Annotated in this window: 56 protein-coding genes, 1 other RNA gene and 1 pseudogene (2 of these 58 cut by a window edge); 24 read left to right on the top strand and 34 right to left on the bottom strand. The window is 63.9% G+C overall.

Annotated elements, in window-relative coordinates:
* A protein-coding gene (gene miaA / locus BLT09_RS14990) for a tRNA (adenosine(37)-N6)-dimethylallyltransferase MiaA (RefSeq protein WP_091594497.1) crosses the window boundary here: on the bottom strand, nt 1-47 show its 5' portion. It extends 946 nt beyond the left edge of the window; the window shows 47 of its 993 coding nt (coding positions 1-47); its start codon is at nt 45-47; the stop codon falls past the left edge of the window.
* On the opposite strand from miaA, the gene serB reads away from it, so the two are divergent.
* Complete coding sequence (serB, locus tag BLT09_RS14985) at nt 37-924, top strand: phosphoserine phosphatase SerB (RefSeq protein ID WP_091594495.1); 888 nt, start codon at nt 37-39, stop codon at nt 922-924. The two genes, miaA and serB, sit on opposite strands and share 11 nt — an antisense overlap.
* Nucleotides 921-1466, top strand: coding sequence for a GNAT family N-acetyltransferase (locus BLT09_RS14980; protein WP_091594236.1), 546 nt, complete (start codon nt 921-923; stop codon nt 1464-1466). Before serB ends, BLT09_RS14980 begins: the two co-directional genes overlap by 4 nt.
* A gap of 222 nt (nt 1467-1688) precedes the next feature.
* Here BLT09_RS14980 and BLT09_RS14970 read toward each other — a convergent pair whose 3' ends face one another.
* The 6 genes from BLT09_RS14970 to BLT09_RS14945 form a co-directional block, all read right to left on the bottom strand.
* On the bottom strand, nt 1689-3203 hold the full coding sequence (locus tag BLT09_RS14970) for a DegQ family serine endoprotease (protein ID WP_091594234.1): 1515 nt from the start codon (nt 3201-3203) through the stop codon (nt 1689-1691).
* A 138-nt stretch (nt 3204-3341) separates the two neighbouring features.
* The gene (locus tag BLT09_RS34905) at nt 3342-3482 is read right to left on the bottom strand and encodes a DUF2065 domain-containing protein (RefSeq protein WP_236473681.1); all 141 of its coding nucleotides are present in this window, start codon (nt 3480-3482) and stop codon (nt 3342-3344) included.
* A gap of 155 nt (nt 3483-3637) precedes the next feature.
* Nucleotides 3638-4615 (bottom strand): protease modulator HflC, encoded by a 978-nt coding sequence (gene hflC / locus BLT09_RS14960; RefSeq protein ID WP_023798793.1) that lies wholly within the window; start codon nt 4613-4615, stop codon nt 3638-3640.
* The gene (gene hflK / locus BLT09_RS14955) at nt 4615-5724 is read right to left on the bottom strand and encodes an FtsH protease activity modulator HflK (RefSeq protein WP_091594230.1); all 1110 of its coding nucleotides are present in this window, start codon (nt 5722-5724) and stop codon (nt 4615-4617) included. Before hflK ends, hflC begins: the two co-directional genes overlap by 1 nt.
* Nucleotides 5725-5866: 142 nt before the next feature.
* Nucleotides 5867-6385, bottom strand: coding sequence for a dihydrofolate reductase (locus BLT09_RS14950; RefSeq protein WP_091594228.1), 519 nt, complete (start codon nt 6383-6385; stop codon nt 5867-5869).
* On the bottom strand, nt 6385-7398 hold the full coding sequence (locus BLT09_RS14945; RefSeq protein ID WP_091594226.1) for a DUF4424 domain-containing protein: 1014 nt from the start codon (nt 7396-7398) through the stop codon (nt 6385-6387). The genes BLT09_RS14950 and BLT09_RS14945 overlap by 1 nt, the downstream gene beginning before the upstream one ends.
* A 245-nt stretch (nt 7399-7643) precedes the next feature.
* On the opposite strand from BLT09_RS14945, the gene cobF reads away from it, so the two are divergent.
* Nucleotides 7644-8417, top strand: coding sequence for a precorrin-6A synthase (deacetylating) (cobF, locus tag BLT09_RS14940; RefSeq protein ID WP_091594224.1), 774 nt, complete (start codon nt 7644-7646; stop codon nt 8415-8417).
* 27 nt (nt 8418-8444) lie between these two features.
* Here cobF and BLT09_RS14935 read toward each other — a convergent pair whose 3' ends face one another.
* The 6 genes from BLT09_RS14935 to BLT09_RS14910 all read right to left on the bottom strand — a co-directional run bounded on the left by BLT09_RS14935 (nt 8445) and on the right by BLT09_RS14910 (nt 12967).
* Nucleotides 8445-8786, bottom strand: coding sequence for a winged helix-turn-helix domain-containing protein (locus BLT09_RS14935; RefSeq protein ID WP_023798788.1), 342 nt, complete (start codon nt 8784-8786; stop codon nt 8445-8447).
* Nucleotides 8787-8873: 87 nt separating this feature from the next.
* Entirely contained in the window at nt 8874-9986 is a 1113-nt protein-coding gene (modC, locus tag BLT09_RS14930; protein ID WP_091594222.1) for a molybdenum ABC transporter ATP-binding protein, read from the bottom strand.
* Complete coding sequence (modB, locus tag BLT09_RS14925; RefSeq protein WP_091594220.1) at nt 9983-10687, bottom strand: molybdate ABC transporter permease subunit; 705 nt, start codon at nt 10685-10687, stop codon at nt 9983-9985. Before modB ends, modC begins: the two co-directional genes overlap by 4 nt.
* A gap of 13 nt (nt 10688-10700) precedes the next feature.
* Nucleotides 10701-11495 (bottom strand): molybdate ABC transporter substrate-binding protein, encoded by a 795-nt coding sequence (modA, locus tag BLT09_RS14920; RefSeq protein WP_208602509.1) that lies wholly within the window; start codon nt 11493-11495, stop codon nt 10701-10703.
* Nucleotides 11496-11697: 202 nt separating this feature from the next.
* The gene (locus BLT09_RS14915) at nt 11698-12492 is read right to left on the bottom strand and encodes a thymidylate synthase (protein WP_091594218.1); all 795 of its coding nucleotides are present in this window, start codon (nt 12490-12492) and stop codon (nt 11698-11700) included.
* A gap of 163 nt (nt 12493-12655) precedes the next feature.
* Nucleotides 12656-12967, bottom strand: a complete 312-nt coding sequence (locus BLT09_RS14910) for a DUF2853 family protein (protein ID WP_023798783.1) — start codon at nt 12965-12967, stop codon at nt 12656-12658.
* 171 nt (nt 12968-13138) lie between these two features.
* Here BLT09_RS14910 and ssrA point away from each other — a divergent pair.
* Nucleotides 13139-13495: a transfer-messenger RNA gene (gene ssrA / locus BLT09_RS14905) on the top strand.
* Nucleotides 13496-13643: 148 nt separating this feature from the next.
* Here ssrA and BLT09_RS14900 read toward each other — a convergent pair.
* Nucleotides 13644-14849, bottom strand: coding sequence for a multidrug effflux MFS transporter (locus tag BLT09_RS14900; RefSeq protein ID WP_091594216.1), 1206 nt, complete (start codon nt 14847-14849; stop codon nt 13644-13646).
* 153 nt (nt 14850-15002) lie between these two features.
* On the opposite strand from BLT09_RS14900, the gene BLT09_RS14895 reads away from it, so the two are divergent.
* The 4 genes from BLT09_RS14895 (at nt 15003) to BLT09_RS14880 (ending at nt 16856) form a co-directional block, all read left to right on the top strand.
* On the top strand, nt 15003-15692 hold the full coding sequence (locus BLT09_RS14895; protein ID WP_091594214.1) for a TetR/AcrR family transcriptional regulator: 690 nt from the start codon (nt 15003-15005) through the stop codon (nt 15690-15692).
* A gap of 118 nt (nt 15693-15810) precedes the next feature.
* The gene (locus BLT09_RS14890; RefSeq protein ID WP_091594491.1) at nt 15811-16344 is read left to right on the top strand and encodes an SspB family protein; all 534 of its coding nucleotides are present in this window, start codon (nt 15811-15813) and stop codon (nt 16342-16344) included.
* An 18-nt stretch (nt 16345-16362) separates the two neighbouring features.
* Nucleotides 16363-16608, top strand: coding sequence for a DUF4169 family protein (locus BLT09_RS14885; RefSeq protein WP_091594212.1), 246 nt, complete (start codon nt 16363-16365; stop codon nt 16606-16608).
* Between the two features lie 20 nt (nt 16609-16628).
* Nucleotides 16629-16856 carry a ribbon-helix-helix domain-containing protein gene (locus BLT09_RS14880; protein ID WP_023798778.1) on the top strand — a complete coding sequence of 76 codons (228 nt, stop codon included), beginning with the start codon at nt 16629-16631 and terminating at the stop codon, nt 16854-16856.
* A gap of 20 nt (nt 16857-16876) precedes the next feature.
* Here BLT09_RS14880 and BLT09_RS14875 read toward each other — a convergent pair whose 3' ends face one another.
* Both BLT09_RS14875 and BLT09_RS14870 read right to left on the bottom strand, forming a co-directional pair.
* Nucleotides 16877-20899: an AsmA family protein gene (locus tag BLT09_RS14875; protein ID WP_091594210.1), complete on the bottom strand. Its 4023-nt coding sequence runs from the start codon at nt 20897-20899 to the stop codon at nt 16877-16879.
* A 94-nt stretch (nt 20900-20993) separates the two neighbouring features.
* Nucleotides 20994-22406: an FAD-binding oxidoreductase gene (locus BLT09_RS14870; RefSeq protein ID WP_091594209.1), complete on the bottom strand. Its 1413-nt coding sequence runs from the start codon at nt 22404-22406 to the stop codon at nt 20994-20996.
* Nucleotides 22407-22607: 201 nt separating this feature from the next.
* Between BLT09_RS14870 and BLT09_RS14865 the strand changes: the two genes are divergently transcribed.
* Nucleotides 22608-23114 (top strand): thioesterase family protein, encoded by a 507-nt coding sequence (locus BLT09_RS14865; RefSeq protein WP_091594207.1) that lies wholly within the window; start codon nt 22608-22610, stop codon nt 23112-23114.
* A gap of 120 nt (nt 23115-23234) precedes the next feature.
* Nucleotides 23235-23432, top strand: coding sequence for a hypothetical protein (locus tag BLT09_RS14860; RefSeq protein ID WP_091594205.1), 198 nt, complete (start codon nt 23235-23237; stop codon nt 23430-23432).
* Between the two features lie 245 nt (nt 23433-23677).
* Here the strand turns inward: BLT09_RS14860 and BLT09_RS14855 are convergent, their stop codons facing one another.
* Nucleotides 23678-24163, bottom strand: a complete 486-nt coding sequence (locus BLT09_RS14855; RefSeq protein WP_091594204.1) for an Lrp/AsnC family transcriptional regulator — start codon at nt 24161-24163, stop codon at nt 23678-23680.
* 89 nt (nt 24164-24252) lie between these two features.
* Between BLT09_RS14855 and BLT09_RS14850 the strand changes: the two genes are divergently transcribed.
* Nucleotides 24253-25158 carry an EamA family transporter gene (locus BLT09_RS14850; RefSeq protein WP_091594202.1) on the top strand — a complete coding sequence of 302 codons (906 nt, stop codon included), beginning with the start codon at nt 24253-24255 and terminating at the stop codon, nt 25156-25158.
* Here BLT09_RS14850 and BLT09_RS14845 read toward each other — a convergent pair whose 3' ends face one another.
* Nucleotides 25159-26064 carry a dienelactone hydrolase family protein gene (locus tag BLT09_RS14845; protein WP_091594489.1) on the bottom strand — a complete coding sequence of 302 codons (906 nt, stop codon included), beginning with the start codon at nt 26062-26064 and terminating at the stop codon, nt 25159-25161.
* A 208-nt stretch (nt 26065-26272) separates the two neighbouring features.
* On the opposite strand from BLT09_RS14845, the gene BLT09_RS14840 reads away from it, so the two are divergent.
* Nucleotides 26273-28963, top strand: coding sequence for an ATP-dependent helicase (locus BLT09_RS14840; protein WP_091594200.1), 2691 nt, complete (start codon nt 26273-26275; stop codon nt 28961-28963).
* 9 nt (nt 28964-28972) lie between these two features.
* Here BLT09_RS14840 and BLT09_RS14835 read toward each other — a convergent pair whose 3' ends face one another.
* The 5 genes from BLT09_RS14835 to BLT09_RS14815 form a co-directional block, all read right to left on the bottom strand.
* Nucleotides 28973-30025, bottom strand: coding sequence for an ABC transporter permease (locus BLT09_RS14835; protein WP_091594198.1), 1053 nt, complete (start codon nt 30023-30025; stop codon nt 28973-28975).
* Entirely contained in the window at nt 30022-30819 is a 798-nt protein-coding gene (locus tag BLT09_RS14830; RefSeq protein ID WP_077383235.1) for an ATP-binding cassette domain-containing protein, read from the bottom strand. The genes BLT09_RS14835 and BLT09_RS14830 overlap by 4 nt, the downstream gene beginning before the upstream one ends.
* Nucleotides 30820-30875: 56 nt before the next feature.
* A complete protein-coding gene (locus tag BLT09_RS14825; RefSeq protein ID WP_091594196.1) occupies nt 30876-31889 on the bottom strand; it encodes a substrate-binding domain-containing protein in 1014 nt (337 codons plus the stop codon).
* A gap of 103 nt (nt 31890-31992) precedes the next feature.
* A complete protein-coding gene (locus tag BLT09_RS14820) occupies nt 31993-32898 on the bottom strand; it encodes a sugar phosphate isomerase/epimerase family protein (protein ID WP_208602508.1) in 906 nt (301 codons plus the stop codon).
* 173 nt (nt 32899-33071) lie between these two features.
* Nucleotides 33072-34091, bottom strand: coding sequence for a Gfo/Idh/MocA family protein (locus BLT09_RS14815; RefSeq protein WP_091594192.1), 1020 nt, complete (start codon nt 34089-34091; stop codon nt 33072-33074).
* 198 nt (nt 34092-34289) lie between these two features.
* Between BLT09_RS14815 and BLT09_RS14810 the strand changes: the two genes are divergently transcribed.
* Nucleotides 34290-35315, top strand: a complete 1026-nt coding sequence (locus tag BLT09_RS14810) for a LacI family DNA-binding transcriptional regulator (protein WP_091594190.1) — start codon at nt 34290-34292, stop codon at nt 35313-35315.
* A gap of 68 nt (nt 35316-35383) precedes the next feature.
* Nucleotides 35384-35959, top strand: coding sequence for a TMEM175 family protein (locus BLT09_RS14805; RefSeq protein ID WP_091594188.1), 576 nt, complete (start codon nt 35384-35386; stop codon nt 35957-35959).
* Between the two features lie 7 nt (nt 35960-35966).
* Here BLT09_RS14805 and BLT09_RS14800 read toward each other — a convergent pair whose 3' ends face one another.
* Nucleotides 35967-36248, bottom strand: coding sequence for a hypothetical protein (locus BLT09_RS14800; RefSeq protein ID WP_023798763.1), 282 nt, complete (start codon nt 36246-36248; stop codon nt 35967-35969).
* Between the two features lie 132 nt (nt 36249-36380).
* Here BLT09_RS14800 and BLT09_RS14795 point away from each other — a divergent pair, with 132 nt between their 5' ends.
* Entirely contained in the window at nt 36381-37247 is an 867-nt protein-coding gene (locus BLT09_RS14795) for an SDR family NAD(P)-dependent oxidoreductase (protein WP_091594186.1), read from the top strand.
* Nucleotides 37248-37250: 3 nt separating this feature from the next.
* Here the strand turns inward: BLT09_RS14795 and BLT09_RS14790 are convergent, their stop codons facing one another.
* The 3 genes from BLT09_RS14790 to BLT09_RS14780 form a co-directional block, all read right to left on the bottom strand.
* On the bottom strand, nt 37251-37661 hold the full coding sequence (locus BLT09_RS14790; RefSeq protein ID WP_167366442.1) for a low affinity iron permease family protein: 411 nt from the start codon (nt 37659-37661) through the stop codon (nt 37251-37253).
* A 73-nt stretch (nt 37662-37734) separates the two neighbouring features.
* The gene (locus BLT09_RS14785; RefSeq protein WP_091594184.1) at nt 37735-38376 is read right to left on the bottom strand and encodes an LbetaH domain-containing protein; all 642 of its coding nucleotides are present in this window, start codon (nt 38374-38376) and stop codon (nt 37735-37737) included.
* 70 nt (nt 38377-38446) lie between these two features.
* Nucleotides 38447-38965 carry a CreA family protein gene (locus tag BLT09_RS14780; protein WP_091594182.1) on the bottom strand — a complete coding sequence of 173 codons (519 nt, stop codon included), beginning with the start codon at nt 38963-38965 and terminating at the stop codon, nt 38447-38449.
* A 205-nt stretch (nt 38966-39170) separates the two neighbouring features.
* Between BLT09_RS14780 and BLT09_RS14775 the strand changes: the two genes are divergently transcribed.
* Both BLT09_RS14775 and BLT09_RS14770 read left to right on the top strand, forming a co-directional pair.
* Nucleotides 39171-39746 carry an SCO family protein gene (locus BLT09_RS14775; protein WP_091594485.1) on the top strand — a complete coding sequence of 192 codons (576 nt, stop codon included), beginning with the start codon at nt 39171-39173 and terminating at the stop codon, nt 39744-39746.
* Between the two features lie 86 nt (nt 39747-39832).
* Nucleotides 39833-40705, top strand: coding sequence for a 50S ribosomal protein L11 methyltransferase (locus tag BLT09_RS14770; RefSeq protein WP_091594483.1), 873 nt, complete (start codon nt 39833-39835; stop codon nt 40703-40705).
* 35 nt (nt 40706-40740) lie between these two features.
* On the opposite strand, the gene BLT09_RS14765 is transcribed toward BLT09_RS14770, so the two are convergent.
* The gene (locus tag BLT09_RS14765; RefSeq protein ID WP_091594180.1) at nt 40741-40926 is read right to left on the bottom strand and encodes a hypothetical protein; all 186 of its coding nucleotides are present in this window, start codon (nt 40924-40926) and stop codon (nt 40741-40743) included.
* Between the two features lie 451 nt (nt 40927-41377).
* On the opposite strand from BLT09_RS14765, the gene BLT09_RS14755 reads away from it, so the two are divergent.
* Complete coding sequence (locus BLT09_RS14755; RefSeq protein ID WP_208602507.1) at nt 41378-43225, top strand: aminopeptidase P family protein; 1848 nt, start codon at nt 41378-41380, stop codon at nt 43223-43225.
* A 149-nt stretch (nt 43226-43374) separates the two neighbouring features.
* Here BLT09_RS14755 and BLT09_RS14750 read toward each other — a convergent pair whose 3' ends face one another.
* Nucleotides 43375-44766, bottom strand: a complete 1392-nt coding sequence (locus tag BLT09_RS14750; protein WP_329608810.1) for a winged helix-turn-helix domain-containing protein — start codon at nt 44764-44766, stop codon at nt 43375-43377.
* Between the two features lie 163 nt (nt 44767-44929).
* Here BLT09_RS14750 and BLT09_RS14745 point away from each other — a divergent pair, with 163 nt between their 5' ends.
* From BLT09_RS14745 to BLT09_RS14720, 6 genes and pseudogenes are all read left to right on the top strand, one after another.
* On the top strand, nt 44930-45376 hold the full coding sequence (locus BLT09_RS14745) for a cupin domain-containing protein (RefSeq protein WP_091594479.1): 447 nt from the start codon (nt 44930-44932) through the stop codon (nt 45374-45376).
* Nucleotides 45377-45562: 186 nt separating this feature from the next.
* Nucleotides 45563-46132: pseudogene (locus BLT09_RS14740) on the top strand (RNA polymerase sigma factor); the annotation flags it as partial.
* On the top strand, nt 46129-46533 hold the full coding sequence (locus BLT09_RS14735) for a hypothetical protein (RefSeq protein WP_091594174.1): 405 nt from the start codon (nt 46129-46131) through the stop codon (nt 46531-46533). The pseudogene BLT09_RS14740 and the gene BLT09_RS14735, both read left to right, overlap by 4 nt.
* A complete protein-coding gene (locus tag BLT09_RS14730; RefSeq protein ID WP_091594172.1) occupies nt 46530-46997 on the top strand; it encodes a periplasmic heavy metal sensor in 468 nt (155 codons plus the stop codon). Before BLT09_RS14735 ends, BLT09_RS14730 begins: the two co-directional genes overlap by 4 nt.
* A gap of 72 nt (nt 46998-47069) precedes the next feature.
* On the top strand, nt 47070-48440 hold the full coding sequence (locus BLT09_RS14725) for a DUF1800 domain-containing protein (protein WP_236473675.1): 1371 nt from the start codon (nt 47070-47072) through the stop codon (nt 48438-48440).
* A 38-nt stretch (nt 48441-48478) separates the two neighbouring features.
* Nucleotides 48479-49618 carry a DUF1501 domain-containing protein gene (locus BLT09_RS14720; protein WP_208602506.1) on the top strand — a complete coding sequence of 380 codons (1140 nt, stop codon included), beginning with the start codon at nt 48479-48481 and terminating at the stop codon, nt 49616-49618.
* Nucleotides 49619-49642: 24 nt separating this feature from the next.
* Here the strand turns inward: BLT09_RS14720 and BLT09_RS14715 are convergent, their stop codons facing one another.
* The 5 genes from BLT09_RS14715 to recN all read right to left on the bottom strand — a co-directional run.
* Nucleotides 49643-49939: an AzlD family protein gene (locus BLT09_RS14715; protein WP_091594168.1), complete on the bottom strand. Its 297-nt coding sequence runs from the start codon at nt 49937-49939 to the stop codon at nt 49643-49645.
* A complete protein-coding gene (locus BLT09_RS14710; protein ID WP_091594166.1) occupies nt 49936-50664 on the bottom strand; it encodes an AzlC family ABC transporter permease in 729 nt (242 codons plus the stop codon). The genes BLT09_RS14715 and BLT09_RS14710 overlap by 4 nt, the downstream gene beginning before the upstream one ends.
* 225 nt (nt 50665-50889) lie before the next feature.
* On the bottom strand, nt 50890-51582 hold the full coding sequence (locus tag BLT09_RS14705) for a DUF2461 domain-containing protein (protein ID WP_091594475.1): 693 nt from the start codon (nt 51580-51582) through the stop codon (nt 50890-50892).
* Nucleotides 51579-53729, bottom strand: a complete 2151-nt coding sequence (ligA, locus tag BLT09_RS14700; protein WP_091594164.1) for an NAD-dependent DNA ligase LigA — start codon at nt 53727-53729, stop codon at nt 51579-51581. The genes BLT09_RS14705 and ligA overlap by 4 nt, the downstream gene beginning before the upstream one ends.
* Before the next feature lie 318 nt (nt 53730-54047).
* Nucleotides 54048-55577, bottom strand: the 3' portion of a protein-coding gene (recN, locus tag BLT09_RS14695) for a DNA repair protein RecN (protein WP_091594162.1). Its footprint extends 141 nt past the window's final position; 1530 of the gene's 1671 nt are visible here — the last part of the coding sequence; its start codon lies beyond the right edge, outside the window; the stop codon is at nt 54048-54050.

Genomic DNA, 55577 nt, shown 5'->3' with positions numbered 1-55577 from the left:
ACGCGGCCCTCGCCCGCCTGCCCGCCGGAATTTTTTATGCCGCTGATCGCCACGCTTGTATCCCATCCCGCCGGTCGCGCATTGTCGCCGGCGCTTGCGAATATGGCGTCGCGGTCGGTCGGCGCAAGCACTGTTCGCTGGCTGGCCGAAGGCATCGCCTGTGAATTCGCCCTGCCCGAGACGGCCGAAGCCGCTGAAACGACCGCCAGCCTGCGCGCCGTGCTTGCACCCGAACCGGTTGACGTGATCGTTCAGCGGCCCGAGGGCAGGCGAAAGAAAATCCTTATCGCCGATATGGATTCGACTGTTATCGACCAGGAGTGCATCGACGAACTCGCCGACGAGATCGGCGTCAAGGATTACGTCGCCGCCATCACGGCGCGATCGATGAATGGCGAGATCGCTTTCGAGCCGGCCTTGCGCGAGCGGGTGGCGCTGCTGAAAGGCCTCGACACTGCCGTGGTCGACCGCATCATCGCCAATCGCCTGTCGCTGGCTTCCGGTGGCCGCGCGCTTGTCCAGACCATGCGGGCCAACGGCGCTTGGACTGCACTCGTGTCGGGTGGCTTCAACGTCTTCACCTCACGCATCGGCGCCATGCTCGGCTTTCAGGAGAATCGCGCCAACCGCCTGATCGAGCAGGATGGCCGCTTCACCGGGCTGGTCGCCGAGCCGATCCTGGGGCGCGCCGCCAAGGCCGATGCGCTGCTCGAGATTTCGGCGCGCCTCGGGCTGACGACCGCCGACGCCATTGCTGTCGGCGATGGCGCCAACGACCTCGACATGATCCGCCTTGCCGGCACCGGTGTGGCGCTTCATGCCAAGCATGTCGTGGCGGCGGAGGCAAAATTCCGCATCGACCATGGCGACCTGACCGCGCTTCTCTATCTGCAGGGCTACCGGCGGGAGGAGTTTGTGGAGTGACGCCAATCCGCACCGAGCGCCTCATCCTGCGCAACTGGGAGGTTCGCGACCGCGACCTCTTCTACCGCATCAACTCCGACGAGCGCGTCATGGAGTTCTTTCCGTTTCGCCGCGACCGCGCGCAGGCCGACGCCAAGATGGACGAGTTCCGCGCCTGGATTGCCGAGGATGGCTACGGTTTCGCTGCCGCCGAGATAATTGAAACGCGCCAATGCATCGGCTTCGTCGGCCTCCTCGACACCGGTCATTTGCCGTTCCTGCCGGCCGGCACCGTCGAGATCGGCTGGCGGCTGGCGCCCGAATTCTGGGGCCATGGCTATGTCACCGAGGCAGCCGAAGCCTGGCTCGCCTATGGCTTCGAAAGGCTTGGCCTCGAGGAAATCGTTTCTTTCGCCGTCAGGGATAACAGCCGGTCCACTGCCGTCATGGAACGCCTGGGCATGACCGCCGACCACCCCGGCATTCCGGACAGCCACGCCAGGCTCAAGCGGCATGTGTTCTACAGGCTGACAGCCAAGGATTGGCAGAAAAACCGGCGCTGATCAGTGCCGACCCTGATCAGCGCTTGTCAAACGGAAGCTCGTCGCCGGGCTGCGGCGGTTTGCGCCGACCCGATCGAGCACTTTCGCGAAATCATCGCCCGATGCATCACCAGCCCGTCGGCGCAGGAAATCGGCCGCTGTCTCCATGGCTCCAACCTTTTGCGACACGGCCGACGCGATCCACTGGTTCAGCGACACACCATCAGCACGCGCCTCCGGGACTCAGTCCATCCGGATCGTCACAAACCGCAATTCGCCGCTCTTCGACGCCAGCATCAGCAGCGCATTCTTGCGTCCCTGGTCCTTCAGCGCAGCAATCCGGTCCATGACATCCTTGGGCGTGGCGACCGATTCCTGCGCGATCTCGGTGATCACCTCGCCGGCCTGGATGCCGCGTTCGGCAGCGGCCGAATCCTTGGCGACGTCGGTGATGACGACGCCGGAGACTTCGGCAGCAATGCCGAATTTCGTCCGCGTCTCGTCGTTGAGGTCGCCAACGGTCATGCCGAGCACGGACGCCGTCGGGACGGCAGGCGGCTCGTCGCCGGTGTCCTTGTCGGTATTGCCGTTCTCGCCGCTGGCAAGCTTTTCGCCATCTTCGAGCCGGCCAAGCGTCACCTTCACGGTCTGCTCGACGCCCTTGCGCACGATGACCACGTCGACAGCCTTGCCGACCGTGCTCTCGGCGACGACGCGCGGCAGGTCGCGCATTTCATTGACGTCCCTGCCGTCGAACTTGATGATGACGTCGCCCGCCAGGATGGTGCCGTTGTCGACAGGCCCGCCCTTGATGACGCCGGCGACCAGCGCGCCCTTGGCGGTCGCCATGCCGAGGCTCTCGGCAATGTCGTCCGTCACCGGCTGGATGCGCACACCGAGCCAGCCGCGCCGCGTCTCGCCGAACTGGCGGAGCTGGTCGACCACGCCCAACGCCAGCTGCGAGGGAATGGAAAAGCCGATGCCGATCGAGCCGCCGGACGGTGAAATGATCGCCGTGTTGATGCCGATCACCTCGCCGGCGCTGTTGAACAGCGGCCCGCCGGAATTGCCGCGGTTGATCGCGGCATCGGTCTGGATGAAATCGTCATAGGGGCCGGAATTGATGTCGCGGTTGCGGGCCGAGACGATGCCGACCGTCACGGTGCCGCCGAGGCCGAACGGATTGCCGATCGCCATCACCCAGTCACCGACGCGCATCTTGCTGGAATCGCCGAATTTCACCGCCGTCAGCTTGTGCCCTTTCGGATCGACCTTCAGCACCGCCACGTCGGTCTTGGTGTCGGTGCCGACCAGCGTCGCCTTCAGCGTCACGCCGTCGGAGAAATTCACCTCGATGTCGTCGGCATCGGCGATCACGTGGTTATTCGTCACCACGATGCCTTGCTCGGCGTCGACCACGAAGCCTGAGCCCAGCGACTGCACCTTTTGCGAGGGGTTGCCCTGTTCGCCGGGACGGTTCTTGAAGAAATCGTCGAAGAAGTCCTGGAAGGGCGAGCCCTCTGGAAGCTGCGGCATCGGCACCGCGCCCGGGCCTTCCGTGCCCTTCACCCTCTGCGAGGTCGATATATTGACCACGGCGCCGAGCAGGCCCTGCGCGAGATCGGCGACCGAAGCCGGGCCGTCGTCGGCGGCCGCGGGCGTCACCAGCGACGGGACGGTAGCGACGCCGATAAGAAGTGCTGCAGCACCCGCGGTCAACGTCCGCCTCGCCGCGCGCAAAAAGCTGTTGGATGTCATCGAGAAGTCTCCCGGTGTCTCTGAGAAGAAAAGCGCTCGCCGAAAACGCTGCGTCGAGCCATGTTGGCAAGAAATACGGCACGTTTGCGGCTATGGCTATCGGCGGAGGATAAATCCTCCGTTATCCCGAAATCATCGTCATCCACCCCGCACCAGCCAGACCAGGCCGACACCAACGGCGATTGCAATCAGCCCGGCGACCCGCAGCGTATTTTCCGGCATCGACAGAACTTCGCCGGCAAGTTTCTTGGCGAGGCCGGGAAAGCCGCCATAGACCAGGCCCTCGACACTACAGCGCCGCGCGTCCTTTGGACGCGCAAAGGACGCTGTAGCACTTTGATTTGGCGCATGATCCTTTCCGAAAATCGATTCCGATTTTCGGGGTCATGCGCGAGAACCAGGCCTATTGCCGCCAGAAAGTCCTGCACCGGCCGTTACTGACCGGTGCCTGGCTGGGCTGTCGGTGCAGCGGGTGCACGGGGCACAGCTGCTGGCCCAGGCGCTGCCGGTGCAGCCGGCGCTGCCGGCGTGTCCGCGCCGGCGGGATTGCGGAAGAAACGGAAGAAGTCCGAATTCGGCGACAGCACCATCGTCGTCCCGGTACTGTTCAGCGCCGTGCCGTAGGCATTCATCGACCGGTAAAAGTCGAAGAAGGCTGGATCGCGCTGGTAGGCGTTCGCGAAGGTGGCGCTGCGTTGAGCTTCACCTTCACCGCGCAGGATTTCAGACTCTCTCCGTGCCTCGGCGACGATCTCCACCACTTCGCGGTCGGCGCGCGCCCTGATGCGCTGCGCCGCCTCGTTGCCGCGCGCCCGCAGCCGCTCGGCTTCGGCCAGACGCTCAGCCTTCATGCGGTCATATGTCTGTTGCGAGACTTCCGCCGTCAAATCGGTCCGGCGAATGCGGACATCCTCGATCTGCAGGCCGAGCGACGTGGCGTCGGGCCTCAGCTGATCGCGCACTTCGCGCATCATCACGGCTCGCTCTTCCGAGAGCGCCGCCTCGAAGTCGCGCAGACCGTAGACACGGCGCAAGGCGGCGTCGAGACGCGTCCTCAAGCGTGCCTCGGCCAGCTCGATCTGGCCGGACACCGCGGAGCGAAACACGCGCGGATCCGAGATCCGATAGGCGATGAAGGCGTCGACCTCATAAAACTTGCCGCCCGAAACCTGGACGCGGATGTTGTCGAGGTCGAAGCGCAGCACCCTGTTTTCGATCAACTGCACGCTGTCGGCATCGAAGAAGGCGAACGGCGCCTTGAAATAGATGCCCGGCTGGCTCTTGACGTCGACGATCTCGCCGAACCTGAGCACCAGTGCCTGCTGGCGCGCATTGACAACGAAGACCGACGAATAGAGCAGGAACAGGACGACCGCGGCGATGACGGCGATGATGGGAAGACGGTTGGCCATCACTGGTTTCCTCCCAGCACCGGCGCCGGCGCCGGCGCCTTCTGCTGCAATGCCGGCAGCGGCAGATAGGGAACGACCCCTGGTCCGCTGCCTTGCTCGATAATGACCTTGCTGGAATCCTTCAGAACCCTCTCCATCGTTTCCAGATAAAGCCGCTGGCGCGTCACATCCGGCGCCTTGGCGTATTCGTCATAGACCGAGATGAAGCGCTGCGCCTCGCCTTCGGCCTCCTGCACGACCCGGTTCTTGTAGCCGGCCGCCTCCTCGCGGATCTGTGCGGCCTCGCCGCGCGCCTGGCCGAGCTTCTGGTTGGAGTACTGGTTGGCCTGCTCGACGAACTTGTCCTCGTCCTGTTCGGCGCGCTGCACCTCGTCAAAGGCGTCGGCCACTTCGCGCGGCGGTGCGGCATCCTCGATCGAAATCGCGTTGACGTTCAGGCCGGCCTTGTAGCCGTCCAGCGTCGTCTGGATGATTTCGCGCACGGACGCTGCAATGCCCTCGCGATCGTCACGGAAGATGTCCTGCGCCGGCCGCCGGCCGACCGCTTCGCGCATGGCGCTTTCGGCGACCTGGCGCAGCATGCCGTCGGGATCGGACACGTCGAACAGATAGGCCCTCGGATCGGAGACCTGATAGGCCACCGAGAACTGGACGTTGACGATGTTCTGGTCGCCCGAAAGCATCAGCCCTGAACCGTTGCCGGAGGCCGTGCCGCCGCCGATGTTGACGAGTTGTTCGGCAATGACGGCCGTCTCGACCGTCTCGATGGGCCACCAATGGAAATGCAGGCCAGGCTGGGAGAACTCTGCCTTTGGCACGCCGAATCTGAGTTCGACCGCAACCTCGTCGGGCTGCACGGTATAGACCGCCTTGAACGCCCACAGCGCTAAAAGCGCCGCTGCGATCAATCCGAACACGGCTGGGCTGGCGCCAGCGCCACCCGGCAAAGCACGCCGCAACCTGTCCTGGCCGCGCCGGATGATGTCTTCGAGATCGGGAGGCGAGCCCTGCGGACCGCTAGGCCCCTTTGGTCCCTGCCCCCAGGGTCCTGGATTGTTGCCGCCGCCCCATGGGCCGCCGCCTCCGCCGCTTTTGTCATTCCAGGGCATAAATGTCCTTTCGCTCCCTCATGCGCCGGCCTGACGACGCAAAATCCGGTGTTGTTCTTCTATAGGGATGCGACGGCGCGCTTTCAACGCGATCGGTCGTCGTCACCGCCCGTTTTGGACCGTCGCGACCCTTTACCGTCTCTCAATGCACGTCGCGGCGTCGCTCGTAAACCGAATAGCGTGTCGCATGACTATCCTTTTCACCGGCCGGAACGTCCTGCGACGGGCCGATGCGCCACAAATCCGGGTCGATCGGCGGGAAATGCGCGTCGCCGTCGACCGCGGCAAGGACATGGGTGACATGCAGGCGGTCGGCCAGCGGCAGCGCCTGGGCATAGATCTCGCCGCCGCCGATGATGCAGATTTCGTCGGCGCCGGCCATGCAGCGCCCGCGCACCTTGGCCAGGCGGATCGCCTCGTCGAGCGAATGCGCGGTTTCGACGCCCTCGGCGCGCCAGGCCGTGTCGCGGGTCACCACGATATTGAGCCTGCCAGGCAGAGCCCTGCCGATGCCTTCATAGGTCTTGCGACCCATGATGACAGGTTTGCCCATCGTGTCGGCCTTGAACCGCTTGAGATCGCTGGAAAGCCGCCACGGCAAACCGCCATCGCGCCCGATCACACCGTTTTCGGCGATGGCGACATAGATCGCGACGTCCATCAGCCGCCGCTCCCGCCATCGCCCGAAGGTGCCAGCAGCAATATGTCGATGTCGTGCTCAGGGTAGAAATTCTCTGCCGTCATCTCGAAACGCGTCGGCCCGACTTTCCTGACGTTTTCGCCACAGAACGAGACCAGGTTCTTCGGATCGCCCTTGTCGACGGTCAGCTTGAACTTGCCGATCGAGCCAGTCGCCCAGTTGCCGCCAGTGGTCAGGACATAGGCGATGCGGTTTTCGAAATATCTCGGGGTTCCGTCGGGATTGCCCTTCGCCGCCTTGCGAATCGCATTCTCGAACGTGCCGTCCATGCAGTAACGGGTCTTGTAGGCGGCGTATTGGCCCTGGAACTGGCCGTCATAGAAGAAGCTGACCGAAGAGGTGCCGCCGACGCTGGGCTTGTAGCGATGGGCGACGCGGACTGCCTTGTTGGCTGGAAAGGTCGAGCGCCACCAATAGGTCGAGCGCAATTGCCAGAACGGCACATGGACGGTTCTCATGCCCGACCCGTCGTCGGCGGTGTCCTCGATGATGAGGCCGCGGTCGACCCAGTCGTCGGCAACCGCTTGCGGCAGCTTCGCCAATGCCGCCCTGGCCGCATCGCCGAACGGGTAGAACGGCACGTTCTGCGACTCGAGATCGGCACTGATGTCGATGCCGAGCGCAAATGCCTTCTGCTCGAGCTGCGGCTTTGCCGCCGCGCCGTCTATGGTCACCTCGAAGCCGAGGAAATTATCGCTCTGGCCGTCGGGAATTGCCGGCATCTCGTTCGGATCGCCTTCGATGTCAGGCATCGGAAAGGCGACGATCGCATCGACATCCTTGTCGGTGTTGTTGCGGAAGACATAGTCGACCGTCACCTTTTCCGGCGAGATGTAGAGGTCCTCGCTTTCCATGGCGACCGCGTCGCTGCGCGACAGGATCAGGCCGCCCGTCCCCAATTCGGCGATCGAATCATTGGCGCACACGGGCGTGGCCGAAAGCGCCAGCGCGGCAGTCAGGACATAACGGAACATGGAAGCTCCCTGGGCGAGATGCCGCTATGACTCTATCGCATCGGCCCGAAAATCGGAATCGATTTTCGGAAAGCACGATGCGACGATTCAAGGTGCTAGAGCGTACTTTGTGCGTCCAAGTGGACGCATGTCGCTCTAGCCGTTTCAATGCGGAGTTTCAAAGCCCTTCAGCGCTTGCCCACATGCCATACCGACCTGCCGGGCCAGTCTGGACAGCGACGTTCCGATCGGGCAGGAGTTCGCCCATGCGCAAGCTTCTCGTCATCGGCATCGGCGCCGGCAATCCCGACCACATGACCGTGCAGGCGGTCGACGGCTTGAACCGCGCCGACGTGCTGTTCATTCCCGACAAGGGCGCCAGGAAGAGCGATCTTGCAGAACTGCGCCGCCATATCTGCGACCGGTTCGTCACCAATCCAAACTCGCGCCGCGTCGAATTCGACGTGCCGGTGCGGGCCGAGCCGGCGCCCTCCTATCGCTCGACCGTCGATGACTGGCACGAGGCGATCGCCGCGATCTATGAAAGCCTGATCTGCGACGAGCTTTCGCAAGATGGCTGCGGCGCGTTCCTGATCTGGGGCGATCCCTCGCTCTACGACAGCGCGCTACGCATCCTGGAGCGGGTGCGCATGAGAGGCAATGTCGCGTTCGAGCTCGAGGTGATCCCCGGCATCACTGCCGTCCAGGCGCTCGCCGCCAGCCACAAGATGGCGCTGAACCGCATCGGCGATGCGGTTCAGATCACCACCGGCCGCCGGCTCACCGAGGAAGGCTTGCCCGACAATGCCGGCAGCACCGTCGTCATGCTGGACGGCAAATGCGCCTTCAGCACGCTGGACGACAACGACCTCCTCATCCACTGGGGCGCTTACCTCGGCACGCCCGACGAGATCCTCATTTCCGGCCGCCTTGGCGACGTCGGCGACGAGATCGTCAGGACCCGCGACGAGGCGCGTCGGAAAAAAGGCTGGATCATGGACACTTATCTGCTGCGCAAGCCCGGCGAGCCTGAGGAGTAGGCTCGGCCGATACAGGTTCCACCGACTTCACCCGGCATCGATCTCCGCCTGTAATGCTTCCAGATGCGCCGCCGCCGCGGAAGCCGCTGCCCGTTCGATGGCGCGAAAGCGGCTGACCACCGCAAGCCCCGCCGGAGTCAACTGCGCGCCGCCGCCCTTTTTGCCACCGGTCTGCGCCGCGACCAGCGGCTTGCCGAACACCCGGTTCATGTCTTCGACCAGATCCCAGGCGTGTTTGTAGGACATTTCCATGCCGCGCGCCGCCGCCGAGATCGAGCCGAAGGCGGCGATCTGCTCCAGAAGCTCGATCTTGCCCGGCCCAATGCGCCCTTCTGGATCGAGGTTTATCCGCAAGCTCAGCGACGGCATACGCTCCTCCGCAGTCCCGCCATCCATCCTAGAAGCTCTCCGGCGCTACCGCTATTCCAAAATGATATAGCGACGATCATCCGCGGGTCATCCATCCGCCTCGACTGGCAGGCCGGCGCTCATGTTCGCCGGGTCGAAGCTCACCGTCTTGACCACCGCGTAGACCTCTCGACCAAGCCGGAGTTTCAGCGTCTGTCGCGATTGCTCGGTGATCCGGGCAAGCACGGTTGCGCCATGGCAGTCGATGCCGATCTCGACCGCGGGGCCCTCGCCCGGCGCCATCGTCACGATCGTGCCCTGCAAGATGTTGAGCGCGCTGAGACCCGTCGGCTGTTCGGTGGCGATCATCACATCGCGGGCACGGATGCGAACGCGCATCGGCGCACCGACCGGCACCGCCAGAAGCGGCACGCGGATCTCGCCCGCCACCGAGCCGAGCACGGTCATGCCAAAGACATTGTCGTGGCGCAGCACCGCGGTATCCAGCACCGCGCCGCCCTCGCCGCGCTCCTCCGCCGGCAACAGGTCGAGCCGCTGCATGATCGCCCCGGTTGGGCCGCAAGCAGCGACTTTGCCTTGCGCCAGCACAACGACGTCGCTTGCCAGCCGCGCGACCTCTGAGACCGAATGGCTGACATAGACGATCGGGATTTTCGTCTCGTCGCGCAGCCGCTCGATGTAAGGCAGGATTTCTGCCTTGCGGGCCTCGTCAAGCGAAGCCAGCGGCTCGTCCATCAGCAACAGTTTCGGGCTGGCGAGCAGCGCCCGGCCGATCGCCACGCGCTGTTTCTCGCCGCCGGAAAGCTTTGCCGGCCGCCGGTCCAGCAAAGCACCGATGCCGAGAAGGTCGATCACCGCATTGATGTCCGCATAGCGTTCGGCCGTCGGCGTGAACCAGCGGCCGTAGCGCAGATTGCTGGCCACGCTCATATGCGGAAACAGCCGCGCGTCCTGGAACACCATGCCGATGCGGCGCTTGTGCTTCGGCACGAACCGACCCGCATCCGTATCGACCAGCACGCGGCCGTCGGCCTCGATCCGCCCCTTGTCCGGCCGGATCAGGCCCGCAATCATGTTGATCAGCGTCGTCTTGCCGGAGCCCGAGGGCCCGAACAGCGCGGTCAGCCGCCCGGCGCTCTCGAAGCGGGCGTCGACCTCGAAGTCGCCAAGCCGATGGCTGATGTCGACCACAACCGTCATTCGATATCCATCCGCCTGCCGACGCGCCGCGCCAGCACCTCCGATGCGACAAGTGCTGCCATCGAGATGACGATCGAGATCAGCGTCAGCCTGAGCGCGCCGGCATCGCCGCCCGGCACTTGCGTGAAGGTGTAGATCGCCGACGGCAACGTCTGCGTCTGGTTGGGGATGTTGGAAACGAAAGTGATCGTTGCGCCGAATTCGCCCATCGCCTTGGCGAAAGACAGGATCGCGCCGGTAATCAGGCCGGGCAGGATCAGCGGCAGCGTGATCGTCGCGAACACCCACAACGGATTGGCGCCAAGCGTCCCGGCCGCCGCCTCGATTCTGCGGTCGACCGCCTCGATCGACAGCCGGATCGCCCGCACCATCAGGGGAAAGCCCATGACAGCGCAGGCCAGTGCGGCACCTGTCCAGCGAAAGGAGAAGACAATGCCGAAATGCTCGGCCAGAAACGCCCCGACCGGGCCGCGCCTGCCGAAGGAAAGCAGCAGCAGATAGCCGATAACCACCGGCGGCAGGATCAACGGCAGATGCACCAGCCCGTTGAGCAGCGTCTTGCCCCAGAATTGGCCACGAGCAAGCACAAGCGCGATCAATATGCCGGGCGGCAGGCTGGCGACCATCGCCACTGTCGCCACCTTGATCGACAGCCGGACCGCGTTCCATTCGTCGGGAGTGAGGTCCAGCAACCAATCCATCTTTTGGCGTGCCTCAGTTGCTCGGCATAAGGACCGTAAAACCTTGCGCCTTGAAGAGGTCGCCTGCCTTGGCGGATTGCAGGCACTTTAGGAATGCCGACGCATGCTTGTCCTTCGAATCCGCGATCTGGGCAACCGGGTAGACGATCGGCGGGTGCGAATCCTGCGGGAAGGTGCCGATCACCTTGATGCCGGGCTCGGCATGCGCGTCGGTGGCGTAGACGATGCCGAGTGCTGCTTCGCCTAATGAGACCAGCTTGAGCGCTGCGCGCACATTCTCGGCCTGTGCCAACTTGTCTTCGACCGAGGACCAGACGCCGAGCGATTCAAGCGCCGCCTTGCCATATTTGCCGGCCGGCACAGCCTTGAAATCGCCCATCGCAAGCCTGCCGTCACCGATCAGCCCGGCAAGATCAAAACCCTTTTCGATCCTGGTTTCGACCGTCGAATTCATCGGCGCCACCAGCACGATCTGGTTGCCGAGCAACTTCACTTCGGTATCAGGCTTGGTCAGCTTCTTGTCGGACAGATAGTTCATCCAGTCGCGGTCGGCCGAGATGAAGACATCGGCCGGCGCGCCGCCCTCGATCTGTTTGGCCAATGCGGAGCTTGCCGCATAGGAAATTGTCGCCGCCTCGCCGACATCGGCGGCGCAGGCGGTGTTCACTGCATCCAGTGCGTTCTTCATGCTTGCGGCGGCAAAGACGATCAGCCTGTCATCGGCATGGGCAACCGGCATGGCGGCGATCAATATCGCAAGACCGCCAATGGCGGCCGCCTTCAATCCAAAACCCTTGCGCACCAGCATGAAACTCTCCCGGGGCTTGAAATCCGATCGGCGCGACCCTGCCAGTCGATATATCCGCCTGAATATAACAAGGGAAGGTTTTTTGCCAGACTTTGGCCCAATGGCCCGCCGACGGCATTGCATGGCACCGCCACCGCTCGCGGGCGGACGACACAGCACCGGCGAGCAATTTGAGACAAAGCAAAAAGCCCGATGTTGCGGCTCACACCGCGATGGGCGCCTTGATCGTCGCATCGGCGAGGTAGTTTTCCAGCCGGAAATCTTCGAAGCGGAAGGCAAAAAGGTCCTTCACCTCCAGATTGATCCATAGCGTCGGCAGCGCCTTGGGCGTGCGCTGCAACTGTTCGCGCGCCTGCTCGAAATGGTTTGCATAAAGATGCGCGTCACCCAGCGTATGGACGAAATCGCCGGGCTTCAGCCCTGTCACCTGCGCCACCATCAACGTGAGCAGCGCATAGGAAGCGATGTTGAACGGCACGCCGAGGAAGATATCGGCGGAACGCTGGTAGAGCTGGCAGGAGAGCCTGCCTTCCGAGACATAGAACTGGAACAGGCAATGACAGGGTGGCAGCGCCATGGCTTCCACTTCGGCCGGGTTCCACGCCGAAACGATCAGCCGTCGGGAATTAGGATTCTTGCGTATCTCCTTCAAGAGATTGGCAATTTGGTCGATGGCGCCGCCATGGCCGTCCGGCCAGGAGCGCCATTGCTTGCCATAGACCGGGCCGAGGTCGCCATTCTCGTCGGCCCATTCGTCCCAGATCGAGACGCCGTGGTCGTTGAGATATTTGGTATTGGTGTCGCCGGCCAGGAACCACAGAAGTTCATGCACGATCGACTTCAGGTGAAGCTTCTTGGTGGTGGTGACCGGAAAGCCGCGCGCGAGGTCGAAGCGCATCTGGTAGCCGAACACCGAGCGCGTTCCGGTGCCGGTGCGGTCACCACGATCGGCGCCGTTTTCCAGAACGTGCTTCAGGAGGTCGAGATATTGGCGCATCGGCGATTCGGGGGCTCGATTCGGGTTAGGCAATCATAACCGACTGGCTGCCGGCCGAATATGTCAAAGTGCAGAATGTCCGAGCAGGCAACTGCATAATAGCCGGCGCGGAAATCGCGCCAGCATTCCGCCTGATGCAGGATTGCCTGATGCAGGATGATCCTCAGAGGCTAGCGAGCTTGCCCAGCTCCTTGGCGACCAGGTAATAAAAGGTCACCCGGCTCTTGGTGTTGTCGGCCTCCATCGCCTTGCAGGTCTTTTCGATGGCGGCGTCTGCCTTGCTGCCGTCGTCGACGCCGAGCTTTTTGGCAACCCAGCTGGCCTTGACGCGACCGAGTTCGTCGGGGTCCGTGCAGGAGACCAGCGAGGAATCACGATTCCTGAGCGCAATGCCCAAATGCTTCACGATCTTGGCGACCGCGTCGGCATCCGCCGCGGCGTCATACTTCTTCACGTCTGCGAGATAATCGGCCATCAAATTTTCCCCTCGTCGGCGCCACGAGATCCAGTCGATGAGGGTTGTGGCGCGCTGCCGCAAAATGTGCGCTAGTCGGTAACTCCTCACCGCCGCAAAGCTTCGGTTGAGAGCGTTGACAAGTCAAGCCTTTGGCGATGCTGTTTGAGACAGCGGACAAAGCATCATTGAGGCCTTTCATTTTTCACGATCGGTCCCTATATCTGTTTCGTCGGCTCGACCGACTATGGCGATAAACAGGCGATGAAATAAGCCGTTCGGACCCGGGGGCGGTACCCGGCGCCTCCACCAAAAACCGCTCTGCGAAGAGCGGCTTTTGCTGGGGGCGAAATAGGATCGACGAAGGTGTAAAGATCGTACTTTTGCCCGGCATTGTACCACCGTTATCGGGCTGAACTTATAGTTGCCAACGACAACTATGCGGAAGCACGTCTCGCCGCGTAAGCGGTGCGATAGCTTCAAATCAAGCCCTAGTGGTTCGCACTTCTAGGCGGGGTTCGGAGGTACCTGGCAACAGAAACCTCCACTTCTCCTGCTTCGATTCCAACTTTCCCTCCGATCCCCATCTCACCTCGATACTGTGACGGCAGCAGGCTTGCTGGCCGCGCGGCCGCGCCCAGACGCGAAAAAGGCCGGGACTGACCCGGCCTTTTTCATTGCTCTCACTGGAAAGCATCTATTCTGCCGGCGCTTCGACAACCTGCCGTCCGCGGCCGAGCGTCACCTTGGCCAGCGTGAACGAGATCACCGCGCAAAGCATGATGCCGGCCACCATAGGCAGCGGCGTGCCGTCGAAGAACACCCCGGCGATGCCCATGGCGACCGCGCCGATGGCGAAGTGCAGGGTGCCCATCAGTGCCGAGGCCGTGCCGGCGATCGCGCCATGCTCCTCCATGGCCAGCACCGAAGTCGCAGGGATCACCAGGCCGAGGAACCCGTAGCCGACGAACAGCAGCGCCGCCATGACGTCGAGCCGATCGACGCCGGACGCCATCACCGCGAACAGCACCACCATCGTCGTCGCATAGCCGACCACCGCGACCCGCACCACCGGCCTCAGCCCGAACCTTTCGGACAGCGTTCCCGTCAATTGCGACGTGCCGATGAAGGCGACCGCGTTGATCGAGAAGAACACGCTGTAGACCGACGGCGACAGCCCGTAGTGTTCTATCAGGATGAAGGAGGAGCTCGACAGATAGACGAAGAAGCTCGCCAGCCCGAAGCCGCCGATGGCCGCCAGGCCAAGGAAGTTGCGGTCGCCGATCAGGAAGCGATAGGCCGACAGCGCGGTGCCGAACGAACTGCCTGCACGCGCCTCGACCGGCCGCGTCTCCTTCAGCGAGGTCGCCAGCAGGATGGTGGCGAGCACCGCCCCACCGGTCACCGTCCAGAACACGGCACGCCAGCCGAAATTCTCGATAATGACGCTGCCGGTCAGCGGCGCCAGGATCGGCGACACCGAAAACACCAGCATCAGGAGCGACATCAGCTTGGCAGCTTCGGTGCCGGTGTGCAGGTCACGCACGATGGCGCGCGGCACCGCCATGCCTGCACTGGCGCCGAGCCCTTGCAGGAAACGGAAGGCGATCAGCCATTCGACCGAGGGCGCCAGCGCCGAGCCGATGCCGCCGACCATGAACAGGGCGAGGCCGCCATAGAGCGGCAGCTTGCGCCCGACCATGTCGGAGATCGGTCCGACGACGATCTGGCCAAAACCCATGGACAGAAAGAAGATCAGCAAGCTCATCTGCACGGCTGCGGTGCTGGCCTGCAGATCTGCGCCGATCGAAGGCAGCGCCGGAAGATACATGTCGATGGCGAACGGACCGATGGCCGACAACAGGCCGAGCACAACCGCGATGCGGAGGAATTGGGGATTCATGATAGCGGGCTTCTTTCAATCTGGTTTGCCGACCGGCGTGTAATCCTGGGACGTCCCATCCCGTGGAATTCCTGCAGGGGGAATTCCTCTAAATCTAAGTCCATAAATTTAGACACTCTTGTCTAATTCGTCAATCACCACTATATAGTTTTCATGAAGCACGACGTTTCTCCTGACAGCATCCCGCCACGCGGCCATGAGGCAAAGCGCGCCTCGATCATGGACGCTGCCGGCGCGGTGTTCTGCCGCGAAAGCTTCGCCGGCGCCAATATCGACATGATTGCCGCCGAGGCCGGCGTGTCGCGCCAGACGATCTACAATCACCATGGCGACAAGGAGAAACTCTTCGTCGCCATCGTCCGCGACCTCACCGAGCGCTGCAATGCCGGCATCTTCGCCACCATTTCAACCTTTCCCGACCAGCCGAAGGATCTCGAGGCCGATCTGATCGCCTTCGCCGTGCGCATGACCCGCAACTGTATCTGCAGCCGCGACGGAAAGTTCCTGCGCAAGCTGATCCAGACCGAGGGCGAGCGCTATCCCGAGCTGTTTGCCGAATGGCGCGAACTGGGACCGGGCAGGACATGGCCGGCGATCGCCGCCCGTTTCGCCCGCCTCGCCCATGCCGGTTTCCTCGACATCGAGGACCCCGATGTCGCGGCGCGCCAGTTCCAGGCCCTCGCCAATGCCGAATTGCAGACGACCTTCATGCTCGGCGGCACGCCGACCGATGATGAAGTGCTGCAATCCGCGACACATGGCGTACGCACCTTCCTGCGCGCCTTCGCCAAGCGGCAGCCGGCGGCCGATGCGCAAAAGCACAGCGCGCTCGCTGGCGCCTGAGCGATCAAATCTGAGGCATGTCCTCTCGCATCTGTGCTGCCGGCATCTATATCCGGTTTACGCCGCGCTCAAGCTTGATTACAGCTATGCGGACGATTCAACGGAACCCGACAGCGACATGGCCGACGACCACATTCGCTACGACATTCTGGCCCAGGAGGCACTGCGCGGCGTCATGCGCAAGGTCCTGGCCGAAGTCGCGCGCACCGGCCTCCCCGGCAACCATCATTTCTTCATCACTTTCCTGACCGGCGCCCCCGGCGTGCGCGTGTCTTCCCGCTTGCGGGAGCGCTATCCCGAACAGATGACCATCGTCATCCAGTTCCAGTATTGGGACCTGAAGGTGACCGACACCGGCTTCGAGGTCGGGCTGTCGTTCTCCGACGTGCCGGAAAAGCTGGAAATCCCGTTCTCGGCCGTGCGCGGCTTTTACGACCCGTCCGTCAATTTCGAGCTCGAATTCGACGTGAAGACGGAAACCTCGGCAGACGGGGAATTGACCGGCAAGCCCGCTTCCGAACCGCTGGCCGTCGTCGCCGAGAAAAAGCCCGAGAAGAAGAAGGCCGCTGAGGCCGAAAAGAAGCCGGCCGCAGCCGACGCCGCCGCCAAGGGCGCCGAAGTGGTATCGCTCGACGCCTTCCGCAAGAAGTGATCCGACGGGCCGCGCGACATGGCCGACATCGTCAACCTCCGCCAGGCCCGCAAGCAGAAGGCACGAGCCGAGCAGGAGCGCCTGGCCGTACTGAACCGGGCGCTGCACGGCCGCTCCAAGGCCGACCGGGAGCGTGACCGTTCGATCGCCGACAAGGCAGAAAGATTTGTCGCCGGCCATCGCCGCGAAACCTCGGGCGATGCGGATTGCCCTGAAGTCAGACCGAAAAATGCGGCGGGGTTTTCGGATAAGTCCGATGCTTGAAGTGAAATGAGTCAGGTCCGGTGAGCCCGGTCGAGAAACGCTCGGTGACCATTCGCGGCCATCGCACCAGCTATTCGCTCGAAAAGCCGTTTTTCGACGATCTCGTCGCCATCGCCGCCGCGCGCAAACTGACTCTCGCCGCCCTCGTCGCCGAAATCGACGAGGCCCGGCCGCGCGATGCCAACCTGTCCTCGGCGCTCAGGCTCTACGTCCTGGATTGGGCGAAGCGAGGGATGAAACCGGTCTAGCCCGGATGGTTAGCTAGAGGCTATCCGCCGCCCAGCGACTTCAGCAGATTGTCGATCGACGAGGGTTCAAGCGTGGGTTTTGGCGCGGGTCCTGAAGGCGGCGGGTTGTCATTGGCCGGCGGCTGACGCGCCCGCTCGATTTTCTGCGCCTGCTCGGCGGCGGCCCTGCGCTCGGCGTCGAGCCTTGCCTTTTGTTCCGCAGCGATCCGCCTCGCCTCTTCCGCTTTCCGACGTCGCTGTTCCTCGGCCTTCGCCGCCTCGTCCGCCGCTTTTTGCGCCGCCTTGGCTCTCGCTTCGGCATCCGCCTTAGCCTTGGCCTCGGCTTCAGCCTTGGCCTCGGCTTCAGCCTTGGCTTTAACCTCCTCTTCAGCCTTCGCCTGCGTCTCGGCTTTGGCTTTAGCCTCGGCTTCAGCCCTCGCCTGCGCATCAGCCTTGGCCTTCGCCTCCGCTTCGGCTTTAGCCTTTGCCTCGGCTTCGGCTTTCGCCCTGGCATCTGCCTCGGCTTTCAGCCGCGCCGCCTCCTGCTGCTTGCGCAATTCTTCGGCTGCCCTGTCGCGCTCGGCTTGCAAGGCCGCGTAGTAACGCACCTCGCGCCGCAACCGCTGCTTTTCAAGCAGCGCTGCCTGCATCGCCTCGACCCGCTGCTGCTCCTTTTCCAGCGCGCGCTGGGTCAGGAACTGCGCCAGCGGCTCACTGTCGAACCGCCGCTTCGCGGCGCCGAACGGCCCGTCAACGCTGAAATTCACGGTCGGATCGGAGCCAACCAGCGCTTCATCGCCCGGCCGATAAGTGATCGAACCAATGGCAGCGACCATGCTGGCCTTCAGGTCCGCCGTGATGTCGGCCGACAGCGTCGCCGCCGGATTTTCAAGATTGACCGGCGGCGCCCTCAGCGTGCCACCGGCGATTGTGAAGGCAATGTCGGCATCCCCAGCCGGAAAACTGCCGTCCGCGGCGATCTGCGGCGCGAAGCCGGCGGTCTTGGCCGCATCGATATCGCGCCCAATGGCGTCGGCCTTGGCGATGAAGGTGCCAAAGGCGGCGGGATTGACGCCGGCAATGGTCAAGCCTTTCAGCGCCGCCGTGCCGGAACCGGACAACGCCGCAACCATCGCATCGACCGATTTGCCACTGGTCGAGAGCGCCGCCGAGAAATCGCCGGTTCCGCTGATGCCGGTCTCTGGCAGCACGGTGGCCAGATCGGCGCCGGCAAGTTTCAGCTGGCCGGAGAAAAACCCGGTGCCGTCATTGTTCTTCAGCTCGAACAGTCCGGAAAGCGCGCCGCCGGCGAACTTTGCCTTGAGGTCCGAAACGCGGATGCCTTCGTGGTCGAGCTTCAGCGAAAGCGCCGCGTCATAGGCCGTGGCCGACGGGCCGGCGACCAGCGACGCCGTGGTCAACTCGAGTTCGGCGGTGAACGGCAGGATGGGTTTCTGGCTGAATGGGGCGGCCGGCCAAGCCTTGCCAGAGCCCAGAAAGGCCTGGTCGCCAAACACTGCCACCGCCATCGGGTCGAGATCCAGATCATCGAGCGCCAGCGCGCCGGCAAGATGCGGCAGCCCGTCGGCGACGCCGACATTGAGGTCGCCGGAAACCGCAGCCTCGTTGATGGCACCGCTGAGGCTGGACAGCACCAGACGGCCGTTGCCGAAGTCGGCGTCGGCCGCGAGCCAAGTCGACATGCCTGTCCCCAGGCCCGGCAGTCCGACGCCTGTCGTCATCAGCCACGGCTCGATATCGGCGGCTTCCAGGCTGATCTTGCCCTCGGCGGTGGCGCCTTGCGGCGCGCTGGCGATCGTCCCGTCGAAACCGGCTTTGAAATCGTCGCCGGTCAGGTTGAAGCTCGTCGCCATGCCGCCGCCAAGCGTGCCTTTCGCCGAAACATCAGTGGTCGCCTCGCCAAGCATGCCGAGCGGCAGCGCCGGCAGGCCGTAAAGCGCCAGAAGCGCGGTGGCGTCGGTATTCCTGGCGTTGAAGGTCAACGACACCGGCGCCTCGAGAAGCCGATCGGCCAGTCCTTTGCCGGACAGCGATGCTGAAAACGCCGAGCCGCCTGCCCTGCCTTGCGCGCTGACCGCCAGTCCCGTCGTGCCGTCGCCATTGGCGGCGGCACTTGTCACCAGATCGATGCGCGCATTCTGCAACAGCTCGGGATAGGCGGCGACACGCCTCGCCAGCCCTTTCAGCACGGCATTGTCGGGATAGTGCTTCGCCGCGACATCGACCAACGGCTTGAGATCGACGGCGACCACCGAGGCATCGAGCTTGCCGGTCGGGCTCGCTGGGAAATCCTTGATCCGGCCGGTGGCGCTGATCGAGGCGCCGGCAAGTCCGCCGACCGAGAGCCGGTCGATTTCAAGCAGCCCGTCGCGCAGCCTGAGCGCCGTATCGACCGTATCGGCGGTCAGTCCGCCGGCGCTGACCGGCCCGGCCTTGATCTGGAAATCGAGGTCGCGGTCGGAAAATCGGTTGGCGCCCTTGTCGCTGATGAAGATCGAGGCGAAGGCGGCGAGCCCGTCGACGTCGAGCTCGCCGCCGTCGAGCCGCATCAGCACCGACGGCCTGGCGTCTTCGCCCTGGCTGGAATCGATGCGGCCGGAAAATTTCGCCTTGCCGAGAACGAGTTCGAGGTCGCTGAAGGCCTGGCGGTTCCCGGACAGGTCGACCTTGGCCTTGAAGCCGGCGGCCGGAAGCCGGCGGATCGCCTCGTCGACATCCTTCGACAGCCAGGCGGCGAAGCCGGAAGGCTGCCCCACGGCCAGAAGCAGCGAACCGCTGAAGCCGAACTGATCCTCGAGACTGAGCATGCCGTTTGCTTCCAGCCTGGCACGGCCCGGGAGCGTCGCGCCCAGCGACTTCACCGACCAGCCGGCATCGGCCGGCTCGGCGGAAAGGCGCACGTCACGAACCGTCGTGTCGCCGGCCACCACCGCCGGCAGCTTCACCTCGACGGTGCCCGGTATGGTCGGCTTGGGCAGGGCGAGCAGCGCCTGCTCCAACGCAGCGACGCGCTCGGATAGCGTCAGTCCGGTCGCGGCGCCGACGGCTTCATCGAACTGCACCTGAGCGCCATCGGCCTCGATTGAAAAGCGAGGGTTCGGCCCAAGGTCGACGGCAGCCTTGCCGTCGGCAGTGTAGGGATTGTCGAGTGGCCCGGTCTCGAAGCGGAATTCGTCGACGCCAAGCTTCCGGTGGTCTAGCGAGAACTTGCCGTTCAGTCTGAACCCCGGTTCCGGCTTGCCGGCGCTGGCCTTCTCACCGTCGGTGCCGTCAAGCTGCGCCAAACGCTTGTCGGCGCCATTCCTGTCAGAACTTGTGACCTTGAACTGGCCCGAATAGATCGCGGCCCCGTCGACAATGCCGGCATTGCCATCCGCTTCGATGACCAGCGGATAGGCGTCTGGGTCGGCCTTGAGCCTGAGCCGCAATTGTCCGTCGCCACTGGCCTTGCCGGTGGAGACGACGACCGTGCTGCGCAGGCCGTCGAGCCGCAGCGAACCATCCATCCGCCAGGGTCCAGCCAGCGATCTGGCAGAGATTGTCGAATTGATCTCGGAAAGACGATGGCTGCGGCCGCCGGCGGCATGGCGCAGCGCGATCTCTCCGTCGGTCACCGTCAGCTTCTCGATCGAGATCTGGCTGGGATCGTAGGGCGAGGACGGGCGTATCGCCCAGTCGACCGTGCCGTCGGCGGCAATGTCGATCGTCGCCTTCGGCCGCACCAGCCGCATGTCGAAGATCAGCACCTCGCCGCTCAGGAAGGGCGCCAGTTCGGCATCCATCGAAAAGGTCTCGACGGTCATTGCCGGCCGGCCGCCGGGGCCGCCGGCGACAGTGACATTCGAGAAGGTCACCGAGGGAAACGGCAGCAATTTCGCCGTTGCATCGCCCTGAACGGTGACCTTGCGGCCCAGAATGGCGCTCGCCTCGCGCTCGAAATCGGCCCGGTAGCCCGTCCAGTCGATAAAATACGGCACCACCAGCGCCGCACACAGCACCAGCACGAAAAAGCCACCGAAGATCACGAACAAACGTGCGAGCATCAACCCCCAAGCAGTCGATTGAAAATCAGCCGCACTCTACCCGCATCAGCGTGTCGATAAAGAGGCAAATCGATCGCCCCAAAAGCAAAAGACTTTAGTCGGCCGGCAGTATCTTCCCAGGGTTCATAATGTTCTGCGGATCGAGCGCCTGCTTGATCGTGCGCATGATGTCGACGCTGTGGCCGAGTTCATGGCGCAGGAAGCCGATCTTGCCTTGTCCGATGCCGTGCTCGCCGGTGCAGGTTCCATCCATGCCGATCGCCCGCATGTTCAGCCGCGCGACAAACTCTTCCGTCTGCTTGATTTCCTTCGGATCGTCGGCGTCCATCAGCACCAGCACATGGAAATTGCCATCACCGGCATGGCCGACAATCGGCGCGATCAGCCCCATCTCGGCGATGTCGGCCTCGGTTTGCGTGACGCATTCGGCAAAGCGCGAGATCGGCACGCAAACGTCGGTCGACAGCCCCTTGGCGCCCGGCCGCAGCGTCAGCGACGACCAATAGGCGTCGTGCCTTGCCTTCCACAGCTTCGTCCGTTCCTCGGCGACGCTGGTCCACAGGAATGGTCCGCCGCCATAGTCTTCGGCGATCGTGCCGAAGGTTTCGGCCTGCTCGTCAACGCCGGCGTCGCTGCCATGGAATTCGACGAACAGGCACGGGCTTTCGGGATAGTCGAGTTTCGAATAGCTCTTCATCGCCCGCATCTGCAGCGCATTGACCAGTTCGATGCGCGCCACCGGAATGCCCATCTGGATTGTCGCGATCACCGCATTGCAGGCCGCCTCGACGCTGGGAAACGGACAGACGCCGCCGGAAATCGCCTGCGGAATGCCCTGCAGCTTAAGCGTCAGCTGGGTGATGATGCCGAGCGTGCCTTCGGAGCCGATCAGGAGCCGCGTCAGATCGTAGCCGGCCGAGCTCTTTTTTGCGCGCTTGCCGGTCGTCACCGTCTCGCCGTCGGCCATCACCGCCGTCAGCGACAATACATTCTCGCGCATCGTGCCGTAGCGCACGGCATTGGTGCCCGACGCCCGCGTCGCCGCCATGCCGCCGAGCGATGCATTGGCGCCCGGATCGATCGGAAAGAACAGGCCGGTGTCGCGCAGGTGCCGGTTGAGATCCTCGCGCGTCACACCGGGCTCAACCGTGCAATCGAGATCCTGCGGGTTGACCGCGAGGATGCGGTTCATCCGCGACGTATCGACAGAGATGCCGCCGCCCGGCGCGTTGGTATGGCCCTCCAGCGAGGAGCCGACGCCGAAGGCGATCACCGGCACGCGGTGCACGGCGCAGGCCGACACGATCTCCTGCACCTCCGGTGTCGTCTCCGGAAACGCCACGCCATCCGGCGCCTGGGTTGGAATGTAGGTGGTGGTATGCGCGTGCTGGGTGCGGATCGCCTGGCCGGTCTGGAACCGTTCGCCGAGCCGCTGCTTGAGGATGCCGAGCACCGCGGCGATGCCTTCTTCGTTGCGCTCGACCGGATTGAGGTCGCTCAGAGCCATCTATTCCTCCGCGAATGGACCAGCGTCCACCCTTGTTATGGACTTATGGATGCCTATCGCATCGGCCCGAAAATCGAAATCGATTTTCGGAAAGCACGATGCGAAGATTCAATGTGCTAGAGCGTACTTTGTGCGTCCAATTGGACGCACGTCGCTCTAGTCTCCCCGACCACGTCCTGTCCAGCCAGAAGGAAGTTTTCGATGTCCACCGCCGCCCCCTTCGCCTCTGCTCCCATGGCCATCGAAAAAGACTGGATCGACTATAACGGCCATCTCAACATGGCCTATTACAACGTGCTGTTCGACCGCTGTTCCGACGAAGCGTTCGAAATGATGGGGATGGGGCCGGACTATGCAAAGCAGCGCCGGCTGACCATCTACACGGCGGAAGTCCATGTCTGCTATATCAGGGAACTGCATCTCGACCACAAGGTCGATGTCTCGTTCCAGCTGCTCGACCATGACGACAAGCGGCTGAGAGCCTACCAGGAAATCCGCCATGTCGGCGGCTGGCTCGCTGCCACGTCCGAATCATTGTCGCTGCATGTCGACATGTCCGGACCGAAGGTGGCGCCCTTCCCGGCCGATGTCCTGGCCAAGGTCGAAGTCATGCGCGCCGCCCATGCGGCGCTGCCGATGCCTGAGCGCGCCGGCCGCTCGATCGGTATTCGTCGCAGGACGCTTGAACCGCAGTCAGACCGCCGTTAACCTTACCAGGGTTTTACCGTGAACAAGCCGAATTGAGGCGTTGAACGACTCAGCGCGGCGTTCGAGAACCGTCCGCATTGCGATACGGGCGGCGGGGCTGAAGCGGTTCGGGGAACGTGCATGAAAACCGATATCAAGGTCGAGGCGGACAGGCTGGCGGCCGACCCACGCATCAGCGACTACGATTTCTGGCGATCGCTGAAGAACCTCAACTACGAAATTTTTACCATCGCCAACAACAACGAGCCGATCCCTTTCGCCATGATCCGCTGGCGCGCCATCCTGAAGCAAGCACGGATGAAGCGCGGCCACGCCTGATCGGTGCGGGAAGAAGTAGGTTCGTTGTTCGATTGCTTTTCTGGGGCGTTTGCGCCGCCCCTCATCCGGCTGCCGCCACCTTCTCCCCGTATGGTGACGGGGAGAAGGGAGCTTGCCGCAGCCTCGGCGCTCTTCCAGCAACGCCCGCAAATTGGCGAAACCATTGATGACAGCGTCCTTCTCCCCGTCACTATACGGGGAGAAGTGCCCGGCAGGGCGATGAGGGGCGGCGCGACTTTTTCCAGTTAAGCTGATGTATTGACGAACACTGCCGCCAGCGGTGAACGCGCCACCACCGGCGACGACTGGATGATTGCGGTGTTGGTCATCGCAAACGGAATGATGCGGTCGATCACCCGTTCGAGTTCGGCCACCGAGCCGACATGCGCCAGCGCGATGAAACAGTCCTCGCCGGTCACCCGATCGCACTGGGCGATTTCCGGCAAGTCGCGGATGATCTCGGCGACCGCAGCCAACTGCCCGGGCACCGGCCTGATCCGCAGCCATGCCGACAGCTTCATGCCGAGCGCGGCCGGGTTGATCCGCACAGTATAGGCCTCGATCACGCCGCTCTCCTGCAGCCGCTTGATGCGCTCGGACACGCTCGGCGCCGACAGGCCGACCGAGCGCGCCAGTTCGGCGGTGCTGGTGCGCGCATCCTTTTCCAGCAGGCGCAGGATTTTCAGATCCGCCGCATCCAGATCAGCATTTTCGTTTCGAATGTGTTTCAGGAAAAACTCCTTTGTTCAGGAGAATAAACGATCTCTTTGATTGGCCATTGCCCATATAAACAGGTAAATCTGCCTGCGATAATGATCCTATGGATGATCAAGCGCAAGCCCCAACTGCTATCCCTGCCCTCGCCGGCCCTGTCTTTGGCAGGCTGGCGACATCGCTGCCGCCGCATGTCTGGTTCGGTGTCAGCGCTGTGTTTCATTATCTCGGGCCGGCTTTCGCCGTGCTGCTTTTCCCGCATGTCGGCGTGCTCGGCATGGCCTGGCTGCGCATCGTTACGGCCGCCCTTGTCTTCGCGCCGCTGACCCGGCCGTGGACGGCCTTCGCCCGCGCCGACCGGCAGACACGGCTGCTGCTTCTCGGTTTTGGCGCTTGCCTCGGCGTGATGAATTGCGCCTTTTACCTGGCACTCTACCGCTTGCCGATCTCGCTGGTCGCGGCGATCGAATTCGTCGGCACCATCGGCGTTGCGCTGGTCGGCGTCAGAAGCCCGCGCAATTTCGCAGCGCTTGCCGTTGCCGTTATCGGCACCTTGCTGCTGATCGACGTCAAATGGTCAAGCGACCCGATTGGCCTGTTCTGGGCCTTCCTCAACGGCGCGCTGTTCGTCGGCTACATCGTGCTTGGCCATCGCGTTTCCCGCGCCGGCGCTGGCGACGGCATCGCCGGCCTGGGCGCTGCCATGGCGGTCGCCTTCCTCATCGTACTGCCGATCGGCTTCACCGATGCGCTGCCGGCTTTCTCGGCGCCGCCACTGCTCATCGCCGCCATCGGCGTCGGCATCTGCTCCTCGGTCATCCCCTATATCTGCGACCAGCTTGCCATGTCGCGGCTGCCGCGATCGAGCTTCGCGCTGATGCTGTCGTTGCTGCCGGTCACCGCCACGCTGATCGGCGTCATTGTGCTCCGCCAGATACCCAGCCTTACCGATTGCATCGGCATCGCGCTGGTGGTGGCCGGCGTCGCTTTTCACAAACCGGCAAATGCCTGATCAGGCAAGCTTCTCCTTGAGAAAGGCGATCGTCCGGCCCCAGGCGAGGTCCGCCGCGTTCTTGTCGTAGCGAGCCGCCGACGTGTCATTGTTGAAGGCATGATTGGCGCCTTCATAGACATGGATCGTGTACTCGACTTCGGCTGCATCGAGTTCCTTCTTGAAGGCGTCGATGCCGGCATTGATGCGGGTGTCGAGCCCGGCATAATGCAGCAGCAGCGCCGCCTTGATCTTCGGCACATCCTCGGCCTTCGGCTGCATGCCGTAATAGGCGACAGCGGCGGCCAGATCCGGCGCGTTGGCAGCCAGCGTGTTCACCGTGCCGCCGCCCCAGCAGAAGCCGACCGCGCCGACCTTGCCGTTGCCATCCTCGCGGCCCCTGAGGAAAGCGACCGTTGCGACCGCATTGGCAGTGGTTTGCGCCGGATCGAGCTTGGAAAACTGCTCACGCGCCTTGTCTTCGTCGTCCGGCGTGCCGCCGAGCGGCGACAGGAAATCCGGGGCCAGCGCAACGAAGCCTTCCAGCGCCACGCGCCGCGTCACATCGCGTATATGCGGGTTGAGCCCCCTGTTCTCATGCACGACGATGACGGTGCCGAGCTTGCCGGACTGGCCGGCCGGCTTGACCAGATAACCCTTCATCTCGCCACCGCTGCCGGGATAGCTGATGTCCTCGCCCGTCACGCGTGAATCGTCCTCGGCAACAATCGCCGCCCGGGCTGAATTCGCCGCCAGCAGCGGCGCGATTGCGGCGGCCGCCGCACCTGATCCGGCAAGCCTGGTCAATTGTTCCATGAAGCGCCGCCGGTCGAGCGTCAGATGCGTGTATTCGTCATAGGCGTCGATCATAGCCTGGGTAATGACGGGTGTGTTGACGGCGGGGTTGGCAGGGCTCGGTTTTGTCATGGCGCTCTCCTCGGCTTCGGGAACATGTCCGCCGCGCAAGATAGGGTCGAGGGCTGCATGGTCCAATCACGGATCAGTGAGGCCCAGCATGCAGTGCTCCACGACGTCGGTGGGTTAAATATACCCATTTGTAGGTTCCGGCGCTGGACAGAGAACAAAACGGAGACGCTTCTGGCCTTTCGCTGCCGAATCACTACATTCGGGGGAGATGTCCGGCTTTTCGGAAGATATGCCTTTTTTTGATGAACCGAACGCGCGGCCCGTGGCCCCGTCGGGCATTGCTGCGCGCGCCATGGCTGCCCGCAGCGGCCATGCCAATGCGCCCGATTATCTGAATGGGCTCAACCCCGAGCAGCGGCTGGCGGTGGAAACCACCGAGGGTCCGGTGCTGGTGCTGGCCGGCGCCGGCACAGGCAAGACGCGCGTGCTGACCACCCGCATCGCTCACATCCTCGCCACCGGCAAGGCCTTCCCGTCGCAGATCCTCGCCGTCACCTTCACCAACAAGGCGGCGCGCGAGATGAAGCAGCGCATCGGCCTGCTGATCGGCGAAGGCAATGTCGAAGGCATGCCGTGGCTCGGCACCTTCCACTCGATTGGAGTGAAGCTGCTGCGCCGCCACGCCGAGCTTGCCGGGCTCAGATCCGACTTCACCATTCTCGACACCGACGACGTTGTGCGCCTGATCAAGCAGCTCATCCAGGCCGAAGGACTGGACGACAAACGCTGGCCGGCCAAGCAGTTCGCCCAGATGATCGACGGCTGGAAGAACAAGGGGCTTGGCCCCGCCGAGATTGCCGAGGGCGACGCCCGCGCCTTCGCCAACGGCAAGGGGCGTGAACTCTACAAGGCTTACCAGGAGCGGCTGAAGACGCTGAACGCCTGCGACTTCGGCGATCTCCTGTGCCACCCGATCCGCATTTTTCGCGCCAATCCGGACGTGCTGAAGGAATACCACAAGCGCTTCCGCTACGTCCTTGTCGACGAGTACCAGGACACCAACACCGCCCAATACATGTGGCTGCGGCTGCTGGCGCAGCGGCCGCAATCCTCCCCCCTTGAGGGGGAGGTGCCCGCGAAGCGGGCGGAGGGGGTAGCCGCAGAAGGCACCGCCAGAGCGTCGAGCACGGCCGTCCGGACCCCACCCGGCCGGGCTTTGCCCGGCCACCCTCCCCTCAAGGGGGAGGGAAACCCGCGCGCGGCCACCATAAACATCTGCTGCGTCGGCGACGACGACCAGTCGATCTATGGCTGGCGCGGGGCCGAAGTCGACAACATCCTGCGCTTCGACAAGGATTTCCCCGGCGCCACCATCATCCGGCTGGAACGCAACTACCGCTCCACCGCGCACATCCTCGGCACCGCCTCCCACCTCATCGCCCACAATGAAAGCCGCTTCGGCAAGACGCTGTTCACCGAAAAGATCGCCGAGGACGATGAGAAGGTGCATGTCCATGCCGCCTGGGATTCCGAGGAGGAGGCCCGCGCCGTCGGCGAAACCATCGAAGCCTACCAGCGGCAAAAGCACAATCTCAACGACATGGCCATTCTTGTCCGCGCGTCCTTCCAGATGCGCGAGTTCGAGGACCGCTTCGTCACCCTTGGCCTCAACTACCGCGTCATCGGCGGCCCGCGCTTTTACGAGCGCCTCGAAATCCGCGACGCCCTCGCCTTCTTCCGCGTCGTCGCGCAAGGCGCAGACGACCTCGCCTTCGAGCGCATCGTCAACGTGCCGAAGCGCGGGCTGGGCGAAGCCACCATCCGCCAGATTCACGACACCGCCAGGGCGCTGCGCATCCCGATGCTGGAGGCTGCGGAAAAACTCGCCGAGAGCGACGAGCTGAAGCCGAAGCCGCGCGCGGCGCTGCGCGAAGTCGCCGCCAATTTCGAGCGCTGGCAGAAGGCGCTGGAGACCACGCCGCACACCGAGCTGGCCGAGACCATCCTGGAGGAGAGCGGCTACACCGACATGTGGAAGAACGACCGCTCGGTAGAAGCGCCCGGCCGGCTGGAAAACCTCAAGGAACTGATCCGCTCCATGGAGGAGTACGAATCGCTGCGCTCCTTCCTCGAACATGTAGCGCTGGTGATGGACGCCGAGCAGAACGCCGAGCTCGACGCCGTCAACATCATGACGCTGCATTCGGCCAAGGGCCTCGAATTCGAGACGGTTTTTCTGCCCGGCTGGGAGGAAGGACTGTTCCCGCATCAGCGCGCTCTCGACGAGGGCGGCCGCTCCGGGCTGGAGGAAGAGCGGCGGCTGGCCTATGTCGGGCTGACCCGCGCCAAGAAGAACCTGCATTTGTGGTTCGTCTCCAACCGCCGCATCCACGGCCTGTGGCAATCGACGATCCCGTCACGCTTCCTCGACGAATTGCCGGAAGCCCATGTCGAGGTCGCCGAGAGCGGCAGCTCCTATGGCGGCTACGGCAATGCCTATGGCGGCGGCTCTTTCGCCTCCGGGCGGGGCGGCCAGGCGGCAGGACGGCAGAATCCTTACGGCGCGTCGCGCTTCGACAATGTCGGCGCAGAAAAATCCGGCGCCTTCTCCAGCACCTATGCAACGCCGGGCTGGCAGCGCGCGCAGCAGAACCGCACCGAGGCGACCGACCGCAACTGGGGCTCGCGCTCCGGCCACCAGGTCGAGCGCATCGGCTATGGCGAGACCGACAGTGGCTATGGTGCCGGCCGCACCTCGATCAAGGGCCGCACCATCGACGGCGAGCTGGTCGCCAAATCCGTTGCCGACAAGCCGTCGGCCTTCAGCGTCGGCGACCGCGTCTTCCACCAGAAATTCGGCAACGGCAACATTGCCGCCATCGACGGCAACAAGCTGACCATCGACTTCGACAAGGCCGGCCAGAAACGCGTGCTGGACGGGTTTGTCACCGGGGTATGAGTCTCCCCCTCACCGATACCGCGCCTGGTTCCATTTGTGGCCGAGCAGCGACAGGATGATGATCAGCCCGTTGAAGAACTGGACATAGAAGCCGCTCAGGCCTGCCGCGACGACGCCGGTCTGGATGAACGACACGGTGACGGCGCCGATGGCGCCGCCGACGACGGTACCGATGCCGCCCCAGGTCGGCGTGCCGCCAACGAACACCGATGCCAGCACCGGCAGCAGATAGCCGTCGCCGGCCGTCGGCCACCAGGTGAAGTTGATCATCACCGAAAAGGTGCCGGCGATCGCCGCCCCGATGCCGACGAAGACGAATACTTTCACCCGCACGCGCTTGACGTCGATGCCCATCTGCTGGGCGCTGTCGGGATTGTCGCCGACCACCTTCACCTGCGCGCCGAAGCGATGCCTGTTGTAGAGCAGCGCCGACAGCACGACGAAGCCGATGGCCCAGAAGATCTGCACCGGGATGCCGTAGAGCTGGCTGGAGAAGATCTTGTAGGCCCAGCTGTCGGCAAGGCTGGTCAGCGCCGTCGACCTGCCTTCGTTGATGATCTGGATCAGGCCGCGCAGCAGGAAGTTCATGCCGAGCGTGGCGATCAGCGACGACAGCCCGCCATAGACGACCAGCGACCCGACAAGGAAGCCGAGCAACGTGCCCGTTGCAATGGCGGCGGCAATACCGAGAAACGGGTCGTAGCCGGCCTGCACGACCAGCGCGAACACCCATGAGGCAAAACCCATCGTCGCCGGAAACGACAGGTCGATCTCGCCGCAGGTGACGACGAAGACCAGCGGCACCACCACGAACAGCGCTACCGGCAGCGTGGTGAGCACGGAACTGTAGAGATACCAGGTGGTGAAGACGGTCGGGTTGGCGATCATGAACACCGTCATCATCACCACGAACACGGCAAGCGTGCCGAGTGCGGCGCGGTTGTCGAGGATGAAGCCGCGCATCCAGTGATCGGATGGGTGTTTCCACTCTTTCCGGGGATTGCCGGGACGGGAGATGCCTGCGGACGGCTCTTGCAGATCGGGCTCCATCGTCTTGCTCATCGTGCTCTCTGCTCCGGGTCGCCGGCGTCGTGCAGTCCCGGCAATCCACCCGGATGCGCGACGTCTTCCATGAAGTTGATGAGGTCTTCGGCCGACTTGACCTGGCTGCGGTCGGCGGTGAGCGCGACCTTGCCGCGGTCCAGCACGACGAAACGATCGGCGATGTCGAAGACGTGGTGGATGTTGTGGCCGATGAACAGGATCGAGCGCCCGCTTGCCCGCACCTGGCGCACGAAATGGAAGACTTTGGCGGTCTCGGTCAGCGACAGCGCCGTCGTCGGCTCGTCGAGGATGATCAGGTCGGCCTGCTTGTAGATTGCCCGCGCGATCGCCACGCCCTGGCGTTCGCCGCCGGAGAGCTGGCCGACGATAGACTGCGGCGTGAACACTTTCGAGGTGAAGCCGATCTCGCGCATCAGCCGGCTCGCCTCCTCGATTTCCTTGTTGACCTTCAGCCAGCCGAGAAAGCCGGTGAGTTCGCGGCCCATGAAGATGTTGCGCACGATCGTCTGCTGCACGGCCAGCGCCCGGTCCTGGAATACCGTCTCGATGCCGGCGTCGCGCGAGCGCGCGGCGCTCCAGCCGGTCACCGGCTGGCCGCGGATGAGGATCTCGCCGCTGGTCGGCTTGACCACGCCGGAGAGGATCTTGATCAGCGTCGACTTGCCGGCGCCGTTGTCGCCGATCAGGCCGACCACCTCGCCGCGGTCGACGCTGAGATTGACCCCGCCCAGCGCATAGACCTGGCCATAGGACTTGCTGATGTCGCGCAGCTCTATAAGGCGTTCTGCCATGGCGATCCTCACTTGGTTCCGGCTGCGGTCGCAAGACCGGCAGCCGTGTCAAAAGGTCAGCGCAGCGCCTGCTTGGCGAGTTCGGCGACGATCTCGTAATTGTCAGGCGTGACGAAGCCGGCGCCGGTGTCGACATTCATTGGCGCCAGGCCCAACACCACCTGCTGGCAGAGGCTGAGGATCGGCAGATAACCCTGCAGGAACGGCTGCTGGTCGGCCGTCAGCTGGACCCAGCCGCCCTTGAAACCCTCGACGATCTGCGGGCTGGTGTCGAAGCCGAAATTGAAGATATCGCCAGCCTTCCTGCCTGCCGCCTGCATGTAGGTCGGGACGTTGCCCAGCATCTGTCCGCCGGGATAGCCAACCGCCTTGACGTCGGGATTGTTGAGGAGTGCTGCGGTAATCACCGGAATGGCCAGATTGGGATCGGAAGCCCATTCGCCGCTCGGCGGCGAGGAGAGCTGGATGACCTCGACGCCCGCCTCTTTCAGGGCGGCGACCGTGCCGCGCTCGCGCGCGCCGCGGCTCTCGTTCTCGAACGGGCCGATCATGATCGCCTTGTCGCCGGCCTTGAGGCCGGCCAGCTTGAACGCCTCGGCGCCGAGCGCGCGGCCCTGCTCTTCCTGCTGGGCGCCGACATAGCCGCCGCCGAACGCTGCCGTGACCTTCGGCACCGGCACGTTCTGGTACATCATCCTGATGCCGTCCTTGTGCGCCTGTTCGGCCAGCGGCATGATCGAAGCATCGCCCGGGTGGCCCATCATGGCGATGCCGCCGGGCTTGACCGCGACGGCCTCGCGCAATTGCTGCACCATCTTCTCGACATCCCACTGGGAGAAGATGTAGTCGACCTTCGGCCCAAGATCGGCCTCGGCCTGCTTGGCGCCATTGTAGACGATGGTGCCGAAGGCGTCGCCCTCGGCGCCGCCGACGAAAAAGCGGATGTGGACGTCCTTGCACCACTGGGCATCGAGCGCCTGGGCAGGCAAGGTGGAGATTGCGGCGACGAGCGCCGTGGCGGCCGCCACGACGGTCGAGCGCAGAACTGTCCTTCTCATCGTGATGCTCATGCACTTATCCTCCCTTTGTTCCCTCGCAGCCGAGGGGTTCTCGACGAATGCTTCGGCTTCTCGCCGCAATGCTTCGCTGGCCGGCTCCTCGCCAGCCGGATCTTCAAGCCGGGTTCGGCAGATACGTCGCACCTCCCCGGCATTGCTTGAGGTAGTCCAGCGCCCGCACTTGCCCGGTAATCTCAAGGTCGCCGCGATAGACCGGGTCGTGCCAGCCTTCGATGTCGATGGCGCCCCTGTATCCGGCCAGCCGCAATTCGCTGATCACCCGCGTCCAGTCGCTGTCGCCGAAGCCAGGCGTGCGCATTTGCACGAACGGCAGCCGGCCGAACACGCCATGCTCGCGGATCACGTCCCAGCGCACCGTCGCGTCCTTGCCGTGGACATGAAAAATGCGCGGCGCCCATTTGCGGATCTGCGGGATCGGATCGATCAGGTAGACGAGCTGGTGGCAGGGCTCCCATTCCAGGCCGAGATTGTCATCCGGCAATTCGTTGAACATCAGCTCCCAGGCGTCCGGATTGTGGGCGATGTTCCAGTCTCCATCAGCCCAGTTGCCGTCCATCGCGCAATTCTCGAAGGCGATGCGCACGCCCTTGTCGGCGGCGCGCCGCGCCAGTGGTCCCCAGACCTCGCGGAAGCGCGGCAGGCTGTCGGGCAGCGGCTTGCCGCGGAGGCGGCCGGTGAAGCCGCTGACCATCGCGGTGCCGAACAGATGCGCATGGTCGATGGCCGTTTCCCAGGCATCAAGCACGCCGCGATCGACATCGCCGCTCTCCAGCGGATTGCCGAAGACGCCGAGCGAGGAGACGACGACGTCGGCGTCGCCGATCGCCTCGCGGATCTGGCCGGCCAGCCGCGGAAGATCCTTGCCGCCCAGCGTCTGCCAGAAGAAGGGCTGGATGCTTTCGAAGCCGAGCGGCAGGATGGCCTTGATATAGGCGGCCGGGTCATCGAGATTGGCCCGCACCATGGTGCCGATCCTGATGTCGAGAAGCGGGTTTGGCATCGTCATCCTTCCCAGAGCAAGATGAGGTTAGTTTTGGTCATTCTGCCGGGCTGGTTTGGGCCAAATCCTTCGGGCTCTGGCTCGGGTGTAGCACCACTACGCCCTTCGCAAGACCCCTCGACCTTGTCCCAAACCATCACCGGCAGAATGACCAAAACTAACCTCATCTTGCTCTATGTGATCGCGACCCGGCGCCCGGTTTCGGCGCTTTCGATCGCGGCAAAGACCATGGCCAGGCTCTTGATGTTGTCGGCGCCGCGCGTCTCCGGCTCGCTGCCGGTTTCGACGGCGCGCACAAAATCCTGGATGATGCCGAGATGGCCGCCGATGCGGTCTCTCGAATCGAGCGGCGGGACAGTGAGCGGCTCTGTGCGATCGAACAGCCCTTCACGGATAGGCCGCGCGACTTCCGCCCTCAGCCCATCCTCGCCGTCCCAGACCAAGCTGCCGTGCTCGGCGACGATGCGCCATGTGCTCTCCCAACTGGTGCGGAAGCCGTCGGCGCACCAGGAGCCGGCATAGGTGAACAGCTTGCCGCCGCCGAGCTCGAAGATTGCGGTGGCCGACGATCCCTGCCGGTACCAGGAATTGACCGGCTCCCATTCCTGGCAGTAGACGCAGGCCGGCGCGCCGCCGACCATGTAGCGGGCGGCGTCGAAAGTATGGATCGCCATGTCGAGCAGCAGGACATGGCGCATCTCCTCGCGAAACCCGCCGAAATGCGGCGCGACGAAGAATTCGGCGTGGATGCTGGTTGGCGCGCCGATGGCGCCGGAATCGAGAAAACGCCTGATGCGCCTGACGTTGGCGACATAGCGGCGGTTCTGGACGACGGCGTGCACGCGCCTGGCGCGTCGGGCAGCCTCGACGATGGCGCGCGCGTTCTCCGGGCTGTCAGCCAGCGGCTTCTCCGTCAGGAGGTGACAGTGATGCGCAAAGGCCGAAAGCGCGACATCGCGCCGAGCCGCCGGAACCACGACGTCGAACACAGCGTCGGGCTTGGTCTGGTCGAGCACGGCGTCAAGATTGGTCCCGACAATGGCGCCGGCAAGCTCGTATTCGCGCGCCCTTGCCTTCGCCCTGTCGGCGTCGAGGTCGACAAGGCCGACAATAGCCAACCCGTCGATCTGCCTCGCCGCATCGAGCCAGTGCTTGCTCATCGCTCCGCAGCCGACCAGGACGACATTCATCATCCAGCGCTCCTCCTCCGCTCGGCCCCTCCAGACCGATCGTCACGGCATTCACGGCATGACCGTAAACGTTTTTCCGTAAACGTTTACGAGAACACACCGGAAGGCATAGAATGTCAATTGGCCGCTCGCGAAAATCACCTAGATCACCTTGGCCTGAAGAGCGGCCGATGATAGCCAGGCAAGGGGGAGAACTGTCCTTTGGCGTCCAGCATCCACGACCTTGCGCGTCACCTGAACATTTCGATCGGCACCGTGTCGCGCGCGCTCAACGGCCGTGCCGACGTCAATGCCGACACCCGCCAGCGCGTGCTCGATGCGGCGGCAAAGCTGAACTATTCGCCGAACCAGTCCGGCCGCAGCCTGCGCCGCGGCACCACCCACTCGATCGCCTTCATGCTGCAGCCGCACCCGGGCGACCAGCAATATGGCGAACCGTTCTTCATTCCGTTCCTGACCGGGCTGCAGGCGAAACTCGCCGAAAGCGGGCTCGATCTGATCGTGGTGATGGGCGCGCCGGGCGACTACCAGCAGGAGCGCCTGCGCCGGGTGGTCGAGACGCGCCGGGCCGACGCCGTGGTGCTGGCCTATACGCGTCGCGAGGACGAGCGCATCGATTACCTGACCAGGGTCGGATTCCCGTTCGCGACGCTCGGCCGCAGCCGCTCCGGCGGCAAGACCTATCCGTCGCTCGACCTCGATTTCGAAAAAGCCGGGGCCGACGCGGTCGACCGCCTGGTGGCGCGCGGCCATCGCCGCATCGCCGCCATCCGCCCGTCACTCAACCTCAATTTCGGCTACCTGTTCCTGGCCGGCTATCGCAAGGCCCTGCGGCGGCACGGCATCGAGGTCGACCCCGAGCTGATCGCGAAAGGCTTCATCAATGAAGCCGGCGGCGACGCGGTGACGCCGCAGGTCATGCGCTCCAAGGACCCGCCGACCGCTATCATCTTCAACAATGACGCGATGGCACTCGGCGGCTGCAAGGCGCTGGCCGAGATGGGCATCAAGCCGGGCCACGACATTGCGGTGATCGTCATCGTCGACACGCCGCTCTGCCGCTATTTTTCACCGGCACTGACCGGCTTCCGCCCTCGCCTGGAGCCGATGGGACGGCGGCTTGCCGAAATGTTGCTGGCGTCGATCCCGGCCTTCGCCGGCCCCGAAGGCGCGCGGATCATCCGTGAGGTCTGGCCGCTGGAACTGATCGCGCGCGACAGCGATTGATGATGGCCGGCCTTCCCTCCAGCCACGTCGATCGCCTAGGATGAGTCAGGCGCAGCTGGGGAGAATCCATGGGCAAGGGACGGGTCGAGGCATTTTCCGATGGCGTCATGGCCATCATCATCACCATCATGGTGCTGGAATTGAAGGTGCCGCATAGCGCGGATTTTTCCGCGCTGGCACCGCTATGGCCCACCTTTCTCAGCTACGTGCTGTCCTTCATCTATGTCGGCATCTACTGGAACAATCTGCACAACATGTTCCACACCGTGCAGCGGGTCGATGGCCGCGTGCTGTGGGCGAATTTGCATCTGCTGTTCTGGCTGTCGCTGATGCCCGTGACCACCGCCTTCATGGGCGAAAACCATTTCGCGCCGGTGCCTGTCGCCGTTTACGGTGTTGTCCTGGCGCTTTGCGCGGCTGCCTACTTCATTCTGGTCGTCCTCCTGCACCGGCTGCATGGCAACGACACTGCCTTCGCCAGAGCGGCAGGCACCGATCGCAAGGAAAAGATCTCGGTGGTCCTCTACATCGCCGCCATTCCGCTGACCTTCGTCAATCAATGGATCAGCGTCGCGCTCTATGTGCTGGTTGCCATGATCTGGTTCGTGCCGGACAAGCGTTTCGAAAGGCAGATCGAAAAATAGGTCCACCCTATTCCCGCATCGCCTTCAGCTTTTCCGCCACCGAGGCCGCAAGGTCGGCATAGCGCTCCTCCAGCCGCTCGGCCGCCTTGATCACCGAAAAATCATGGCCGAATTTTTCCAGCGCCATGCGCAGCTTCTCGACGAACTCCGCCTGCTTTTCGAGCGCCGAAAACAGCGTTCTCACTTGCGCTTCGCTGATGTCGGGATTGGCAAGCATTTGCGGCACCTCACGGCTCATCTGGTCGCCGGTGGCGGTCTGTTCTTTCAGGATCTCGATCCAGTCGGTCAATCGGTAAACTCCTTCTTACGCGGACAGCATGCGCAGCGCCTGCCGATGTGGTCAACCCAAGGACGCCCAAACGGGCTTGCGCGAGGCTGTCGCCGCGTTAAGTTCGGCGCAACCTGAACGAGGACACGATCGATGACCACCGACGCCGAAATCCAGAGCGCTTTGCCTGCCCTTGGCTCCGGCAACGTTGCCGTCATCACCGGCGGCGCCAGCGGCATCGGCCTTGCCGCGGCCAGGCGGCTGGCGGCAGTGGGCCTGAAAATCGTGCTGGCCGACATCGGCGGCGCGCGGCTCGATGAGGCTGCCGGCGCCGTTGCCACGATTGCCGGCGACAGTGGCGTGCTCGCTGTCGCGACCGACGTCTCGAAAGCCGACGAAGTCGACCGGCTGGCCGAAAAGGCATTCGATGCCTTCGGCGGCGTGTCGCTGTTGATGAACAATGCCGGCGTCGGCAACAATCCCGGCAAGCCCTGGGAGAACCGCGACGCCTGGAAGCGGCTACTGGACATCAATTTTTGGGGCGTCGTCCATGGCGTCGAGGCCTTCGTGCCGCGCATGCTGGCTGCAGGAAAACCGGGCCTGATCGTCAACACCGGCTCCAAGCAAGGCATCACGACGCCGCCCGGCAACCTTGCCTACAACGTCTCCAAATCCGGCGTGAAGAGCTTTACCGAAGGCTTGGCGCATGCGCTGCGCAACGAGCCCGGCGCCAACATCGCCGCGCATCTGCTCATTCCGGGGTTCACTTTTACCGGCCTGACCGAGGGTGCAACCGAAAAGCCCGCCGGCGCCTGGACCGGCGAGCAGGTGATCGACTTCATGCTGGCCGCGCTGGTGCGTGGCGACTTCTACATCCTGTGCCCCGACAACGAGGCGACACGGACCATGGACGAAAAGCGCATGGCCTGGGCGATCGGCGACATCATCGAAAATCGCCCTGCTTTGTCGCGCTGGCACCCGGACCACAAGGAGGCTTTCGCGGCGTTCATGGAAAGCTGACGCTCACGCATGTGTCTTTGAGCCGCGCTTTTGTGCAGTGGCTTTCTTGACCGCCGTATCATGCCGTTTCGCCGCCTGTTCACATTTTCTACGGATCTCCTCGACCTCGGATTCGGTCAGGTGCTCGATGCCGATAAAGGTATTGTGAGCTTTGCCGACCCGGATCAACTCGTCGAGTTTCGTCTGAATCGCCGTGCCATCGCGGTTCTGGGTGTTCTGGATGAGGAACACCATCAGGAAGGTGACGATCGTCGTGCCGGTGTTGATGATGAGCTGCCACGTATCGGAAAACCCGAACATCGGTCCGCTTGCCCCCCACGCAACAATGATCAGGAAACAGACCGCGAATGTCGACGGCAGACCGGCTAGATGCGCAACATAGTTGGCGATCCTGGTGAAAAGCTTCTCTATCATGGCAGGAGAAACAATCAGCATCCGCTGAGGTTCCCTCCTTTCACGGACGTAGCCGTTCAGAGAGCCCCAAGGATCAGGGGATTTCGTGCTCCCAGCGGTCGAGGAAGGCCTCGATGGAAAGCGCCTGCATGTCAGGAATGGCCTTGGCGAGTTTTTCGACCGACCAGTCCCACCAGCCGAGGCTTTCAATCCGCGCAGCGGTTTTCTCGGCAAAACGCTGGCGCAGCGGCTTGGCCGGAACCCCGGCGACGATCGCATAGGCAGGTACATCGCGCGTTACCACCGCATTGGCGCCGACGATCGCGCCATTGCCGATGCTCACATCAGGCATGATCACCGCACCATGGCCGATCCAGACGTCGTGGCCGATGGTGACGGACGTCGCCCGCCGTCGCTCCCGAAATCCGGCGTCGACGCCGAGCCAGCGGAAATACTCGTTTGGCCGGTAGCTGATCTTGTGCTGGGTCAACCGTTCGATCGGATGCTCGAGCGCGTTGATACGGCTGTTGGCGGCGATCGAACAGAACTTGCCTGTTGTCGTGTAGATCGCCTCGGCGTGGCGCTCGAAATAGGAGAAGTCACCGACTATGACTTCGCGCAAGATGACCCGCTCGCCGATCGAGGCGTAGCGCCCAAGCTTGCATGCCTTCAACTCCGCGGTCGGGTGGATTCGCGGCTCGGGGTCTTTCAGGACGAGGTTTTCGGGACGGTCCATCCCGGCGGCTTTACGCCCGAGCGGTTAGTCCCGCAAGCGGGAGCAATCGTCCGTCACCTGTTTCCAGAGCCTATTTCGGCTTGCCGTTGGTCCACATCACGTTCTGGCCATAGAGCGGTACCGTGGTGACCGACATTTTCGCTGAACCGTCCTGCACCTGGCGCGAATGCGACAGATAGATCAGGGTCTCGTTGGCTTTATCGTAGATGCGGTTCACCACCTGTTTCTTCCAGATCAGGCTGATGCCTTGCTTGAACACCTCCTCGCCGGCCTCGCTCATGTCGATGTCGCCGATGGTGATCGGCCCGGTTTGGCGGCAGGCGATCGAGGAATCGGATGGGTCCTCGAACCAGTTGCCCTTTTGCAGGCGATCGATCACGCCACGGTCGAAATAGGAGACATGGCAGGTCACGCCTTCGACCTTCGGGTCCTTGATCGCCTCGACGATGATGTCGTTGCCGAGCCAGTCGACGCCGACCTTGCCGACCTCCTGGGCGACAGCCGCACCAGCACCGACGACAAGGCACGCGGCCAAAGCGCCGCCGATCAGTTTTCGCCCAATCAGTCCTTGCCCAATCAACCTTTGCAAACGAAGCCTCCTGCCGTTCGAGTTTTGCCGACCTCAGGTGGGACGGGCGGCAGCACTTTGCAAGCGGATCAGTTTTTAAGAGAAAGCCGGTTGCGGCAACGCGACATCTTTGCGCGAGCGAGATCAAACCGTTAAGAGTGTTCGCCCAACAAGCTCCAAAGGCGCCGACACGGCGCCGATGAAAATAGCGACGGACAGCCAATTGATGATGCGTTCAATACTGGTCGGCATTCTCGTCCTGATGGCGGCGGGCATCGGCTGGCTCACCTTTGAATGGTACCGCGGGCATTATGGCGGCGAGCCGTTCGGCGCGCCGTTCACGCTGGTCGACCAGAAGGGCGCTCCGATCAGCGAGGCTGCCTTTCGCGGCCAGCCCAGCGTCGTCTTCTTCGGCTTCACCCACTGCCCGGAAGTCTGCCCGACCACGCTGTTCGAACTGGCCGGCTGGCTGAAAACGATGGGCGACGATGGCAAGAACCTGCGCGCCTATTTCGTGACGGTCGACCCGGAGCGCGACACGCCCGAAATCATGAACGCCTATATCAGCAACTTCTCCGATCGCATCCTCGGCATCACCGGCGACCCGGACAAGGTCCGCGCCATGGCCAAATCCTTCGGCATCTATTCGAAAAAGGTCGATACCGGCAACGGCGACTACACGATGGACCACACTGCTTCGGTGCTGCTGCTCAACGCCAGGGGCGATTTCGCCGGCACCATCGCCTATGGCGAAAGCCCGGACGCCGCCATCGCCAAGCTCAAGCGGCTGGCGGCAGGTTAGTGCATGGTCCCGAACCGACGGTCCGCGCCAGCGAAAAGTGGGAACCGGTTTTCGGACAAGATCATGCTCACGAAGAAAATCGTTTGATGACCCAAACGCGGCTTTATTTCAGCACTGGAAAGATCGAGGCCGACCGTATCTTCGCGGCGTTCGAAGCGGCATTCGAAGATGAGGGCCTGCCGATTGGCTTGGTCGAAGTCGACGAGGACCGCGACATCCACGAAGTGTCACTCTATGCCGACGGCGATGTCGATGCCGTCGAGGCGCGCTTGAAGGAGATCCTTGCCGGGCTGGCCCTGTCGAGGCCGATTGCGCGCGAGCCCGTGCCTGATATCGACTGGGTGACGCGTTCATTGGAGGGACTGAAGCCGGTACGCGCCGGCCGTTTCTTCGTCCACGGCGCGCATGACCGCAGGAAGCGCCACAGCGGCGAACTCGCCATCGAGATCGAAGCGGGCCTGGCTTTCGGCACCGGCCATCACGGCACCACCGCCGGATGCCTCGAAATGTTGGAACAGGTCGTGCGGCGCGAGCGCCCGCGCAACGCGCTCGACCTCGGCACCGGCAGCGCGGTGCTGGCCATCGCGCTGGCCAAGCTCGCCCATATCCCGGTGCTGGCGACCGACATCGATCCGGTCGCCACAAAAGTCGCCGCCGCCAACGCGCGGCTCAACCACGTCAAGGCGCTCGTCGAAACGGTGACGGCGCCGGGCTTCCACCATCCGATTTTTGCCGCGCGCGGGCCTTTTGGCCTCATCGTCGCCAATATACTGGCGCGGCCGCTGATGCGGCTGGCGCCCGAAATGGCCGGGCATATCGGTTTGGGCGGCTCGATCGTGCTGTCAGGCATCCTCGACCGGCAGCGCGACGCGGTGATCTCCGCCTATGTCGGCCAGCGGTTCCGCCATGTCAGGACGTTGCATCGCGAAGGCTGGGTGACAATCCACCTCAAGCGGTGACGCGCAGCGCCTTCAACCGCACGCCGCAAATTCGCTCAGACATAGCGCGACCTTGCCGCCTTCTTCAGTTCTTCGCGATCGTAGCCGTTGGCTTTCAGCGTTTCGTCGTCAAAGCCAAGCAGAACCCTGCTCACATAGCGGCTCGCTTCGCGCTGGCGCGCTTCGATGAGAGCGTTCACGGCGCTTCTGAAAAATCCGCGTCTCGCTGAACTCGTGGACATGATGGTCTCCTTTGCAGGGCAGTAAGACTCGTTCCTCCACGCCAAAAAGGTAAGCTCTGCTGACCTTTCTTTAAATCGCTGATTCTGCATGGCGTCCATGCGCAAAAGCGATGCCGAACAGGGCAATCACTGCAGGCAAAAGAGGGCCTCCCAGCTCACGTAGAATGACCACCGTCGATGTCGGCGCTGCCCCTCATTGCCCTGCCGGGCAATGAGGGGCAGCGCAGACCTGAAGCGATTGCCCTGCTGGACCGAATTCGGCCGGCGCCTGGCGTAGCAAAAGTCGATTCCGATTTTCGGGGTCATGCGCTACGGTCGCGCCAAAGCATCGGGCCCAAAAGTGGAAACCGGTTTTGGGAAAACCCGATGCTCAAACAAAAGGCTGGATGTCAACGGCGGCACGGTTCGACTTGAAAGTCCGCCGCTCACATCGAGCATCCGAGGAGAGGCCATGATGTTCCAGACCTTTGATTCCGCAGGCGACCCCGCCGTCGGCAAGCCGCGTGTGGCGTTGCTGCGTCAATGGCTGGCGGCCAGCGGGCTGGACGGCTTCATCGTGCCTCGTGCCGACGAGCATCAGGGCGAATATGTCGCCGACCGCTCGGCGCGGCTGAAATGGCTGACCGGCTTCAGCGGCTCGGCCGGCGTCGCCATCGTGCTCGGCGACCGTGCCATCATGTTCGTCGACGGCCGCTACACGCTGCAGGTGCGCCACGAGGTCGATCTCGACATCTTTTCGATCGAAAGCCTAGTCGACAATCCGCCCGCCACGTGGATCAAGGACAATCTCGGCAAGGGCGTGCGGCTTGGCTTCGACCCGTGGCTGCAGACGATCGGCGACGTGAAAGCGCTGAAAGCGTCGGCCGAAAAATCGGGAGCGACATTGGTGCCGCTCGAGAGGAATCCGATCGACGCCATTTGGGAGAACCAGCCCGAACCGCCGCTGGCGCCGGTCGAGCTTCATCCTATCGGCTTTGCCGGCGAATTGGCCAAGGACAAGCTGGCGCGGCTGGCCGAGTCGATCGGCAAGGATGGCGCCACCCATGCCGTGCTGACCGACCCGTCCTCCATCGCCTGGGCCTTCGACATCCGCGGCGGCGATGTGCCGCACACGCCGCTGGCGCTCGGCTTCGCCGTGCTCGCCGCCGATCGATCGCACCTGCTTTTCATGGACCAGCGTAAGTTTTCACGCACCGTCGCGGCCTATCTGACGCAGCTCGCCGAATTGCACGAACCCGGTGAATTCGAAGCTGCTATCGCAGCCCTGGCCAAGGGCGGCGCGAAGATCGGGCTGGATCCGGTGCTGGCGGCGGAGAGACTGAGAATGCTGGTCGAGGACAATGGCGGCACCGTCATCACCGAACCCGACCCTGCCCGCATTCCGCGCGCGACGAAAAACCAGGCCGAAATCAACGGCGCCCGCGCCGCGCACCGCCGCGATGGCGCCGCGGTCGCCAAGCTGCTTTGCTGGCTCGACCGCCAGGAACCGGGCAAGCTCGACGAGATCGCGGTCGTCACCAAGCTTGAGGAGTGCCGCCGCAGCACCGGCGAGGAAACGCAAATGCCGCTGCGCGACGTGTCCTTCGACACCATCGCCGGCGCCGGCCCGAACGGCGCCATCATGCACTACCGCGTTTCCCGCGCCACCAGCCGAAAGCTTCAGTCTGGCGAACTGTTCCTGCTCGATTCGGGCGGGCAGTATCAGGACGGCACCACCGACATCACCCGCACGGTGCCGATCGGCACGCCGACCGAGGAAATGCGCGAACGCTTCACGCTGGTGCTGAAGGGCATGATCGGCATTTCCATGCTGCGCTTTCCCCCGGGCACGCGCGGCTCCGAGATCGATGCCGTGGCGCGTCTGGCTCTATGGAAACATGGCTGCGATTTCGCCCATGGCACCGGCCACGGCGTCGGCTCCTATCTGGCCGTGCACGAGGGCCCGCAACGCATCGCCAGGACCGGCACCGAAAAGCTGCTGGCGGGCATGATCGTCTCCAACGAACCGGGCTACTACAAGGAGGGTTCTTACGGCATCCGCATCGAGAATCTCATCCTGGTGACGCCGGCCGAGCCGATAGAGGGCGGCGACATCGCCATGCACGGCTTCGAGACGCTGACGCTGGCGCCGATCGACACCAGGCTGGTGCGGTCGGACCTTTTGACGCGCGACGAGTTGCATTGGCTCGACACATACCACGCCCGCGTGCTGGCCGAGATCGGGCCGATACTCGACGGCGAGGCGCTGGCCTGGCTGGAAAAGGCGACCGCACCACTGCCGCACGATGCAAAGATCTGATTTTCGGCAAGGCCGGGAACGGCCTGTGGCTTTATCGCTGCCAACCGGCTTTCTTCAACAGATGCGCCATCTCGTCTGCCCAATGTGGATTGCGCAGCCTGAACGGCGCCAAGGCATCGCCTGAAGGGTTTTCCATTTCCCGCATCAGCTCAACGCAAGATCCAGCCTCCGGCGAGCGGCCGAGCGAAACGTAGCAGCAGGCTAGTGTTTCGTGGGTGGGCCGCCATGCCGGAGCGATCTTGCGCGCCTTGATGGCCGCGGTAAGCGCCTCGCTTGCCTGTCCTCCAAACAGGTAGGCGAGCGCCAGGATATTGAACCAGACGAAGTTCTGCGGATCGTAAGGGTTCAACATAAGGCCGTGTTCGAGCGGCGCTATTGCCTCGGATGCGCTGCCGCGGAAAAGCTGCCCCATTCCCATCACCAGATGACCAAGGGCGAAGCTTGGGCTGATCTCGATCGCCTTTTCCGCGGCAAGAATAGCCTGTTCCGTTGGCGTAGATGCTGCAGATGGCCAGCGCGTAATGCGAATAGGGATTCTTCTCGTCGAGCCGAACCGCCTTCAAGGCTGCATCGAGGCCTTCCCGGATGTCCCGTTGCGGTTCGTCACTCCAGCCGTAAGCGACGATGCCGGCGCTGACGCGACCGAGCCAAAGGTGGGCCTCTGCGAGTTCAGGATCGAGCCTGCATGCCTCCCGGAACAGCCTGCGGGCACTCAAGTGAGTCTGACGGCCGACGTGGTGGAAATGCCAGGTACCTTGCCGCACCAGGTCCCAGGCCGTCGCGTTTCCGCTGCTGCGTGCGGCGGCTGGTAGCGACTCCGTCTTGAGAAGTTCGGGCTCGATCGCCCCAGCCACCCGCTCGGCTATGGCATCCTGGACGGCGAATGCCTCCGTCAGTTCCATCTCGTATCGTTCGGCCCAGATCTGATTGGCCGAGGCCGCATCGACCAATTGCGTCGAGACCCGGATGTGCTGGCCGGACCGGCGCGCGCTGCCTTCCAGCACATAACGGACGCCAAGCTCGCGGGCCACCTGTTTGGAGTCGACGGGCTTGTCCTTGTAGACGAAGCTGGAATTGCGGCCGATCACCCGGAACCAGCGGAACTTCGTCAGTGCTGTGATGATGTCCTCCGTGATGCCGTCAGCCAGATAGGCCTGTTCCCTGTCGCCGCTGACATTGGCGAACGGCAAGACCGCGATGGACGGTCTTTCGGAGAATCCCGGCGGCTGGCCGGAACTTGGCAGCGCGCCGTCTGCAGCGGCGTCCAGCACATGGACGCTGCCGGCGAAACGATATCCGGTGCGGGGAACCGTGGCGATCCACTCGCTGCCGTCTGGCTGTGGCCCGAGCAGCTTGCGCAGGGCGGCAATCTGCACAGAGAGATTGCTTTCTTCGACAACGGTATCGGGCCAAGCCGCTTCCATAAGCGCCGTCTTGCTCAGCACTTGAGCCGGTGCCTCCAGCAGGGCTTGAAGCAACGACAAGCCTTTGTGCCCGAGCGCAACCGGCCGGCCCTCGCGGACAAGCCCCCCGCGCAGCATGTCGAGCACGAACGGGCCGAACGCTAAGCATCGCGGCGCTGCGACACTCCGCCTGCCGGCTTCGGAAGAATTCGGAACTTTTCGCCTCCCCTTTTAGGACTCCGGCCGGACGTGCGGTCATCTTGGCCATTCTTCGCACAGACTAACACATATGGAGGTCAAAATGACGATGTTGAAGCAAGCGTCCGGAGCGGGCAACGTCACGCCCAGCGACAGAAAAGCTGTAATCGTCGGGGGTGGCGAGGCTTATCGAGCCGAACAGGGGTCGGACTATCTGCCGGGAATAAGTGCTGAGACCGTCGGCGCGAAGGCGCTTTGGCTGGGTGTCGTCACGATGCCTCCGGGGAAACGGACCAAGGCCCACGTCCACGCACGTCACGAAACAGCATTTTATATGCTGAGCGGAGAGGAGCTGGAGATGTGGAGCGGGGACGAACTGCAATTTCGGGATGTCGTGCATCCCGGCGACTATCTCTATATTCCCGCCAACGTGCTCCACGTTGCAGTGAACAGGGCAAGCACGCCGGCCATTTTTATTGGCGCCCGCAACGAACCGACCGCTCAGGAAAGCGTCGTCCTGTTCCCGGAGATGGACGGGAGGATACCGTAGAAAGGCGACCTTCCAGGAATGATTGGTGGGGCGTCCATCAACCGAACATTCCGCCAATGGTGTGCCGCCAGACCGGAGCCATGTCTATCACACCAAGCACGGGTCGCCGACGGATTTCGCGTTGGAACTCGTTGAAGACACATGGCGGGTGCAGGATGACGATCGTGTCGGCAGAAGGTCAGGCGTGGTGGAACGAGAAGGCAGAACGTGGGCGAAACCGACGAGCGGCTGCTGGCGCTGATCGCTCAGAACAACGCGGCTGCGGTGGATGCCATGGTCGAGCGCAAGCTGCCGCGGCTGATCCGTCTCGCCACGCGAATGCTGGGCGACCGCGGCGAGGCCGAGGATGTCGCGCAGGAGACGTTCTTGCGCATCTGGCGGGCGGCTCCGGGCTGGCGCGCCGGCGAGGCGAAGTTCGACACCTGGCTGCATCGCGTCGCGCTCAATCTCTGCTACGACCGGCTGCGCAGGCGGCGGGAGACGCCGGTGGCGGAACTTCCCGATCGCCGCGACGAACGCCCGGGCGCAGAAGCGGATATGCTCGCAGCCGACGATCAGCACCAGGTGCGGCGCGCGCTGGCCGAACTGCCGGAGCGCCAGCGCGAGGCGATCGTGCTGCAGTATTATCAGGAGCTTTCGAACAGCGATGCGGCAGAGGTCATGGGCATCAGCATCGAGGCATTGGAAAGCCTGTTGTCGCGGGCGCGGCGGCAGCTGCGCTCCAGGCTCGGACGAGACAGGGACGAAATGACATGACTCCAGAGAGGTTTTCCGAGCTCGTTGCCGCCTATGGCGGGTCGCCGCAGCGCTGGCCCGAAAACGAGCGCACGGCAGCGCTGGACTTCATCGCCGCCAATCCGGCTCAAGCCGAAGCCGCGCTTGCACCGGCGGTGGAGCTTGACGATCTGCTGTCGCGCCATCGCGTCGCAGCTCCGGACGACGCGCTCGCGCGAAGGATCATCGCCACGGCGCCGTCTGCGCTTTGGCGCCGCACCCAACTCGTCTGGCGGTGTGCCGGATTGGCCGGCATCGGACTGGCGGGCGCGCTGGCCGGGGCGCTGACAGTCGCCGTGCTGCTGCCGCCCAACAGCGCCCCTGACGATGGCGACACCTATGCGCTGACCGCATTCGGCGACATGCAGGGGGACGTGCAATGAGCGAACGCAGCATCAGGATCCTGCTTGCCGTCTCGCTGGCACTGAACGTCTTCGTGCTCGGCGCCGCCGCCGGCGCTGGCTATATATGGCAGGCGCAGCAGGGGCAGCGCGACAGAGCGGGCGACCAGCGCGGCCTGCGCTTCGCCGCGGCCGGCCTGTCGCCCGACCAGCGCAAGGCGTTCCGCCAGGCGCTCGCAGAGGCGCGGCGCCAGTCGGCTGCCGACATCGAAGCGGCTCGGGTCGGCCGCGAGGCGGTGGCGCGCCTGATCGAGGCTGAGCCGATCGACGCAGCGGCGGTCAATGAGACGCTCGCCTCGGTCCGGCAAGCCGATATGGCGCTGCGCGGCCGGCTCGAACAGGCAATCGTGACCTTCGCGACGGGACTGACGCCAGCCGACAGGGCGCGACTTGTCGACGGCCTGCGCGGCCGCAGCAACATGCTGCGCCGAGCGGGCGAAAAATAGAGCTGGAAACAGCGACGGATTCCAGTCGCTGCCGCGTTGAAGCTTCCAAAAGCAATGCTGACGGAGGCACCATTGGCAAGTCCGAGCGATGTCGCGGTTGCGCTCAACCGCTTCGGCCTGGGCGCCCGGCCCGACGACGAGGCGCCGGCCGACCCGAAATCCTGGCTGATAGCGCAGTTCGAAAGCTACGACGCAAACCCGGCGGTCTTTTCCGGCGCGCAGGACTCGGCCACACTCGGCGCCGGCTATGCCGAAGCGATGCTCGAGGCCAAAGACGCCGACGCGGCCGCAAAGATGGCCGCCCGCAAGGCGGCGCGCCAGGAGGCTCAAGCGCTTTATCGCGACGAGGTCGACATGCGAGCACGCGCAGCGCTCGAAACATCGACCCCCTTCGTCGAACGGCTCGTGCATTTCTGGTCGAACCATTTCGCCATCTCGGCGGAGAAACCGCAGGTGACCCTGATCGCCGGCGCCTTCGAGCGCGAGGCGATCCGCCCACATGTGCTCGGCCGCTTCGAAGATATGCTGCTCGCCGCCGAGCGCCACCCGGCGATGCTGTTCTATCTCGACCAGGTGCGCTCGATCGGTCCCAACTCGAAACTTGCCAAACGCGCCGCAAAACGCAACCCCAAGCGCAAACCCGGCATCAACGAGAACCTGGCCCGCGAAATCATGGAACTGCACACACTCGGTGCACGCTCCGGCTACAGCCAGGCCGACGTGACCGAATTCGCACTGGCGCTGACCGGTTTCAGCACCGGACGCGCTAAAGGGCGAGGCCAGGCCGGCGCTTTCACCTTTCGACCCGGGCTGCACGAACCGGGCCAACGCACGATCATCGGCAAGACCTACGACCAGCGCGGCGACAAACAGGCGCTCGCCGTGCTCGGCGACCTCGCGGCGGCCAACGCGACCGCAACGCACGTCGCGACCAAGCTGGCGCGCCACTTCATTGCAGACGAACCGCCGGCAGCGGTCGTGACACGGCTCGCCGAAGCCTTTCGCCGGTCGAACGGCAATCTCGTCGCGGTCTACCGCGCGCTCCTCGACAGTCCAGAAGCCTGGCAACCAGCGGCGGCGAAGTTCAAGACGCCGTGGGAATGGACGATCTCGGCGCTGCGCGGCCTGGGCCGCAGCGAACTCGGCAAGCCACGCTTGGCGCAACTGCTCAACCAACTCGGCCAACCGGTGTGGCGGCCGCGTTCGCCGGCCGGCTATGACGATGTTGTCGGGAGCTGGGCCGCACCCGACGCGCTGGTCCGCCGGGTCGAGGCGGCGCAGCGCCTCGCCGCGCAGAGTGGCGACATCGATCCGCGAGATCTCGCGCGAAAACTCTTTGCCGGCTCACTCAGCGACCTGACGATGGCCGAGATCGAGCGCGCCGAGAGCCGGCGCACCGGCATCGCGCTGCTGCTCGTGTCGCCTGATTTCCAGCGGCGATGACTTCCAGCGAAGATGATTTTCCAGAGGAGATGACCAAGATGGAACGCCGTCAATTCCTTACTCTCGCCGGCGCCGGTCTCGGCTCGATGCTGATCGCGCCGCGCATCGTCTTCGCCAATGTGGAAACCGATCGCCGCTTCGTGTTCATCATCCAGCGCGGCGCCGCGGACGGGCTGAACACGATCGTTCCCTACGCCGACCCCGCCTACCGCGCACTGCGCGGCCCATTGGCCATCGACGATCCGATAAAGCTTGACGGCACGTTTGGCCTGCATCCTTCGCTCACCGGTCTCCGCAAGCTGCATCAGGACAAGCAGGCGCTGTTCGTCCACGCGGTCGCTTCGCCCTATCGCGAGCGCTCGCATTTCGATGGTCAAAATGTGCTCGAAAGCGGCGGCAGCTCGCCCTATGAGCGCAAGGACGGTTGGCTGAACCGGCTGGTCGGCATGCTGCCGAAGTCTCGCGGCGAAGCAATCGCTTTTGCACCGACCATCCCGCTGGCGCTGCGAGGCGAGGCAGACGTCACCTCCTATGCGCCGTCCGCCCTGCCGGAGGCGCCGGACGACCTGATGATGCGCGTCGGCAAGCTCTATGACGCCGACGAACAGCTGCATGCGCTGTGGAGCAGCGCGATGGAGACACGGGCGCTGGGCGCGGTGAACGCGCAGCGCAAGGACGCAGCGAGCGTCGGCCGCACCGCTGCGGGCTTCCTCTCCAAGGCCGGCGGCCCGCGCGTTGCCATGATCGAAACCAGCGGCTGGGACACCCATAGTGGCCAGCAAGCCAGGCTGGCCAACCAGCTCAGAGCGCTCGACGCGCTCATCGATGGGTTGCACGTTGGCCTCAGCGATATCTGGAAGGATACGACCGTGCTGGTCGCCACCGAGTTCGGCCGCACTGTCGCCGTCAACGGCACTGGCGGCACCGACCACGGTACGGCATCGGCTGCGATGATCGCTGGCGGAGCGGTGAATGGCGGGCGGGTGCTGGCCGACTGGCCGGGACTGTCTGCCGGTGCGCTCTACCAAGGACGCGACCTCGCCCCGACGCTCGACCTCGACGCGCTGATTGCGGTGACATCAGCCGAAACGTTTGGTCTCGATCCGCAAGAGACGATGCGCAGGCTCTTTGCAGGAGGTCGATTCGATCCCGCGATCTCCAACGTCGTGCGCAAGTAAGACTGGCGTACTCAGCCGGTCCGGTTACCCGACGAACTGCCGGGCCAGCACCAGCACGACGGCGCCGGCCAAAAACATCGCCATCAGCCCGCCGCGCAGCGAGACCAGCCCGGCAACGATCAACGCCGCCCATTCCGCCGGCCCGCCGCCAAGTGCTGCCGGCGCCACCAGCGTCGTCAGCACCGCCGCCGGCACGGCGTTCAGCCCCGCCTCGACGCGCGGATGGATGTTTTCGAAGCGCGAGATCACCAGATGGCCGCCGATGCGGGTCAGATAGGTCGCGATCGCACCGGCGATGATGATCCACAAGGTTGTGCTCATGGCCGCGCCTCCACGCCGCTGTGGCGCGGCGGCAGGATGACCGCGAGCAGCACGCCGGCCACGGCGCCAATCGAGACGTGCCAGGGCGAGCCCACCGTCTTGTAGGCGATAATGGAGGCAGCAGCACTGGCGACGACCACCGGCAGCCACAGTGGCCGTTTGCGAAAGCCCATGACCAGTCCGAGGAAATAGATCGGCAGCAGAAAATCGATGCCCAGCGCATGGGTATCGGGAATAAGCCTGCCGAATACCGCGCCAAGCGCGCTTTCGGTCACCCAGAACACATAGACTGGCAGGCCAAGCCCCATATACCAGGCGAAGCCGACCGTCTCGCCAGCCTCAGCCTTGCGCTCGGCCACAGCGAACTGCGGATCGGTGAGCAGGAAATAGCCGACCGCCTGCTGCACCGGCGGCCAGTGCGCGATGCGCCGGCCGATGCCCGCGGAGTAAAGCACATGGCGGAAATTCACGGCGAAGATCGACAGCACGATCAGCCATGGCGCGACATGCTGCCCGAACAATTCGATGCCGACCATCTGGCTGGCGCCGCCGAAAACCATGGCGCTCATCAGCAAGGCTTCAAGCACCGAAAATCCATTGTCGACGGCGAGCGCCCCGAACAGCAGTCCAAACGGCGCCGCCGCCACCACGACGGGCATGCTGAGCCGCACGCCTTGCAAGAAATCGCTTTTTGCGCGGTTTTCGGAGATCGCTTCCGCCGACATCAGCCACTCCTTAGAGCGCCGCTCGTCCTTTTGGACGAGCAAAGGACGCTCTAACACTTTGAATCCACGCGTCGGGCCATCCGAAAATCGATCCCGATTTTCGGGCCGATGCGGGGGAAAGCTGGTATGTAGGGAGCGCTGTCAGCCTTGTCACACCAATTCGCTTGAGCCAACGATCAGCGGAAGTGATCCTCGTCGCAGGGGCGTGCGCGTTTCGGCCAGTGCTCAGTCCACCGGGACCTTGGCTTCGATCGCCCTGCCCCAGTCGAGCAGCGGCTTGGCCCGCAAGGCGAAATCGACCAGCTCGTCGACCAGCGCCGGCCCGTGGATTCCCGCAGGGTCGACTTCGTGCCGGACGGCGAAATGCCGGTTGCGGATGGCCGCCGCGAGATCGGCCGCCGTGACATGCTCGAAGCCGCGTGGCGCGCGCTTCATGCAGCCTTCCGCATCGAGTTCGAGGCGGTTTTGCTTCAGCGCCTCGATCAGCGCCCGGAATTCACCCGGCCGCGCCGCGATGGCCTGGCGCATCGCCAGCAGCAGCGCCGGCCCCGGCTGCCACCAGGCAACGCCGGCAAAGCAGCGCTCAAGCCCGATATGGATGAAGAACACGCCCTGTTCCATCTTGGTGCCATCAGGCGAGAGGATTGCCGACAGATGCCGGTTGTAGGGCCGCTTGTCCCTGGCGAAGCGCACGTCGCGATTGATCCGGAACAGCGACTTCTTGCGGTCGCCGCGCAAGCCCAGCCCCGCCGCTGCGAAGCGCTCGGAGAGCGTTTCGACCAGATCGCCGAAGGGGTCGCGCAGCTCGCTTTCGAAGAGGTCGCGGTTTTCCAGAAACCACTCCCGGCTCTGATGAAAATCGAGCGCCTTGAGGAAGGGAATGGCCTTTTGGCCGAAACCGCTGAACGCCACCGTCACGCCTTGCCGATCCGCGCCAACCACGCATCCTCGTCGATCACTTCGATGCCGAATTCGGTGGCGAGCTTGAGCTTGGAGCCGGCACCTGGCCCGGAAACGACGAGATCGGTCTTCTTCGACACCGAGCCGGCGACCTTGGCGCCGAGCTTTTCGGCCATCGCCTTGGCCTCGTCGCGCGACATCTTTTCCAGCGCGCCGGTGAAGACCACCGTCTTGCCGGAGACCGGCGACGACACGCCACCGACCGGCTCCTCGTCGAGCACTGTTACTTCCGCCAGCAATGCATCGAGCGCCTGCCGGTTATGGTCTTCAGCGAAGAAATCGACCACCGCCTCGGCAACGATCGAGCCGATGCCGTTGATGCCGTTCAACTCCTGCCAGGCAGCGTTGCCAGGGTCACCCTTGCCGGCCGGCATGACGGCGCTTTGCCCGGTTTCGCGGAAAGCGGCAAAGGAAAGGAAATGGCGGGCCAGCCGCTTGGCATTGGTCTCGCCGATGTGGCGGATGCCGAGCGCATAGAGGAAGCGCGAGAACTCGACCTGCCGCCGATCGTCGATTGCCGCGAACAGCTTGCGTACCGAGGTCGCGCCGAAACCGTCAACGTTCTCGAGCTTGGTCAGCGATGCTGCCTGCCGCTTCTTCAGCGTAAAAATGTCGGCCGGCGAATAGATGCGTAGTGACGGATCCTCGGCGTGGAAGAAGAACTCGATCTGCTTCTCACCGAGCCCCTCGATATCGAAAGCACCCCGAGAGACGAAATGGCGCAGACGCTCCACCGCCTGCGCGGGGCAGATCAATCCGCCGGTGCAGCGCCTGACTGCTTCCCCCTCCTCGCGCACGGCGTGGCTGCCGCAGGCCGGGCAAAGCACTGGGAAAGCATATTGCACACTGTCGGGCGGCCGCTTTTCCATGACCACGTCGATGACCTGCGGAATGACATCGCCAGCACGCTGGATGCTCACCGTGTCGCCGATGCGAATGTCGCGGCCTTCGCGGATCGGCTGGCCGTTGTTGCCGATGCCCTTGATGTAGTCCTCATTGTGCAGTGTCGCGTTGGTCACCACGACGCCGCCGACCGTCACCGGCACCAGCCGCGCCACCGGCGTCAGCGCGCCGGTGCGGCCGACCTGGATGTCGATGCCGGTCAGGATCGTCGTCGCCTTCTCGGCCGGGAATTTGTGAGCGATCGCCCAGCGCGGCGAACGCGAGACGAAGCCCAGCCGCTGCTGCAGCTCGAGGCTGTTCACCTTGTAGACGACACCGTCGATGTCGTAGCCGAGCGTCGCCCGGTTGGATTCGATCAGCCGGTATTGCTCGAGCAGTCCCTCGACGCTGTCGAACAGCTTCATCAGCGGATTGACCCTGAAGCCAAAGCGCTCGAACGCCGCCACCATGCCCATCTGCGTGTCGGCGGGCATGGCGCTCACCTCACCCCAGGTATAGGCGAAAAACCGCAGCGGCCGGCTGCCTGTGATCGAGGTGTCGAGTTGGCGCAAGGAGCCTGCCGCCGAGTTGCGCGGATTGGCAAAAACCTGCTTTCCGGCCTCGGCATTGCGGCGATTGAGCTCGGCAAAGTCGGTGAGGCGCATATAGACCTCGCCCCGCACTTCCAGCACATCGGGAAAATCGCCTGAGAGCACGTTGGGAATCTCGGCGATGGTGCGGGCGTTGGCCGTCACATCCTCGCCGACCTGGCCGTTGCCACGCGTTGCCGCCGTCACCAGCCGTCCGGCCTCGTAGCGCAGCGACAGCGACAGGCCGTCGATCTTCGGCTCGGCAGTCATCGCCAGCGGCGCGTCGGCGCTGAGCCTGAGGAAACGGCGGATGCGGCCGACGAAATCGATCACGTCCGCATCGGCGAAAGCGTTGTCGAGCGACAGCATCGGAATGGCATGGACGATCTTGCGGAATTTCTCCGACACCGCCGCGCCGACTTTGCGTGACGGCGAATCCTCGCGCACAAGGGCAGGAAACCGCTGCTCGATGGCAAGGTTGCGCCGCCGCAGCGCATCGTAGGCCGCGTCCGAAATCGTCGGCGCGTCCTCGGCATGGTAACGCTGGTCGTGGGCGGCGATTTCCTCGGCCAACCGCTTCAGCTCGCTGGCTGCTTCACTTTCGCTGAGTGAATCGACTGGTTTTTCGGGCATGCACGGCTCCTCGACGCTGACCCGGAACGATTTCCTGGGCCATGCGCGAAATCAAATTGCTACAGCGTCCTTGCGCGTTCGAAGGACGCGCGGCGCGCCACAATAGATCAGGATTTTGAGAAAATCATTGCTGAACAGCAGGATGGAGCCACATCCTGACTCGATCCACAACGCCGAGCATGAGGTCCGCTAATGCATGTCGCGCAAAAGCATGCCCTCGGGCTTGAACCGAGCGTGCGCAGCGGTTTTGCGATAACGACATGTATAAAAACAAGAACCTAAAGCGCGTCGCATGAATCCGTTCAAATGCGACGCGCTTTAGGCCGCGGTGTTTTCGCGAAGCAGCCGCTCGGCCGCTGCGCGCGCCTCGTCGGTGATGGTCGCCCCGGCAAGCATCCGCGCGATCTCTTCCTGGCGCGCCGACCGGTCCATCTCGGCGATGCCGGTGGCGACGCGATCGGCGCCGCCGGATTTGGAGATCAGGAAATGCGTCGCCGCGCGTGCCGCCACTTGCGGCGCGTGCGTGACCGAAAGCACCTGCACGCGCTTCGACAGCCGCGCCAGCCTTTGCCCGATGGCGTCCGCCACCGCACCGCCAACGCCGGTGTCGATTTCATCGAACACCAACGTCGGCGCCGAGCCGCGGTCGGCCAGCGCCACCTTCAGCGCCAGCAGGAACCGCGAAAGTTCGCCTCCGGAGGCGACTTTCATCATCGGGCCCGGTCTTGTGCCGGGATTGGTGCGCACCCAGAACTCGACCTGATCGATGCCGTCTTCCATGCGGCTCTCGGCCTCGCTTGTCATTTCGACGATGAAGGCTGCCCGTTCGAGCTTCAGCGCCGGCAGTTCGGCCATCACCGCCTTGGTCAATCCGACCGCCGCCGCATGGCGAAGCGACGAAAGCTGGGCAGCGGAAATGTCATAGGTCTCGCGCGCGGCGCCGGCCTGCTTCTGCAGCCCGTGCAGGCGCTCCTCGCCGGCGTCGAGATCGGCGAGGTCTGCGGCCATCGTATCGCGCAATTGCGCCAGGTCGTCGACCGCCACACTGTGCTTGCGTGAGGCGGCGCGCAGCGAAAACAGCCGCTCCTCGGCCTGTTCCAGCCGCCGCGGATCGTATTCGGTGGCGCGAAGTGCCGCTTCCACGCCCGATTGCGCTGCGTCGAGCGACAGCATCGCCTCATCGAGCGATTTGACCACGTCGTCGAGCAGGCCGGGCGCCTCCGTCACCTTGCGCTGCAGCCGCCGCAACAGGCTGGCGAGTTGCGGCAGGGGCGAAGACGGGCCTGAGAGCACATCTTGCGCATCGTGGATTTCCGAGGCGATCTTTTCCGCCCGCATCATCGAGGCGCGCAACTCGGCAAGGTCGGCTTCCTCGCCTGGCTGGGGGTCGAGCTTCGTCAATTCGGCGACCGCGGCGCGCAGATAGTCGGCCTCACGGGCCGCCGCTTCCACCTTGGCGCGATGCCGCGAAAGTTCCTGTTCGCAGGCCCGCCAGTACCGCCATGCCTCGCCGGTCGCCCGCACAGCGCCGAGATGACCGCCAAAACTGTCGAGCAATTCGCGATGGGCGCCGGGATCGACCAGGGCACGTTCGTCATGCTGGCCGTGGATCTCGACCAGCGCGTGACCGACATCGCGCATCAGTGTCACGCTGGAAGGCTGGTCGTTGACGAAGACGCGGGTACGGCCATCCGCCGTCTGCACGCGGCGCAGGATGATGTCGCCATCGTCCTCGATAGCGTTGTCGGCAAGCAGCATGCGGGCAGGATGGTTGCGCGGCACGTCGAACACGGCAATGACCTGGCCCTGTGCCGCGCCATGCCGCACCAGCGAGGCGTCACCGCGGGC

Origin of the sequence: Mesorhizobium muleiense (genome assembly GCF_900099905.1) — a bacterium.
GTDB lineage: Bacteria > Pseudomonadota > Alphaproteobacteria > Rhizobiales > Rhizobiaceae > Mesorhizobium > Mesorhizobium muleiense.
Note: the sequence above shows the minus strand (reverse complement) of the source record. Positions and strands in the feature narration are given on the sequence as shown.

What these genes read in the sequence shown, in the direction of transcription:
- BLT09_RS14750 (WP_329608810.1), bottom strand. Translation starts at nt 44,766, where the DNA reads ATGCTGCGCGGGGGGCTTGTCCGCGAGGGCCGGCCGGTTGCGCTCGGG.
- BLT09_RS14915 (WP_091594218.1), bottom strand. Translation starts at nt 12,492, where the DNA reads ATGCGCCAATATCTCGACCTCCTGAAGCACGTTCTGGAAAACGGCGCC.
- BLT09_RS14840 (WP_091594200.1), top strand. Translation starts at nt 26,273, where the DNA reads ATGTCCGGCTTTTCGGAAGATATGCCTTTTTTTGATGAACCGAACGCG.
- BLT09_RS14715 (WP_091594168.1), bottom strand. Translation starts at nt 49,939, where the DNA reads ATGAGCACAACCTTGTGGATCATCATCGCCGGTGCGATCGCGACCTAT.
- BLT09_RS14745 (WP_091594479.1), top strand. Translation starts at nt 44,930, where the DNA reads ATGACGATGTTGAAGCAAGCGTCCGGAGCGGGCAACGTCACGCCCAGC.
- BLT09_RS14950 (WP_091594228.1), bottom strand. Translation starts at nt 6,385, where the DNA reads ATGGACGTCGCGATCTATGTCGCCATCGCCGAAAACGGTGTGATCGGG.
- BLT09_RS14910 (WP_023798783.1), bottom strand. Translation starts at nt 12,967, where the DNA reads ATGGCCGATTATCTCGCAGACGTGAAGAAGTATGACGCCGCGGCGGAT.
- BLT09_RS14820 (WP_208602508.1), bottom strand. Translation starts at nt 32,898, where the DNA reads ATGCCAAACCCGCTTCTCGACATCAGGATCGGCACCATGGTGCGGGCC.
- BLT09_RS14865 (WP_091594207.1), top strand. Translation starts at nt 22,608, where the DNA reads ATGTCCACCGCCGCCCCCTTCGCCTCTGCTCCCATGGCCATCGAAAAA.
- BLT09_RS14875 (WP_091594210.1), bottom strand. Translation starts at nt 20,899, where the DNA reads ATGCTCGCACGTTTGTTCGTGATCTTCGGTGGCTTTTTCGTGCTGGTG.
- BLT09_RS14710 (WP_091594166.1), bottom strand. Translation starts at nt 50,664, where the DNA reads ATGTCGGCGGAAGCGATCTCCGAAAACCGCGCAAAAAGCGATTTCTTG.
- BLT09_RS14720 (WP_208602506.1), top strand. Translation starts at nt 48,479, where the DNA reads ATGGAACGCCGTCAATTCCTTACTCTCGCCGGCGCCGGTCTCGGCTCG.
- BLT09_RS14895 (WP_091594214.1), top strand. Translation starts at nt 15,003, where the DNA reads ATGAAGCACGACGTTTCTCCTGACAGCATCCCGCCACGCGGCCATGAG.
- BLT09_RS14850 (WP_091594202.1), top strand. Translation starts at nt 24,253, where the DNA reads ATGGATGATCAAGCGCAAGCCCCAACTGCTATCCCTGCCCTCGCCGGC.
- BLT09_RS14805 (WP_091594188.1), top strand. Translation starts at nt 35,384, where the DNA reads ATGGGCAAGGGACGGGTCGAGGCATTTTCCGATGGCGTCATGGCCATC.
- BLT09_RS14860 (WP_091594205.1), top strand. Translation starts at nt 23,235, where the DNA reads ATGAAAACCGATATCAAGGTCGAGGCGGACAGGCTGGCGGCCGACCCA.
- BLT09_RS14970 (WP_091594234.1), bottom strand. Translation starts at nt 3,203, where the DNA reads ATGACATCCAACAGCTTTTTGCGCGCGGCGAGGCGGACGTTGACCGCG.
- hflK (WP_091594230.1), bottom strand. Translation starts at nt 5,724, where the DNA reads ATGCCCTGGAATGACAAAAGCGGCGGAGGCGGCGGCCCATGGGGCGGC.
- BLT09_RS14845 (WP_091594489.1), bottom strand. Translation starts at nt 26,064, where the DNA reads ATGACAAAACCGAGCCCTGCCAACCCCGCCGTCAACACACCCGTCATT.
- BLT09_RS14870 (WP_091594209.1), bottom strand. Translation starts at nt 22,406, where the DNA reads ATGGCTCTGAGCGACCTCAATCCGGTCGAGCGCAACGAAGAAGGCATC.
- hflC (WP_023798793.1), bottom strand. Translation starts at nt 4,615, where the DNA reads ATGGCCAACCGTCTTCCCATCATCGCCGTCATCGCCGCGGTCGTCCTG.
- cobF (WP_091594224.1), top strand. Translation starts at nt 7,644, where the DNA reads ATGCGCAAGCTTCTCGTCATCGGCATCGGCGCCGGCAATCCCGACCAC.
- BLT09_RS14885 (WP_091594212.1), top strand. Translation starts at nt 16,363, where the DNA reads ATGGCCGACATCGTCAACCTCCGCCAGGCCCGCAAGCAGAAGGCACGA.
- BLT09_RS14825 (WP_091594196.1), bottom strand. Translation starts at nt 31,889, where the DNA reads ATGAGCATCACGATGAGAAGGACAGTTCTGCGCTCGACCGTCGTGGCG.
- BLT09_RS14775 (WP_091594485.1), top strand. Translation starts at nt 39,171, where the DNA reads ATGATGCGTTCAATACTGGTCGGCATTCTCGTCCTGATGGCGGCGGGC.
- BLT09_RS14735 (WP_091594174.1), top strand. Translation starts at nt 46,129, where the DNA reads ATGACTCCAGAGAGGTTTTCCGAGCTCGTTGCCGCCTATGGCGGGTCG.
- BLT09_RS14765 (WP_091594180.1), bottom strand. Translation starts at nt 40,926, where the DNA reads ATGTCCACGAGTTCAGCGAGACGCGGATTTTTCAGAAGCGCCGTGAAC.
- BLT09_RS14730 (WP_091594172.1), top strand. Translation starts at nt 46,530, where the DNA reads ATGAGCGAACGCAGCATCAGGATCCTGCTTGCCGTCTCGCTGGCACTG.
- BLT09_RS14785 (WP_091594184.1), bottom strand. Translation starts at nt 38,376, where the DNA reads ATGGACCGTCCCGAAAACCTCGTCCTGAAAGACCCCGAGCCGCGAATC.
- BLT09_RS14815 (WP_091594192.1), bottom strand. Translation starts at nt 34,091, where the DNA reads ATGATGAATGTCGTCCTGGTCGGCTGCGGAGCGATGAGCAAGCACTGG.
- BLT09_RS14835 (WP_091594198.1), bottom strand. Translation starts at nt 30,025, where the DNA reads ATGAGCAAGACGATGGAGCCCGATCTGCAAGAGCCGTCCGCAGGCATC.
- BLT09_RS14795 (WP_091594186.1), top strand. Translation starts at nt 36,381, where the DNA reads ATGACCACCGACGCCGAAATCCAGAGCGCTTTGCCTGCCCTTGGCTCC.
- modC (WP_091594222.1), bottom strand. Translation starts at nt 9,986, where the DNA reads ATGACGGTTGTGGTCGACATCAGCCATCGGCTTGGCGACTTCGAGGTC.
- modA (WP_208602509.1), bottom strand. Translation starts at nt 11,495, where the DNA reads ATGCTGGTGCGCAAGGGTTTTGGATTGAAGGCGGCCGCCATTGGCGGT.
- BLT09_RS14935 (WP_023798788.1), bottom strand. Translation starts at nt 8,786, where the DNA reads ATGCCGTCGCTGAGCTTGCGGATAAACCTCGATCCAGAAGGGCGCATT.
- BLT09_RS14830 (WP_077383235.1), bottom strand. Translation starts at nt 30,819, where the DNA reads ATGGCAGAACGCCTTATAGAGCTGCGCGACATCAGCAAGTCCTATGGC.
- serB (WP_091594495.1), top strand. Translation starts at nt 37, where the DNA reads ATGCCGCTGATCGCCACGCTTGTATCCCATCCCGCCGGTCGCGCATTG.
- BLT09_RS14890 (WP_091594491.1), top strand. Translation starts at nt 15,811, where the DNA reads ATGGCCGACGACCACATTCGCTACGACATTCTGGCCCAGGAGGCACTG.
- BLT09_RS14790 (WP_167366442.1), bottom strand. Translation starts at nt 37,661, where the DNA reads ATGATAGAGAAGCTTTTCACCAGGATCGCCAACTATGTTGCGCATCTA.
- modB (WP_091594220.1), bottom strand. Translation starts at nt 10,687, where the DNA reads ATGGATTGGTTGCTGGACCTCACTCCCGACGAATGGAACGCGGTCCGG.
- BLT09_RS14770 (WP_091594483.1), top strand. Translation starts at nt 39,833, where the DNA reads ATGACCCAAACGCGGCTTTATTTCAGCACTGGAAAGATCGAGGCCGAC.
- BLT09_RS14755 (WP_208602507.1), top strand. Translation starts at nt 41,378, where the DNA reads ATGATGTTCCAGACCTTTGATTCCGCAGGCGACCCCGCCGTCGGCAAG.
- BLT09_RS14900 (WP_091594216.1), bottom strand. Translation starts at nt 14,849, where the DNA reads ATGAATCCCCAATTCCTCCGCATCGCGGTTGTGCTCGGCCTGTTGTCG.
- ligA (WP_091594164.1), bottom strand. Translation starts at nt 53,729, where the DNA reads ATGCCCGAAAAACCAGTCGATTCACTCAGCGAAAGTGAAGCAGCCAGC.
- BLT09_RS14945 (WP_091594226.1), bottom strand. Translation starts at nt 7,398, where the DNA reads ATGTTCCGTTATGTCCTGACTGCCGCGCTGGCGCTTTCGGCCACGCCC.